Annotated in this window: 57 protein-coding genes (2 of these 57 cut by a window edge); 51 read left to right on the top strand and 6 right to left on the bottom strand. The window is 49.9% G+C overall.

All coding sequences use genetic code 11. The features are described 5' to 3' along the window. Nucleotides 1-117, bottom strand: the start of a protein-coding gene (locus tag JW881_12705) for a hypothetical protein (GenBank protein ID MBN1698367.1). 132 nt of this gene lie to the left of the window's left edge; 117 of the gene's 249 nt are visible here — the first part of the coding sequence; it begins with the start codon at nucleotides 115-117; its stop codon lies off the left edge, out of view. 372 nt (nucleotides 118-489) lie between these two features. Here JW881_12705 and mraZ point away from each other — a divergent pair, with 372 nt between their 5' ends. From mraZ to JW881_12460, 49 genes are all read left to right on the top strand, one after another. Beyond that, on the top strand, nucleotides 490-921 hold the full coding sequence (gene mraZ / locus JW881_12700; protein ID MBN1698366.1) for a division/cell wall cluster transcriptional repressor MraZ: 432 nt from the start codon (nucleotides 490-492) through the stop codon (nucleotides 919-921). A gap of 10 nt (nucleotides 922-931) precedes the next feature. Beyond that, on the top strand, nucleotides 932-1,933 hold the full coding sequence (gene rsmH / locus JW881_12695) for a 16S rRNA (cytosine(1402)-N(4))-methyltransferase RsmH (GenBank protein ID MBN1698365.1): 1,002 nt from the start codon (nucleotides 932-934) through the stop codon (nucleotides 1,931-1,933). Further along, complete coding sequence (locus tag JW881_12690; GenBank protein ID MBN1698364.1) at nucleotides 1,930-2,211, top strand: cell division protein FtsL; 282 nt, start codon at nucleotides 1,930-1,932, stop codon at nucleotides 2,209-2,211. Before rsmH ends, JW881_12690 begins: the two co-directional genes overlap by 4 nt. Next, nucleotides 2,204-3,625, top strand: a complete 1,422-nt coding sequence (gene murF / locus JW881_12685) for a UDP-N-acetylmuramoyl-tripeptide--D-alanyl-D-alanine ligase (protein MBN1698363.1) — start codon at nucleotides 2,204-2,206, stop codon at nucleotides 3,623-3,625. The genes JW881_12690 and murF overlap by 8 nt, the downstream gene beginning before the upstream one ends. A gap of 15 nt (nucleotides 3,626-3,640) precedes the next feature. Beyond that, the gene (locus JW881_12680; protein ID MBN1698362.1) at nucleotides 3,641-4,720 is read left to right on the top strand and encodes a phospho-N-acetylmuramoyl-pentapeptide-transferase; all 1,080 of its coding nucleotides are present in this window, start codon (nucleotides 3,641-3,643) and stop codon (nucleotides 4,718-4,720) included. Between the two features lie 65 nt (nucleotides 4,721-4,785). Next, nucleotides 4,786-5,871: a putative lipid II flippase FtsW gene (ftsW, locus tag JW881_12675; GenBank protein MBN1698361.1), complete on the top strand. Its 1,086-nt coding sequence runs from the start codon at nucleotides 4,786-4,788 to the stop codon at nucleotides 5,869-5,871. A 1-nt stretch (nucleotide 5,872) separates the two neighbouring features. Beyond that, nucleotides 5,873-6,706 (top strand): FtsQ-type POTRA domain-containing protein, encoded by an 834-nt coding sequence (locus tag JW881_12670; protein MBN1698360.1) that lies wholly within the window; start codon nucleotides 5,873-5,875, stop codon nucleotides 6,704-6,706. Further along, complete coding sequence (gene ftsA / locus JW881_12665) at nucleotides 6,703-7,941, top strand: cell division protein FtsA (protein ID MBN1698359.1); 1,239 nt, start codon at nucleotides 6,703-6,705, stop codon at nucleotides 7,939-7,941. The genes JW881_12670 and ftsA overlap by 4 nt, the downstream gene beginning before the upstream one ends. 193 nt (nucleotides 7,942-8,134) lie before the next feature. Beyond that, nucleotides 8,135-9,301, top strand: coding sequence for a cell division protein FtsZ (gene ftsZ, locus JW881_12660; protein ID MBN1698358.1), 1,167 nt, complete (start codon nucleotides 8,135-8,137; stop codon nucleotides 9,299-9,301). A gap of 135 nt (nucleotides 9,302-9,436) precedes the next feature. Further along, nucleotides 9,437-10,324 (top strand): tyrosine recombinase, encoded by an 888-nt coding sequence (locus JW881_12655; GenBank protein MBN1698357.1) that lies wholly within the window; start codon nucleotides 9,437-9,439, stop codon nucleotides 10,322-10,324. Between the two features lie 195 nt (nucleotides 10,325-10,519). Beyond that, complete coding sequence (locus JW881_12650; GenBank protein MBN1698356.1) at nucleotides 10,520-11,380, top strand: tetratricopeptide repeat protein; 861 nt, start codon at nucleotides 10,520-10,522, stop codon at nucleotides 11,378-11,380. After that, nucleotides 11,367-12,380: a DNA-processing protein DprA gene (dprA, locus tag JW881_12645; GenBank protein ID MBN1698355.1), complete on the top strand. Its 1,014-nt coding sequence runs from the start codon at nucleotides 11,367-11,369 to the stop codon at nucleotides 12,378-12,380. The genes JW881_12650 and dprA overlap by 14 nt, the downstream gene beginning before the upstream one ends. 3 nt (nucleotides 12,381-12,383) lie before the next feature. Continuing rightward, nucleotides 12,384-14,489, top strand: coding sequence for a type I DNA topoisomerase (gene topA, locus JW881_12640; GenBank protein MBN1698354.1), 2,106 nt, complete (start codon nucleotides 12,384-12,386; stop codon nucleotides 14,487-14,489). Further along, nucleotides 14,482-15,390, top strand: coding sequence for a tyrosine recombinase XerC (locus JW881_12635; GenBank protein MBN1698353.1), 909 nt, complete (start codon nucleotides 14,482-14,484; stop codon nucleotides 15,388-15,390). Before topA ends, JW881_12635 begins: the two co-directional genes overlap by 8 nt. After that, a complete protein-coding gene (gene hslV, locus JW881_12630) occupies nucleotides 15,377-15,913 on the top strand; it encodes an ATP-dependent protease subunit HslV (GenBank protein MBN1698352.1) in 537 nt (178 codons plus the stop codon). Before JW881_12635 ends, hslV begins: the two co-directional genes overlap by 14 nt. A gap of 5 nt (nucleotides 15,914-15,918) precedes the next feature. Next, nucleotides 15,919-17,286, top strand: a complete 1,368-nt coding sequence (gene hslU, locus JW881_12625) for an ATP-dependent protease ATPase subunit HslU (GenBank protein MBN1698351.1) — start codon at nucleotides 15,919-15,921, stop codon at nucleotides 17,284-17,286. A gap of 245 nt (nucleotides 17,287-17,531) precedes the next feature. Beyond that, nucleotides 17,532-17,948: a flagellar basal body rod protein FlgB gene (flgB, locus tag JW881_12620; protein MBN1698350.1), complete on the top strand. Its 417-nt coding sequence runs from the start codon at nucleotides 17,532-17,534 to the stop codon at nucleotides 17,946-17,948. 15 nt (nucleotides 17,949-17,963) lie between these two features. Then, nucleotides 17,964-18,422, top strand: coding sequence for a flagellar basal body rod protein FlgC (flgC, locus tag JW881_12615; GenBank protein ID MBN1698349.1), 459 nt, complete (start codon nucleotides 17,964-17,966; stop codon nucleotides 18,420-18,422). Between the two features lie 8 nt (nucleotides 18,423-18,430). After that, nucleotides 18,431-18,760, top strand: coding sequence for a flagellar hook-basal body complex protein FliE (fliE, locus tag JW881_12610; GenBank protein MBN1698348.1), 330 nt, complete (start codon nucleotides 18,431-18,433; stop codon nucleotides 18,758-18,760). Nucleotides 18,761-18,902: 142 nt separating this feature from the next. Further along, complete coding sequence (gene fliF, locus JW881_12605) at nucleotides 18,903-20,621, top strand: flagellar M-ring protein FliF (protein ID MBN1698347.1); 1,719 nt, start codon at nucleotides 18,903-18,905, stop codon at nucleotides 20,619-20,621. 4 nt (nucleotides 20,622-20,625) lie between these two features. Beyond that, nucleotides 20,626-21,684 (top strand): flagellar motor switch protein FliG, encoded by a 1,059-nt coding sequence (fliG, locus tag JW881_12600; GenBank protein ID MBN1698346.1) that lies wholly within the window; start codon nucleotides 20,626-20,628, stop codon nucleotides 21,682-21,684. Nucleotides 21,685-21,754: 70 nt separating this feature from the next. Beyond that, nucleotides 21,755-22,666, top strand: coding sequence for a flagellar assembly protein FliH (locus JW881_12595; protein MBN1698345.1), 912 nt, complete (start codon nucleotides 21,755-21,757; stop codon nucleotides 22,664-22,666). A gap of 7 nt (nucleotides 22,667-22,673) precedes the next feature. Further along, nucleotides 22,674-24,026, top strand: coding sequence for a FliI/YscN family ATPase (locus tag JW881_12590; GenBank protein ID MBN1698344.1), 1,353 nt, complete (start codon nucleotides 22,674-22,676; stop codon nucleotides 24,024-24,026). Then, nucleotides 24,001-24,459: a flagellar export protein FliJ gene (fliJ, locus tag JW881_12585; protein MBN1698343.1), complete on the top strand. Its 459-nt coding sequence runs from the start codon at nucleotides 24,001-24,003 to the stop codon at nucleotides 24,457-24,459. Before JW881_12590 ends, fliJ begins: the two co-directional genes overlap by 26 nt. Nucleotides 24,460-24,508: 49 nt before the next feature. Beyond that, nucleotides 24,509-25,078: a flagellar protein FlbB gene (locus tag JW881_12580; GenBank protein ID MBN1698342.1), complete on the top strand. Its 570-nt coding sequence runs from the start codon at nucleotides 24,509-24,511 to the stop codon at nucleotides 25,076-25,078. Nucleotides 25,079-25,092: 14 nt separating this feature from the next. Beyond that, nucleotides 25,093-26,349, top strand: coding sequence for a flagellar hook-length control protein FliK (locus tag JW881_12575; GenBank protein ID MBN1698341.1), 1,257 nt, complete (start codon nucleotides 25,093-25,095; stop codon nucleotides 26,347-26,349). Nucleotides 26,350-26,372: 23 nt separating this feature from the next. Next, on the top strand, nucleotides 26,373-26,810 hold the full coding sequence (locus tag JW881_12570) for a flagellar hook assembly protein FlgD (GenBank protein MBN1698340.1): 438 nt from the start codon (nucleotides 26,373-26,375) through the stop codon (nucleotides 26,808-26,810). A gap of 14 nt (nucleotides 26,811-26,824) precedes the next feature. Continuing rightward, the gene (gene flgE / locus JW881_12565) at nucleotides 26,825-28,222 is read left to right on the top strand and encodes a flagellar hook protein FlgE (GenBank protein MBN1698339.1); all 1,398 of its coding nucleotides are present in this window, start codon (nucleotides 26,825-26,827) and stop codon (nucleotides 28,220-28,222) included. A gap of 125 nt (nucleotides 28,223-28,347) precedes the next feature. Continuing rightward, on the top strand, nucleotides 28,348-28,545 hold the full coding sequence (locus tag JW881_12560; protein ID MBN1698338.1) for a flagellar FlbD family protein: 198 nt from the start codon (nucleotides 28,348-28,350) through the stop codon (nucleotides 28,543-28,545). A 12-nt stretch (nucleotides 28,546-28,557) separates the two neighbouring features. Further along, nucleotides 28,558-29,340: a motility protein A gene (locus JW881_12555; protein MBN1698337.1), complete on the top strand. Its 783-nt coding sequence runs from the start codon at nucleotides 28,558-28,560 to the stop codon at nucleotides 29,338-29,340. Nucleotides 29,341-29,357: 17 nt separating this feature from the next. Continuing rightward, entirely contained in the window at nucleotides 29,358-30,089 is a 732-nt protein-coding gene (motB, locus tag JW881_12550) for a flagellar motor protein MotB (protein ID MBN1698336.1), read from the top strand. 320 nt (nucleotides 30,090-30,409) lie between these two features. Then, on the top strand, nucleotides 30,410-30,952 hold the full coding sequence (locus JW881_12545) for a flagellar basal body-associated FliL family protein (protein MBN1698335.1): 543 nt from the start codon (nucleotides 30,410-30,412) through the stop codon (nucleotides 30,950-30,952). 76 nt (nucleotides 30,953-31,028) lie between these two features. Further along, nucleotides 31,029-32,054 carry a flagellar motor switch protein FliM gene (gene fliM / locus JW881_12540; protein MBN1698334.1) on the top strand — a complete coding sequence of 342 codons (1,026 nt, stop codon included), beginning with the start codon at nucleotides 31,029-31,031 and terminating at the stop codon, nucleotides 32,052-32,054. A 2-nt stretch (nucleotides 32,055-32,056) separates the two neighbouring features. After that, complete coding sequence (gene fliY, locus JW881_12535) at nucleotides 32,057-33,175, top strand: flagellar motor switch phosphatase FliY (GenBank protein MBN1698333.1); 1,119 nt, start codon at nucleotides 32,057-32,059, stop codon at nucleotides 33,173-33,175. Nucleotides 33,176-33,290: 115 nt separating this feature from the next. After that, on the top strand, nucleotides 33,291-33,866 hold the full coding sequence (locus JW881_12530; GenBank protein ID MBN1698332.1) for a flagellar biosynthetic protein FliO: 576 nt from the start codon (nucleotides 33,291-33,293) through the stop codon (nucleotides 33,864-33,866). Nucleotides 33,867-34,017: 151 nt separating this feature from the next. After that, nucleotides 34,018-34,797 carry a flagellar type III secretion system pore protein FliP gene (fliP, locus tag JW881_12525; GenBank protein MBN1698331.1) on the top strand — a complete coding sequence of 260 codons (780 nt, stop codon included), beginning with the start codon at nucleotides 34,018-34,020 and terminating at the stop codon, nucleotides 34,795-34,797. A 17-nt stretch (nucleotides 34,798-34,814) separates the two neighbouring features. Continuing rightward, entirely contained in the window at nucleotides 34,815-35,084 is a 270-nt protein-coding gene (gene fliQ / locus JW881_12520) for a flagellar biosynthesis protein FliQ (GenBank protein MBN1698330.1), read from the top strand. A gap of 72 nt (nucleotides 35,085-35,156) precedes the next feature. Next, nucleotides 35,157-35,885 (top strand): flagellar biosynthetic protein FliR, encoded by a 729-nt coding sequence (gene fliR, locus JW881_12515; GenBank protein ID MBN1698329.1) that lies wholly within the window; start codon nucleotides 35,157-35,159, stop codon nucleotides 35,883-35,885. Further along, nucleotides 35,882-37,069, top strand: a complete 1,188-nt coding sequence (gene flhB / locus JW881_12510) for a flagellar biosynthesis protein FlhB (protein ID MBN1698328.1) — start codon at nucleotides 35,882-35,884, stop codon at nucleotides 37,067-37,069. The genes fliR and flhB overlap by 4 nt, the downstream gene beginning before the upstream one ends. Before the next feature lie 22 nt (nucleotides 37,070-37,091). Beyond that, nucleotides 37,092-39,188: a flagellar biosynthesis protein FlhA gene (flhA, locus tag JW881_12505; GenBank protein ID MBN1698327.1), complete on the top strand. Its 2,097-nt coding sequence runs from the start codon at nucleotides 37,092-37,094 to the stop codon at nucleotides 39,186-39,188. 67 nt (nucleotides 39,189-39,255) lie between these two features. Further along, nucleotides 39,256-40,440, top strand: coding sequence for a flagellar biosynthesis protein FlhF (locus JW881_12500; GenBank protein MBN1698326.1), 1,185 nt, complete (start codon nucleotides 39,256-39,258; stop codon nucleotides 40,438-40,440). A 4-nt stretch (nucleotides 40,441-40,444) separates the two neighbouring features. Then, entirely contained in the window at nucleotides 40,445-41,305 is an 861-nt protein-coding gene (locus JW881_12495) for a MinD/ParA family protein (GenBank protein ID MBN1698325.1), read from the top strand. Nucleotides 41,306-41,557: 252 nt separating this feature from the next. After that, entirely contained in the window at nucleotides 41,558-42,352 is a 795-nt protein-coding gene (locus JW881_12490) for a hypothetical protein (GenBank protein MBN1698324.1), read from the top strand. A 26-nt stretch (nucleotides 42,353-42,378) separates the two neighbouring features. Next, complete coding sequence (gene whiG, locus JW881_12485; GenBank protein MBN1698323.1) at nucleotides 42,379-43,164, top strand: RNA polymerase sigma factor WhiG; 786 nt, start codon at nucleotides 42,379-42,381, stop codon at nucleotides 43,162-43,164. A gap of 13 nt (nucleotides 43,165-43,177) precedes the next feature. Next, complete coding sequence (locus JW881_12480; protein MBN1698322.1) at nucleotides 43,178-45,118, top strand: FapA family protein; 1,941 nt, start codon at nucleotides 43,178-43,180, stop codon at nucleotides 45,116-45,118. Between the two features lie 3 nt (nucleotides 45,119-45,121). Further along, nucleotides 45,122-45,448, top strand: a complete 327-nt coding sequence (locus tag JW881_12475; protein MBN1698321.1) for a hypothetical protein — start codon at nucleotides 45,122-45,124, stop codon at nucleotides 45,446-45,448. Between the two features lie 16 nt (nucleotides 45,449-45,464). Then, nucleotides 45,465-45,935 carry a hypothetical protein gene (locus JW881_12470; protein ID MBN1698320.1) on the top strand — a complete coding sequence of 157 codons (471 nt, stop codon included), beginning with the start codon at nucleotides 45,465-45,467 and terminating at the stop codon, nucleotides 45,933-45,935. A gap of 4 nt (nucleotides 45,936-45,939) precedes the next feature. Then, entirely contained in the window at nucleotides 45,940-46,557 is a 618-nt protein-coding gene (locus tag JW881_12465; protein MBN1698319.1) for an Hsp70 family protein, read from the top strand. Beyond that, nucleotides 46,558-47,187: a DnaJ domain-containing protein gene (locus JW881_12460; protein MBN1698318.1), complete on the top strand. Its 630-nt coding sequence runs from the start codon at nucleotides 46,558-46,560 to the stop codon at nucleotides 47,185-47,187. It begins immediately after the preceding gene. 177 nt (nucleotides 47,188-47,364) lie between these two features. On the opposite strand, the gene JW881_12455 is transcribed toward JW881_12460, so the two are convergent. From JW881_12455 to lepB, 3 genes are read right to left on the bottom strand one after another with little or no spacing between them, the layout of a single operon-like run. After that, nucleotides 47,365-49,200, bottom strand: a complete 1,836-nt coding sequence (locus JW881_12455; GenBank protein MBN1698317.1) for a motility associated factor glycosyltransferase family protein — start codon at nucleotides 49,198-49,200, stop codon at nucleotides 47,365-47,367. Then, the gene (locus tag JW881_12450; protein ID MBN1698316.1) at nucleotides 49,197-51,059 is read right to left on the bottom strand and encodes a PASTA domain-containing protein; all 1,863 of its coding nucleotides are present in this window, start codon (nucleotides 51,057-51,059) and stop codon (nucleotides 49,197-49,199) included. Before JW881_12450 ends, JW881_12455 begins: the two co-directional genes overlap by 4 nt. Nucleotides 51,060-51,096: 37 nt before the next feature. Then, nucleotides 51,097-51,600 carry a signal peptidase I gene (gene lepB / locus JW881_12445; protein MBN1698315.1) on the bottom strand — a complete coding sequence of 168 codons (504 nt, stop codon included), beginning with the start codon at nucleotides 51,598-51,600 and terminating at the stop codon, nucleotides 51,097-51,099. Nucleotides 51,601-51,669: 69 nt separating this feature from the next. On the opposite strand from lepB, the gene JW881_12440 reads away from it, so the two are divergent. Further along, nucleotides 51,670-52,758 (top strand): M23 family metallopeptidase, encoded by a 1,089-nt coding sequence (locus JW881_12440; protein MBN1698314.1) that lies wholly within the window; start codon nucleotides 51,670-51,672, stop codon nucleotides 52,756-52,758. Between the two features lie 247 nt (nucleotides 52,759-53,005). Further along, the gene (locus JW881_12435; GenBank protein ID MBN1698313.1) at nucleotides 53,006-54,073 is read left to right on the top strand and encodes a hypothetical protein; all 1,068 of its coding nucleotides are present in this window, start codon (nucleotides 53,006-53,008) and stop codon (nucleotides 54,071-54,073) included. Between the two features lie 25 nt (nucleotides 54,074-54,098). On the opposite strand, the gene JW881_12430 is transcribed toward JW881_12435, so the two are convergent. Next, entirely contained in the window at nucleotides 54,099-55,064 is a 966-nt protein-coding gene (locus JW881_12430) for a hypothetical protein (protein ID MBN1698312.1), read from the bottom strand. A gap of 195 nt (nucleotides 55,065-55,259) precedes the next feature. Next, nucleotides 55,260-57,671 carry the 3' portion of a preprotein translocase subunit SecA gene (gene secA, locus JW881_12425; GenBank protein ID MBN1698311.1) on the bottom strand. 327 nt of this gene lie beyond the right edge of the window, so the window shows 2,412 of its 2,739 coding nt (coding positions 328-2,739); its start codon lies beyond the right edge, outside the window; it ends in the stop codon at nucleotides 55,260-55,262.

Below are 57,671 nucleotides of genomic sequence, written 5' to 3'. Positions count from 1 at the left end.
AAGCGGTATTTTCAATGGTATTCCATTAAGATCGACAAGCTGGTTTACCTTTAATCGATGATTAATCTCCTGAAAATCCCCTTCCGGATACAAAAGCCGTCGGGAATATGTAATCATACACTTAAAAATATATTGTTTCCCTATCTTTTTCAATATATTTGTCCTGTTTTTTTTTTTTTAAGAACGAAAATAGCGGAAAATTGTTCATGGTATTTGTCATAAATCCGTTCCCGGAAATGAAGGGCGGTAAAAAACGGATATAATCTCATGTAAAAGAATGAGGCAGTTCATAATAAAAAAAGGTAAAAATAAGAGAAATCATTCATTTTCAGAAACCACGAAACAAACATATAGTATTTTCGTGAAAAAAAATGGTAAATACGGTCTTTTTGCTAAAAAAAATTGTTGACAATTCACATGGAAAGGTTAGTATTAGAATAATATATGGGAAAATGTGGATATTAATGGAAAAATGTGGAGAAACACGGGATGATTACAGGAGAATACAAGTATTCCCTGGATGATAAAGGAAGACTTATGATCCCCGCCAAAATGAGAACGGAGATCGAGGGTAATATGCTTATCCTCACCAGGGGCGCGGAAAAGTGTCTCTGGCTTTTCCCCCCGGAAGAATGGAAGGTATTTTCCGAAAGTCTTTTAGCTTCCACATCAATTTATGAAAAAAAAGGCAGACTTGTACGAAGAAGGATTATTGCTCCCGCACAGGATATCGAGATCGATAAAATGGGACGTATCATCATTCCCCCGACGATGAGAGAATATGCGGGATTAAAAAAGGAATGTACGATATTGGGCCAGGGCAAATCAATTGAAGTCTGGGATGATGAGTATTATAAGGAATATTGTCATGAAAGTGAACCTGATTTTCATGAAGCATTTGAAGAACTCGGACGGGTATAGCGGGGAGTGAATGAAAGACGCCTGTCTCATAGAGAAGGAAATGATTCATCATAGGCCGGTTTTGCAGAAAGAAGTGTTGCGGCTCCTCGAACCGGGAAACGGACCGACGGTCTTCGTCGATGCGACTCTCGGAGAAGGCGGTTATGCCGAGCTTTTTCTCGAAACCTTTCCCGGAGTTGTTGTGCTGGGTGTCGACAGGGATATAGCGATCATGGAGATATCGCGCAAGAGACTCCACCGGTTCGGTTCCCGCGTCCATTTTTTCAATATGTGGTTCGACCATTTTTTCGGGGAATACTCATATCTTTTTGCCGGTCGTCCTGACAGGATATTATTCGACCTCGGAATATCCCGTTATCATTTCGAGGAGGGGAACCGCGGCTTTTCCTTTGGGAGGGATGAATCACTCGATATGAGGCTGGGCCCCGATATCGAGGTAAATGCCGCGGATATTATTAATACATATTCGGCGGATGACCTTTCGAGGATTTTCGGTCAATACGGTGAAGAACGGTATTCGTACCGTATCGCCAGGGCGATTGTCCGGGAAAGGGAGAAGCAGCCGATAACAGGTTCGGGACGTCTCGCGGAAATTATCAGGGCCGCGGTCCCGGCACGGGTACGGTACGGAGGCAGGATTCATCCGGCGACACGGTGTTTTCAGGCGTTACGTATCGAAGTCAACAGCGAGCTCGTTCGCCTCGAATCCGCGATAGCGGATGCTTTTCATGTCGTAAAGGAGGGTGGGAGGATCGGCGTGATTTCCTATCACTCTTTAGAGGACAGGATTGTCAAGCATTTTTTCAGGAACAAAAATAAAGATTGTACCTGCCCTCCCGAATTGCCGATGTGTCAATGTGGGGGTAAACGGGAATGCGTTATTTTAACGCGCAAACCCGTTCGTCCGGATGAGGATGAAATACGGGAAAATCACGCGGCACGGAGTGCCAGGTTGCGGGTGGCGGAAAAGATTTTTCCGGAACGGACTTCGAAAGGAAAAGAAAAGCGATGAAGAAAGTATGGATTTTCGTCCTTGCACTTCTTTTACCGACAATTCTCTTTCTGGAGGTATGGGGCGTCTTCAGGTACAACAAGGTAAACCGTCGGATCGACATGCTTGAACAGGAACAAACGGAATGGCTTGAGAAAAATAAAAGACTCATCGCCGCTATTGCCGTTTATAGTTCTCCGGAAAGGATTGAAAAGATCGTTGAGGATGAACTGGATCTGGATAAAATAGATCCTCAAAAGACGATCACCATTGTTCTTTCGGGAAGAAAGGATGAATGAAGCGGTGGTAAGTACCCGGGGACAACAACTTTTGACATATGAAGAGATTTGTACTGCCAGCAGGGGAAACCCTGTTTTTCTGTCCGGGACACGCGGATACGTCTCTTCCGTCTCGATCGATTCGAGAAGCCTCGGGCGTGACTGCCTCTTTGTTCCGTTAAAAGGCGAACGGGCGGACGGGCATGATTTTATCGAAGATGCGGTTGCGGGTGGTGCGTCGGCCGTTCTCATTGAAAAACGGGTCTGGGAAAAGCAGGCATCCCGGCTTGTTTCGCTTGCCCGGGAAAAAGACACGGCCCTTTGTGTCGTCGATGATACCCTCGCCGCGCTTCAGGACATCGCCGCTTACTATATCGGTCTTTTTCCTGAATTGTACAAAATAGGGGTGACGGGAAGTAATGGAAAAACAACGACAAAAGAGATTATCGGATCGATTTTATCATGCGAAACGGACACGGTTATCAACGAGGGCAACTTGAATTCGGAAATCGGGCTGCCGCTTTCCGTCTTCTCGATACGATCCGGTCACCGGTATGCGGTGTTCGAAATGGGCATGAATCATACGGGAGAAATGGATGTGCTGGCCGGTATCGTCAAACCCGATGCCGCGCTTATCACAAACATCGGGATTGCCCATATCGGAATTCTCGGCACAAAAGATGCGATAGCACAGGAAAAGAAAAAAATTTTCAAATACTGCAACGGCAGTCAGAAGGGATTTTTATACGAAAAGGAACCTTATCGCGGCTTTCTTATGCAGAATGTGAAAGCCGAATTTTTTTTCTATGGGCCCGGTGCGACAAAAGGATTAAAAGGGTACGAGGATCTGGGGCTGGATGGAATCATCATCCACTGGGAGGAGTTCCGGATTCTCTACCCCTTTTTTGGTTTTCATAACCTTCTGAACGCGCTGGGGGCGATTTCCCTCGCCGTCGAACTGGGAATAAGGCCCGCCAATGTAAAAGAGGGGCTTGAAAGCGTGAAACCGCTTTTCGGCCGGTCGCAGATCATTCGGGGCGGGCTGACGATTATCGAGGATTGTTACAACGCCAATCCGGATTCCGTGACAGAGGTTCTTCGCTTTCTTCGGGATGTCCGGTGGAAGGGGAGAAAGATAGTGATTCTGGGAAGTATGCGTGAACTCGGGGCGGAAAAAGAGGACGCCCACCGCCGTATTGCCGCCGAATCGGCCGGGATGGGATTCGATATGGTATGTTTATTCGGAGACGAGTTCGAGGAGGCATCTCTCCTGCTCGAGAAAGCGAGATGCGGCCCCCCGTTGTTCTGGACATCCGATTTTGATCGGCTCCGGGAACATGTATTGTCTTCTGTGAGGCAGGGCGATGTGATTCTGTTAAAAGGGTCGAGGGGAGTCGAACTAGAGCGGCTGGTCCCCGATCTGATGAAATTGTAAGAAGAGGGGGAAGGTGTGTTTTACAAATTCCTGTATCCGCTTGTCGATGTATTCAAAGGCTTCAATATTTTCAAATACATCACCTTCAGGGCGGCATACGCGGCGATTACGGCCCTGCTTATTTCCTTTTTACTTGGTCCGTGGCTTATCAGGCAATTGAAAAAACTCAAAGTCGGCCAGGAAGTGAGGGAAGACGGCCCGCAGACCCACCTTTCCAAATCCGGTGTCCCCACGATGGGGGGGATCCTCATTATCCTTTCGATCGTGATTTCAGTTCTTCTCTGGCAGGATCTCGATTCGATTTATACATGGCTTTTGGTTCTCGCGGTGGTCGGATTCGGAATGATCGGGTTTGTCGACGATTATATAAAAATAGTGAAAAGGGATTCGAAGGGACTCAAGGCGCGGTTCAAGCTTATCGGCCAGTTTGTTTTGTCGTTTCTGATCGTCATGATCCTCTATATCGGGAGAAACGATCATACGACGTTTCTATATGTGCCTTTTTATAAAAATCCGATACTGGATCTTTCGGTTTTCTATATCCCCCTTTCGGTAATTCTTCTCATGATGTATTCGAACGCGGTCAATTTCACGGACGGACTCGACGGACTCGCTTCGGGGCTGGTTTTTTTTGTCGGCCTTACCTTTGCCATTCTCTCCTATCTCACGGGAAGGGTGGATATGGCGGAATACCTGAACATTCCCTATATCGCCGAAAGCGGTGAACTCACGATCGTTTGCAGCGCCGTGGTCGGGGCTTCGATCGGATTCCTCTGGTTCAACACACATCCGGCGGAGATCATGATGGGCGATACGGGAAGCCTTTCCCTCGGGGGAGTAATCGGTGTGATCGCCCTTATCATCAAAAAGGAGATCCTGCTTATCATCACCGGGGGTGTATTTGTCATGGAAATATTCAGCGTTATCATACAGGTGACCTATTACAAACTGACAAAGAAACGTATTTTTAAAATGGCGCCATTGCATCATCATTTTGAACTCAAAGGCTGGAAAGAGAGCAAAGTGGTAATAAGGCTGTGGATACTGGGCGGTCTCTTCGCGATGCTCAGTCTCTCGACATTGAAAATACAATAGAAGGAAATGTTTTACCGGAAAGGGGAAACGTGGAAAAACTGAAAAGCCGGAACGCCGATTTCTTGATGATACTCATTCTCGCGCTGCTTGTCGGCATCGGTGTATCCGTGCTTTTTTCCGCCTCCTACCATCATGCGGAGAAACTCGGAAAGGATTCGGGATATTTTCTCTTCAAGCAGCTCTCGTGGATTTTTATCGGGTGCATCGGCGCGTTTTTGATTTCCCATACACCCCTCGAGTTTTTTAAAAAGACCGTCCCCGTTGTCCTTTTTGTCGCCCTGGTTCTTTCGTTTCTCACCTTTATTCCGGGTATCGGCCAGCCGATAAGCGGCGCCAGACGATGGATATTCCTCTTCGGCCAATCCTTTCAACCTTCGGAGTTCGTCAAGGTCGCACTCGTCATCTATCTGTCCTATATTCTAAGCAGGAAAAAGGACCGGATCAACGATCCGGTCAACTCGATACTTCCACCGCTTATCGTTGTTCTCGTATTCGTTACCATCATTTATTTTCAGAACGATTTTTCGACATCGTTCTTTATTTTTTTCATCGCCCTCTCGATCTTTTTTGTGGCAAATATAAGGGCCGTCTATTTCATCCTGTTCGGAATCATCGCCGTTCCGGTCGGCGGCATTCTTCTTTTTACCAAGGTGTATTGGGTAAAGAAACTGATGGTGTTTCTCAATCCGCAGGTCGATCCTTCGGGGACCGGCTGGCAGATCATTCAGGCGCATACCGCCCTTGCCCGTGGAGGTTTGTTCGGCCGCGGCCTGGGAAAAGGTGTCAAAAAACTCGGCGCCCTTCCCGAGGCCCATTCGGATTTTATCTTTGCCGTGATCGGCGAAGAGATGGGTTTTATCGGGGTCCTGTTCGTGATCGCCCTTTTTGTCCTGTTCGCCTACCGGGGATACCATATGGCGAAAAAATGCAGGGATCCTTTCAGGTATTACCTCGCCTTCGGGGTCACCAGTGTGATATTTTTTCAGGCAATCCTCAATATGGCGGTTGTCGTCGGTCTCATTCCGGCAACCGGTATTCCGCTGCCGTTTTTTTCACTCGGCGGATCGTCGATTTTCATGGCGCTGCTCATGTGCGGATTTCTCGTCAATATATCGAGGGATTTGCCGAGGGAAGGTCCGGAGGTACTCTGATATGAGGGCGGTCTATGAGTTCAATAAAACAGAGAGCGCAGACGAGCGGAGGGAACGTTTGATCAACAGGATATTATGGAGCCTCATTATCGTCCTTTTTACCGTAGCTGTTCTCGAGATTGTCTTTCAGTTTTTTATCGCACCGCGGATGGTCCTGCAGCATATTCTGGTTCGGAGTGATCTGGATCTACCGGAGGAAAGGATCAAGGATATTGCAGGAATAGGAAAAAAGGAGTATTATTTTTCCCTGGATATCGATGAGGTCAGAAGCAGACTCCTGGAAATACCCCAGGTACGGGAAGCGGTTGTTGAAAAGGTGTTCCCGGATACCGTTACAATTGTCGTAAAAAAGCGGGATCCGCTTGCGGTAACACTCGTCGAGGGAGAAGATAAAACATTACCCGTTTTCATCGACGATGAGGGAATCGTCTACACGGCGGGAGAGACCCTGCCGCAGTGGAATTTGCCGGTGTTATCGGGCCTTGAGTTTTCAGGATCTTCCTCCCCGATGAACCTTCCGGGAAAGCTTCCCGAAACATTCGCGCCTATCCTTGCGCAGCTTGCGGAACTGAAGGAAACATCTCCCGATATTTTTAATATCGTTTCGGAGATCAAGGTCGAACGAAATGCAGGTGGTGATTATGAGCTGGTTTGTTACATGATTCCGTATACGACAAGAGTCAGGTTCGGGAGTAACATCGACGAATATCTTCTTTCCTATGCCTTGATGGTGCTGGACGTTTTTAAAACCAGGGGAATAGGCCGCGATGTACGGGAAATCGATTTCAGAACAAAGGAAATTGTATACCAGGGACAAGGAGGGATAGTGAATTGAATCAGGACGAATGTATTGTCGGTCTGGATATCGGTACGACGAAAATATGCGCGGTGATCGGCGAATATAACGAAAACGGTATGCTCGAGATAACCGGCGTGGGTACCGCACCGTCCCGCGGATTGAGGCGCGGGGTTGTCATTAACATAGATACGACTGTCAAATCCATCATCAGCGCCGTCGAGGCGGCGGAGATGATGTCCGGCCGGGAAGTCGAGAGTGTGTTTACCGGACTTGCCGGAGGGAATATCGAGGGGATCAATTCGAAGGGAGTGGTTGCCGTCACCGGAAAGGGGAGGGAAATAACCAAAGAGGATATCGACAGGGTCGTCGATGCGGCAAAGGCGATTCCCATCCCCATGGACAGGGAAGTCATTCATATGATACCGCAGGAGTTTATCGTTGACGAGCAGGGGGGGATAAAGAATCCGCTCGGGATGATCGGGGTGAGGCTCGAGGCGGAGGTACATATTATCACCGCCGCGGTCACATCGGCCCAGAACATAGTCAAATCCGTCAACCGGGCGGGGTTCAGGGCGCGGGATATCATTCTCGAACCCTTGGCATCGGCAAAGGCCGTCCTTTCGAACGATGAAAAGGAACTCGGGACGGTGTTGGTCGATCTCGGCGGCGGAACGACGGATATCCTTCTCTATATCGAGGGCTCGCCGTATTATACCGATGTCATCCCGCTCGGCGGCGAACAGGTAACAAACGATCTTTCGATCATGCTGAAGACGCCGTTCGATTCCGCCGAGTCGGTGAAGATAAAATCCGGATGCTGTTACATGGACTATATCCAGGGAGACGAAGAGGTTTTCGTTCCCGGTGTCGGCGGCAGGCCTCCCAGGAGGATGCTTAAAAAGGAACTGGTGGAAATCATTCAGCCCAGGATGAGTGAGATTCTTTCGATGGTGAAGGAACGCATAGAGCAGAAGGGATATCTGAAATTACTGGGAGGGGGGGTCGTATTGACCGGCGGAGGTTCGCTTCTTCCCGGTACGGTGGAACTGGCCATGGAGATTTTCGGTCTTCCGGCCAGGATCGGTTATCCGGTCAAACTCGGCGGTCTTGTCGAGGAATATGGTAATCCGAAGTTCTCAACCGGCGTGGGACTGGTCCTCTACGGCGCCGCTCAGAATGAAACGGGCGCAAGCCGGAGAAACAGGGAAAAATCGAATGTGATAAAGGATGCGATCGACAGGATGAAAGACTGGTTCAAGGAGTTTATTTAGCTATGGATCGGACAAAACGGAAAGCGTACACCGTCGTTCGTTTTCGGGCCCGGGAGGACGGCCCGGGTCCCTATTGTCCGCGGCAGGTGAAAAGGTAAACCTGAGAGGGTGCAGGATAACGAGGCGATGCTTCGCCTTTCGGCGGATCATCGCTTCCTGATATACATAAAATACTCATAACTGGGAGGGGAGTATGAACATTGAGTTTATTGAAGACACGGATACGAATCTGACACTCATCAAGGTGATTGGTGTCGGGGGCGGCGGTAATAATGCGGTCAATCGAATGATTTCAGCCGGCCTCAAAAGTGTGAGGTTTATTGCGATCAATACCGATCTTCAGGCGCTTCATATCTCGAAAGCGGAGGTAAAACTGCCTATCGGAACAAAGGTAACGGGCGGACTGGGCGCGGGCGGCGTTCCGGATGTCGGAGAAAAGGCCGCCATGGAGGATTACGATGAACTCCAGGCGATCATTCGCGGCTCCGACATGATTTTCATCACCGCGGGGATGGGGGGCGGAACCGGTACCGGGGCAGTGCCGGTGATCGCGCGGATTGCGAGTGAACTGGATGTGCTTACCGTTGCCGTGGTGACAAAACCCTTTGCCTTCGAAGGGAAAAAGAAAATGATGCTTGCGGAAGAAGGGATCGAAAAACTCAGGGAACATGTCGATACCCTTATCGTGATTCCGAACCAGTACCTCCTGAAAATCGTCGATCGAAAAACACCCATCAAGGAAGCGTTCCGTATAGCGGACGATGTGCTCAGGCAGGGCGTCCAGGGTATTTCCGATTTGATTACGAGTCCCGGCGAGATAAATATCGATTTTGCCGATGTATGTACGATTATGAAAGGCAAGGGGGACGCCTTCATGGGAATCGGCAACGGCAGCGGAGATAATCGGGCCGTGGATGCCGCGACAAACGCGATCAACAATCCCCTCCTGGAAGACGCCAAAATCGAAGGGGCAAAATCCATCCTGGTGAATGTCACCGGCGGTCCCGACCTCGCCCTTGCCGAATACGAAGAAATAATGAGAATCATCACGGCAAACGCCGATGATGACGCACTCATCATTGCGGGAACGGCCTTTGAAGAATCGCTTGAGACCGATGTAAAGGTGACGGTAATCGCGGCCGGTTTTTCACAGGCGGTAACCAGGAAGCCGAACGACACCCATGAGACACCCGCGCAGTCCGCGGACATCATTTCCTATGACGAGTGGGTGAAGATCGGAAAGGGTGTACACAAAAAGGGTCAGGGAGAATATCTTCTGGAACGTAACGCAAAAGAGCCGGACCTTTTTATCCCGACCATTCTCAGGGATAAAAAAATTATGGGCGGCCAGGGGGAATAAGACCAAAGGTGACCGCTTTACATGACGAAAGAAAGGCCGGATTGATTTTTTTTCACGTATCTGCAGCGTATCTCGTGCACGTATCGTGCCGCGAAACAGGCAATTGCCGCCATACGGGCGGAAGGGGAGTGCATTATGGATGATAATGCATTGCTCCGTTCATATGAAGCATACCTGCGGGTAGAACTCCGGCTGCAACGGGCGACGATTGCGACATACCTTCCCGAATGCCGGCTGCTGCTTTACTGGCTTTCTGAGGAGAAAAAGGAGATATCCGAGGTCGACGGCAATATGTTGATCGGTTTTCTGGTAAAGCGGCAGATCGACGGGGTATGCGGGCGAACGCTGGCAAAGACAATCAGCAGCCTCCGTTCGTTTTTCGTTTTTCTGATACTCGAAGGAATACTTTCAAACAATCCGCTCGATACGGTGGATATGCCGAAACCGAATTTCAGGATACCGAAGGTTTTTTCCAGGCAGGATATCGAGGTTTTTTTCGGAGGAATCGATACATCCACTCCTTCGGGGATCAGGGACAGGGCGCTTTTTGAACTCATTTACTCGTGTGGTCTCCGGGTTACCGAGGCAATCGAATTGAAACTGGTCAATATATATCCCCGTCAGGCGCTTTTACGCGTGTGCGGAAAAGGCAACAGGGAGCGGCTCGTTCCTGTGGGAGAACATGCTGAGGTATGGCTTGATAAATATATCGGGGAAGCGAGAACGGCGTTTATCAAAAAAGGCAGATCGACCGATTACCTTTTTCTCAATTATCGCGGCAATCGCATTTCACGAAAAGGAGTCTGGAAACGCTTCAAGGAAATATTGAAGAAAGTCAGCCTTGAAGGGAAGGTCCATACGTTAAGGCATTCTTTTGCCACCCACCTGCTCGGTGGGGGCGCCGATCTTCGGTCGGTACAGGAGCTTCTGGGTCATGCCGATATCAGTACGACTCAAATTTATACGCACGTGGAGGAGGAGGAATTGAAGGAATACCACGCGAAGTATCACCCGCGGGGATAACGTGCCGGGTGAGGTGATGTCTCACATTTTTGTGAAATTGATCACACTTTCGTGTGATTTATGAAAAAAACCAATGCGGGGAGTATTTTTGCTGCGTTATATAGAGTGGGGGAAAAAAGGACGGGGAAACCGCAGGTGGATGGGTATGCCTTGTCTTTTTTTTCAGAAATGGTAATACTAATATGGTAGAGAATTATGAAGGGTAAAAAATTTTTGTTATGTATAGGTGCTTTCTCCTTCTGTATTGCGGCCGCAGGGTGTGACCGCAAGAACGAAGAGGAGTTTATCGAGGCACTGATAAGCATGGAACAAACGGTCTATAAACATGATGAGGTGTCCCCTGAGACCGTGGATGAGGTGAGGAATATTGTCAAACGATATCGGGACGAATTGGGAGAGGAAGTAACCCGGACGGAGGAGTTCGGAAGGCTTCTCAAACGAATCGCAGAGAAGTATATGGAGATAGGGGATATAAACAGGGAAATCGAACGCCTATCGACAGGCCGGTCGACACGGTTCGATTCGCCAAGGGAAGAAGACATCTATCGGAAAATGGAGGTTATCCGTTACATAGACGGTACAATGTACGGAAAGGCGTTTGAAAAGATCAACGAGGCGCTTGAATTATTTCCGGATAACCGGGTACTCTATTATAATGGAGGCGTATGCGCAGGGTGGATCGCGAAATCGAAAATCGAGCCGCGTTTTTCGGATGAACGTGCACGGTGGTTTGAAACCGCTCAGGCTTATTACCGGAGGGCGATCGAACTCGATTCCGGCTATGTCGATGCCCTCTATGGTCTTGCCGTTCTCCTTGTCTTTGAACTGGATGCGCCGTCGGAGGCAATCGGTTTTCTCGAACGGATTGTCGAGAAGGAATCAAGGAATATGGATGCCCTGTTTGTTCTCGCGCGGGCTTACTATCAGATCGGCAGGTATGATGAGGCGATGGACACGTACGAGATCATTATTGAAGAAAACCCGTCGGAGGAGATGACGCAGCGTGCCCGCGCATTAAAAGAGAGAATCAAGGATGAGGTGTATGGTCTTGAATAGTGACATCTATTTATTCGCCTTACAAAACGCCGCCTCTCTTAAAACGCGGGAAAAGCTGTTGCTTTTAGAGTTGTTTCCGTGTATAAAAGACATCTTTTCTCTTTCCGCCTCCGAACTGTCGGGGCTTTTGGGACGGCGGATCAACGCGGCAAAGTGGAATCCCGACGGGGTGTTGTCCGGTGCGGAACGGGGATGGAAGGCTATCGAATCTTCCCGGACGGCATTCGTCGGCTATTTTCAGCCCGGTTATCCGCCCCAACTCAGGGAAATATACGATCCGCCCCTCATTCTTTTTTACCGGGGCAGGATTCCCGAGTGGCATACCCCGTTTCTGGCAATCGTGGGAACGAGGCAGCCCAGCGGAGAAAGCAGGAACGCGGCGTACAGGCTCGGAATGGAGGCTTCACTCGCCGGAATCGGTGTCGTTTCGGGACTCGCGCGCGGCATCGACAGGGAGGCGCATGAAGGAAGTTGTGAAGGGAGCGGTCAATCGATCGCGGTTTTGGGAAACGGAATCGACACGGTCTACCCCTGTACAAGCAGAAAGACCGCTTCGAGAATTCTCGGGAATGGCGGGGTGATTTTCTCCGAATACCCGCCCGGCGTTCCCCCGCTGCCTTATAATTTTCCGGCGCGCAACCGCATTATCAGCGGGCTGTCGCGGGCTGTTGTCATCATACAGGCGCCGCGGCGTTCGGGAGCGCTCATTACCGCCGATTATGCCCTCGAGCAGGGGAGAGAACTGTATGTTCACCCCTCAGGGCTTGCCGGTGCACAGTCCGAGGGAACGAAAAGCCTTTATGACGAAGGCGCCCCGCTTTGCGCATCCGCGCGGATACTGCTTCGTGAATGGGGCATGGAGGAAAAATACCGTATGCCGGAAAGCGACCCCCGGTTTCCCCTCGACGATGAAAAACCGGGCAGACGGTTGGCGGGAATGCTGGAAAGGGAAATCAAGGGGGAACTCAAAATTTATAATGGACAATACATCAGGAGATAGCGAATGGGAAAAGCAGTAAAACAGAGTCTGTTGATTGTGGAGTCGCCGGCAAAGGCAAAAACCATCGAGAAATATCTGGGCACCGGATTTATCGTTACCGCCTCTATCGGCCACCTTTTCGATCTACCCAAATCCAGACTCGCGATCGATATTGAAAACGGCTTTACACCCGAATATATTACGATACGGGGAAAGGCGAAGATACTCAAGTATATACTCAAGGAAGCGAAAAAGGCGAATTCGATCCTTCTCGCATCGGATAACGACCGTGAAGGGGAAGCGATCGCTTTCCATATACGCAACGCCATCATGGAGAAGTTTCCGGAAAAACCGGTCAAACGAATCGTCTTTAACGAGATCACACCGCACGTGATCCGTGAAGCGGTGGATCATCCCCTCGATTTCGACATCAACAAGGTCAATGCCCAGAAGGCGAGGAGAATTCTGGACAGGCTCGTCGGGTACAGCCTCTCGCCGATTCTCTGGAAAAAAGTGAAAAACGGCCTTTCTGCTGGAAGAGTGCAATCGGTCGCGCTCAGACTCGTCTGTGAACGGGACGATGAAGTGGAATCCTTTGTTCCCGAAGAATACTGGACCATCGATGCCGAACTCAAAAAAGGCGCCAGGAAATTTTCCGCACAGCTCATACAGGTAAACGGTAAAAAATCCAGCATTTCAAATAATCGGGAAGCGGAAGCACTTATCGCCGGTTTCAGGAACAGGCCGTTTACGGTCGCAGACATTAAGCAAAAGGAAAAACAGTCGAAGCCTTCTCCGCCGTTTACGACATCGAAATTACAGCAGGTTGCCGCTACCCGATTGGGATTTACCTCGAGGAAGACCATGGCGGTTGCTCAAACTCTCTATGAAGGTATTACCATGGGTAATGATCGCGTCGGACTCATTACCTACATCAGGACCGATTCGACCCGTATCGCCAATGTCGCCCTGGAAGAAGTCAGGTCGTTTATAAAGGAAAACTATCCGGAAACACTTCCCGATAATCCCGTCATCTATACGGCCGGTACAAAGGCGCAGGACGCCCATGAAGCGATCAGGCCGACCTATACCTCGAAAACGCCGGAATCGGTCAAACAATATCTCAGTCCAGAACAGTTCAAGCTTTATTCCATCATCTGGGAGCGGTTCGTCGCTTCACAGATGAAACCGGCGCGAAGCACATCGACGACTGTTGATCTACGCTCAGGGGAAGGGCTTTTCAGGGCAAACGCGACGACGGTAATCGAGAGAGGGTTCTACGCCGTTCTTTCATTGCTTTTACCGAAAGAGAAGACCCAGCATCTGCCTCACCTTTCGGTCGGAGACGAGGTGACCTGTATCGGACTGATTCCGGACCAGCATTTTACCCAGGGACCGGCTCATTATACCGACGCGACCATCATCAAGGCACTCGAGGAAAAGGGCATCGGCAGGCCTTCGACGTACGCCCCGATTATATCCGTTCTCATCGACAGGTATTATGTCGTACGGAAGAACAAAAAACTCAAGGCCACGGTCTTGGGGAAAATCATCAATAACCTTCTCAAGGATACATTCCCTGATATCATCGATGTCAATTTTACCGCACAGATAGAAAAGAAACTCGATGAAGTCGAAGAACAGGGAGCGTACTGGGTGACCATGATCGAGGATTTTTTTTCACCCTTTCATTCACAGGTGAGATATGTCATGGAACATCTCGAATCGATCAAGGGAGTACTGGATGAGGAGACATCCTTTACCTGTGAGAAATGCGGAAAGCCCATGGTCAAGAAACTGGGCAGGTACGGATTTTTTCTCGCGTGCAGCGGATTCCCCGAATGCAGAAATTCGAAGGCCATCCCGCTCGCGGATTGTCCGAGGGAAGGGTGTGACGGGAAGATCATCGCCAAGCGGAAACAGAAGGGCCGGGGAAAGGTGTTTTACGGATGCACCAGGTTTCCGGATTGTGATTTTGTCACCTATTTCCCCCCGACGGAACATAAATGCCCGCGGTGCGGATATTTTCTGGTCGAACGTTCTGATAAAAAACGGGGAGAATACCGGGCCTGTGCGAATCCCGAATGCTCTTATATTTACGGACAGGAGGAAACCGGAAAAAGTGCATGAACAATACCTCCAGTATCTGAAACATGTCCGTCACCTCTCCGATCATTCGGTCGCCTCTTACCGGAAGGACATCCTGCGGTTCATGGCTTTTTGCCGGGAAGAGGGAATCGACGAACGGGAAGCGGGCCCGTCTCATATCAGACGTTTTATCAATTCGGTTTCAACTCGCGGATTGTCGGCCCGGAGCATCAACAGGCTGATTTCAGGCCTCAGGGGGTATTACAGGTTTCTCAGAAAGCGTGGAATCGTCAGCGTCAATCCTTTTGGCGGGGTGCGCTCGATGAAAGAGACCGCTTCACTTCCTTCTTTCCTTTTCGAGGATGAAGTGGAGCGGATATTATCACAACCGGCCTCGGAGTTTCTCGAACTCAGGAACAAGGCGGTTTTCGAGTTCCTCTATACGACCGGGTGCAGGGTTGCCGAAGCCGTGGGTATCGACGTCACCGATATCGATCTGAAAAAGGGGATCGCCCGCGTTGTGGGAAAAGGGGACAAGGAACGGATCGTCTTCATCGGAAAAAAGACCGGAGAAATCCTCAAGGATTATCTTTCAAAGCGGCGTTTTCATGTGAAAGCGGGTACGCAAGACGCCGGCCTCAGTTTTTTTATCAACAGCAGGGGTTGCCGGATAACGGCGCGCGGGGTGAGATATATCCTGGAAAAGAGTCTCCGTCTTCTTTCACTTCAGAAAAAGGTGACCCCCCATACCTTCAGGCATTCGTTTGCGACCCACCTGCTCGACAGGGGAGCGGATATCAGGGTCGTGCAGGAACTGCTCGGCCATGCGAGTCCGACAACGACACAGATTTACACCCACATAAGTCTTGACCGGTTGAAAAAGGTGTACCGGCAATCCCATCCGCATGCGAAAATAAAGGAGAACGATAATGAGAAAGTTTAAAAGCACGACCGTCATCGCCGTCCGTCGAAACGGAAAAGTGGCCATGGGGGGCGACGGCCAGGTAACCCTCGGAAATACCATTATGAAGGCGAATGCCCTCAAGGTGAGAAAAATATATGAAAACAAGATCATCGTCGGGTTCGCGGGGGCGACGGCGGACGCGTTTACCCTTTTCGAACGGTTCGAGGCAAAGGTAAAAGAGTATGGGGGTGATCTTACACGCGCCGCCGTCGAACTTGCGAAAGACTGGCGGACCGACAGGGCGCTGAGAAGGCTCGAGGCACTGCTTCTGGTCGCGGACATAAAAAAAACCCTTCTCATTTCCGGAACGGGTGATGTCGTGGAACCGGAAAAGGGCGCCATCGCGATCGGTTCCGGCGGGGCTTACGCTTATTCCGCCGCGATGGCGTTGCTATCATCGACACAACTGTCCGCGCACGAAATAGTCGAAAAATCATTGGCGATAGCGGCATCTGTCTGTATTTATTCAAATATTCAAATACATATAGAGGAGTTGGAATGATGAAAATAAATCTGGATACATTAACGCCGCGGGAAATCGTCGCGGAACTCGATAAATATATTATCGGACAGGAGAAGGCCAAAAAGGCGGTCGCCATCGCTCTCCGAAACAGGATGAGGAGAAAAAAACTGCCGGATGAACTCAAGGATGAAGTCGCGCCGAAGAATATCATCATGATCGGCCCGACGGGAGTCGGGAAAACGGAAATCGCAAGACGACTTTCGCGATTGAGCGGCGCACCCTTTATCAAGGTGGAGGCGACAAAGTATACCGAAGTCGGTTATGTGGGAAGGGACGTTGAATCGATGGTCCGTGACCTTGTTTCCGTCGCGATATCTATGGTCAAATCGGAGATGCAGGAAGAGGTGAGGGCAAAGGCCGCGGCGCGGTCGGAAGAACTCGTGCTCGATCTCCTGCTTCCCGCGAAAAAGTTCATACGGCGTCCCGGACCGGAAACGGCCGCCCAGCAGCAGGAAGAATCCGGGGAGGTCGCGACGCATACGCGGGAGAAATTACGGGAAAGACTTCATAAAGGAGAACTGGATGAAAAGGAAGTGGAAATAGATATCGCCAACAAGTCCATTCCGTCCATGCAGATTTTTTCCGGGACCAATATGGAAGAAATAGGGTTCAATATCGAGAATATTACCCAGAATATTCTGGGCGGAAAGAAAAAAAAGAAGAGGGTATCCGTGAAACACGCGAGGGAAATCCTCGAAGACCAGGAAATGGATAAACTCGTCGATATGGAAAAAGTCGCCGAAATCGCCAAACAGCGCGTCGAAGAAATGGGGATTATCTTTCTTGACGAACTCGACAAGATCGCTTCGACGGGGAACAGGCACGGGCCTGATGTTTCCCGGGAGGGTGTCCAGCGTGATATTCTGCCGATAGTCGAGGGCTCGAAGGTTCATACGCGGTACGGAATCATCGACACTTCCCATATCCTCTTCATTGCCGCCGGCGCATTTCATATGTCCAAACCCTCGGACCTTATTCCGGAGCTTCAGGGACGGTTCCCCCTTCGGGTCGAGCTCAATTCCCTGGATACGGAGGATTTCGTGAAAATTCTCACGCAGCCCGAGAATGCCCTTATCAAGCAATACACGGCGTTACTCAAGACAGAGGATGTCGAAATCGATTTTACCGATGAGGCGATCGTGCGGATATCGGAAATTGCCACGGATGTCAATTCGAAGACGGAAAATATAGGAGCCAGACGGCTTCATACGATCATGGAACATCTGCTCGAAGACATTTCTTTCAATGCAACGGAAATAAAGGGGCAGAAGGTTTCCATAACCAAGGATTATGTTGATGAACGGCTCAAGGATATCATCGAGGACAGGGATCTGACCCGGTTTATCCTCTAGGCGTGAAGCGTTTGGGGAACGGTAGAAGCGCGGCGGTGTTCACGGTCGGATTTGCCTATTTCTTTCTTCTTATGGGGAGAAAGAAAACCGCCGACAATATAACAGGGGAACCGGCATGGAATTCCGGTTTCCCGGAGAATAGGGAGGGGTTTGAAACCGAAAATCCCCGCATTCCAGGGTGTTGTATCGGGTTGAAAAAGAAACCCGTGCACAGCCCGCATTAATACGGAAAGGAGTGTCGTCGTATGTTTTTTACAGGCAGCTTTTCACGGAATATAGACATGCTGAACAAAACCATGGATGTCGGCCTGTTGCGGCGGAATGTGATGTCGAACAATATTGCGAACGCCGATACGCCGAATTTCAAGCGCACCGTGGTCAATTTCGAGTCGAGTCTGAAACGGGCCCTCGATTCCGAAAAAATGCGGCCTTTCCCGACCCTGCTCAACAACGAACGGCATATCGATTTCAACCGGCCGCAGAACTGGCGGGACGTGAAACCGCGGCGGGTCCTCGATTATCTGACCACGGCAAAAAACAACGGCAATAATGTCGATATCGAGGTGGAAATGATGGGAATGCTTCAGAACCAGCTTTCCTACCAATTGATGTCACAGATGGTTCAAAGCGAGTTTTCCAGGGTGAATATGGTACTCAGGTAAGGGAGGTAATGTACTATGGGATTGTATTCAAGTATCAATACGGCGGCATCGGGGCTCACCGCCCAGCGGACGCGGCTCGATGTGATCGCGGATAATATCGCGAATGTGAACTCGACACGGACCAACGAAGGCGGGCCTTTCAGGAGAAGCAGGGTGGTCTTCAGGCCGAGGGTGCGGCAACCGTACTGGCGAAGCCCCTTTCTGCCGAAGTTTCTCGACAATGGTATCGGGAAAGGCGTCCGTATCAAGAAGATAGAGAAGGATTATGATGCGAAGCCCAGGCTTGTTTATGATCCGACTCATCCGGACGCGATAAAGACGGGACCCAGAAAGGGGTACGTGGAATACCCGAACGTCAATGTGGTAAACGAGATGGTGGACATGATTTCCGCTTCACGCTCGTATGAGGCGAATGTGTCGATCATCAACGGTTCGAAGAGCATGTTTTTAAAAGCCCTTGAAATAGGAAGGTAGGATAAGGTATGTTTTTACGGTCAGATCAGGTATCGGGTCATATAATCGACCTTAAACAGACCCACCCGTTGCACCTCGGGAGTGCGTTGAAACCGGTAAAGGAAGAGGGGGGGCCGGAAAAATCCTTCGGTGATGTCCTCCTTGCCGCCTTTAACGACGTGAACGACCTCCAGGTCGAAACAACGAAACTTTCGGAACAGATGATGACGGACCCGGATTCGGTCGACGTTCATGATGTAATGATCTCGGTTGCCGAAGCGAATCTCGCCCTATCGATGACAAAGACGATCGTCGACAGGGCACTCAGGGCATACAGGGAGATCGTGGCCGTGCGGTAATCAATAAGGGCCGGTCTTTGATCCGGCATTCGATACGGCGGATGCCGTATCCTGAGGAGAATACAGCGAAGCGTTCCAGGCAATAATGCGTATGGGGGCTTCTTTTCATAGATAAGCGTTCATTCAAAAAGGGGAGGGGAAAATGAACGAATGGTTAAAAAAATTTATCGAGCAGCTTAAACAGATATGGGGAAAATGGACACCGGTACAAAAGGGCATTTTTTTCGGAAGTATCGGGGTGGTGATTCTCGCAGTGGTACTGCTCGTCGCTTTCAGTGCACAGCCGTCGATGGTGCCGCTTATCGGTTCACCGGTTTCAGACGATGAACTGCGAGGCAGGATCACCGCACGGCTCGATCAGGAAATACCCGGAAAATACAAGGTTGCCCCGGATAACAGAATATTGGTCACCGACCAGCCGACCGCCAGGAGGATGCGGACGATCCTCGTCAGGGAGGATCTCATTCCCAAGGAGGCGGACCCCTGGGAGATATTCGATGTCGAGCGGTGGACGATCACGGACTTCGAGCGGAAGATCAATGTCCGGCGGGCCGTCGAGAAATCGCTGGAGCAGCACCTTATGGCGCTCGAAGACATCGACGCGGTCAAAGTGGAAATCGATCTTCCCGAGGAATCCCTTTTCGTCGAAGATGAAAAGCCGTACACGGCATCCGTCATCATCACCCCGAAACCGGGCTCGGATTTGATCCAGAACAGGGCAAAGATCGAGGGGATCGAAAAACTCATCATGCTCGCGGTCTCCGGTCTCGATCACGAAACGATCGTTATTACCGACAATTACGGGACGAGACTCAATGACTACGAGGGACTCGCCGATCTCGACAAACTCAACCTGACAAAACGGCAGCTCAGACTCAAACGTGAAAAAGAACTCGAGTACAAACACGAAATTCTCAAAGCCCTGCAAATCATTTACAGGCCGGACAGGGTGACGATTCCGAAAATGGAAATCGACCTCGACTTCAGCGAGGAAAAAAGCACTTCGCATGAAATCACCCCCGTGGTCATGGTGGAAGATAATCCGAATACGCCTTTCTCTGAACGGGAGGTACAGGAGTCCGTTCTCATTTCCGAGGAACATATCGAAGAAGAATTCAAGGGGACCGGCTACAATCCCGAAGGACCGCCGGGAAGTGAAGGCCAGACGCCGCCCCAGTATCAGGACCTTTCGAATCTCGTAGGCGAATATAATCATACGACCCAGCGAAGCAATTACGATGTGAACAGGACAGACAAGGAACGTGTCGAACGTCCGTGGGATTTCGGTAAAATTACCGTCGGGATTGCCATCGACGGATACTGGGAAAAGGTGTATGATAAAAACGGGAATCCGGTCTTTGAAGAGGATAACAACACGAAACTCAAACGGATATATCATTCCGTGACCCCCGATGAACTGAAAACGGTTGAGTCCCTGATCCAGGGAGCCATCGGTTATGACAGGGCGAGGGGTGACGATGTGACGGTGGAACATTTCCAGTTCGACAGAAGGGCCCAGTTCGAAAAGGAAGACCAGAAGGCCCTTCAGGGAAGGTATATCGCCCAGACGATCTTCTGGATTTGTGTCGGGCTTGGCGCTATAATTTTATCAGGGGTCTTTTTCCGGATGCTTTCCAAATATTTCGAGAGAAAGCGGAGGGAAAAGGAGGAAGAACTCGCACGGCAGCACCAGGCGATGCGTGAGGCGGCACTCAAGAGCGCGGAAGAGCAGGGAATGGATGTGGAACTTACCGTGGAGGAGCGTGCCCGTATGGAAATGCAGGAGAATGCAATTAATATGGCCAGGGAACATCCGGAAGACGTGGCCCAACTTATTCGTACCTGGCTGATGGAGGAGTAAGGGTATGGCTAAAAAAACGCACGCGGTTCCGGCATCGACGACGACAAAGAAATCGGGTCATAAAAAACCGCTGAACGGGCGGCAAAAGGCAGCGATCTTTCTGGTGACGCTGGGCTCGGAGATTTCTGCGGAAATCTTCAAACACCTGCGGGAGGACGAAATCGAACAACTGACCTTCGAGATCGCCCGCCTCGAAAATATCGAGGCCGCGGACCGGGATCAGGTGCTCATCGAGTTCCAGGAACTCATGATGGCACAGGATTTTATTTCCACGGGCGGCATCGATTACGCCCGGGAGCTGCTCGAAAAGTCACTGGGGCCGCAAAAGGCCGTCGATATTATCAACAGATTGACTTCCTCGTTACAGGTACGGCCGTTCGACTTCATCCGGAGAACGGATCCGGCGCACCTTCTCAACTTCATTCAACAGGAACATCCGCAAACGATCGCCCTCATTTTAGCCTACCTGGAGCCGCAGAAAGCCTCCGTGATTCTGGGTAGTCTTCCCCATGAGATACAGTCGGATGTGGCGAAACGGATTGCGATCATGGACAGGACCTCACCGGAGGTCCTCCGCGAGGTAGAGCGTGTGCTCGAGAAAAAACTCTCCACCCTTTCCTCCGAAGACTATACGGCCGCCGGCGGTGTCGAGAGCATCGTCGATATTCTCAACCTCGTCGACAGATCGACTGAAAAAACGATTATCGAATCTCTCGAGGAGGATGACCCCGAGCTGGCCGAAGAAATCAAGAAGCGAATGTTCGTTTTCGAGGATATCGTTCTTCTCGACGACAGGGCGATCCAGAAGGTTCTTCGCGAAGTCGATACACAGGAGCTGGCAAAGGCCCTCAAGGCGGTGGATTCCGAAGTCCAGGACAAGATCTTCAGGAATATGTCCAAAAGGGCGGCGACGCTTCTGAAAGAAGATATGGATTATATGGGACCGATCAGACTCAAGGATGTCGAGGAAAGCCAGCAGAAAATCGTGTCGATTATCCGCAAGCTGGAAGAACAGGGTGAAATCGTCGTCGCGCGTGCCGGCGAGGACGAACTGGTCGTGTAATGATGCGCCGGAGAGACGGAGCGTCAGACAAATATGAAAGACCGTGATGAGAGGAGATTGAGAGAAACCGATGGCTAAACATGTTTTCCGTCCGACCGAGATTGTCAATCTCAACAAAAGGATCATCATTCAACCTCCGGCCCAGAAGGTTGTGGAGGTCGAGGAAGATCTGAGTATCGTCGACGATACAAAGGACAGGCTCGACGAATTACGGCGTGAAGCGGAGGAGTTCAAGGCGAACTGGGAGAGTGAAAAGTCGAGGATGATCGATGAGGCCAGGGCTGAGGCGAAGAGGATTATCGATGACGCGGAAAATGTCGCCTTTGACAAGATACAGGAAAAAACGGGTGAAGTCCAGAAAATAAGGCAGGAGACCGAGGTCGAGTCAAAGCGGGTACTCGATGATGCGAAAAAACAGGCAGAAGAAATCGAGAAAGAGATCAACGACAAAGTGGCCGCAACCGAGAAGGAAGCCTATGAGCGCGGTTATAAGGAAGGCCATGAAAAGGGATATACCGAAGGCAGGGAAGAAGTCGAGCGGCTTATCCAGCGGCTTCACATGATCATAACAAAGACCATCGAACGGCGTAACCAGATTATCGAGGAATCGGAAACACAGGTAATCAACCTCGTTCTCCTCGTCGCGAAAAAGGTCATCAAGGTGATTTCGGAAAATCAGAAAAACGTGGTGATCAACAATGTGATTCAGGCCCTCCGCAAGATGAAAGGGCGCGGCGATGTGGTGATCCGCGTAAATCTGGCTGATTTGGAGTTGACCTCTTCTCATATAAAAGAGTTCCAGGAGATGGTGGAGAATGTAAAGAATATCACTGTTTTGGAAGACACATCGGTCGATAAGGGCGGGTGTATTATCGAGACGGATTTCGGACAGATCGACGCACGTATTTCCTCACAGCTTCATGAAATAGAGGAGAAAATACTCGAAATGATGCCGATACGGGCCAGGGGAGAAGGCAAGTAAGGTGAATATTTTCGAAAAATATATGGAAGTGATAAAAAACTGCGACCCGATAAAGTTTACCGGCGTGGTAAAGCGGGTCCAGGGGTTATTGGTCGAAAGTTTCGGGCCTCACGCGGTTGTCGGCGAACTCTGTCAGATCATCGTGACAAAAACGGATAAAATCGTCTGGGCTGAAGTCGTGGGTTTGAAGGAAGATGTCATTCAACTCATGACCTATGACGATATGGACGGCATCGAGGTGGGGAATATCGTGATCGCCATAGGCGAGTTCAGCGCCGTTCCCGTGTCCGACAAACTCCTCGGAAGGGTACTCAATTCCAGAGGCAAACCGATCGACGGAAAGGGCGATATCGGATCGGCCGAATGGCGGTCGATTTTCGGGGGGCCGCCGGATGTACTCCGGAGAAGACGGATCACCGAAAGGATATCGACCGGCATCAGGGCGATCGACGGACTCCTTACCGTGGGCAAAGGCCAGCGCCTCGGTATTTTTTCCGGAAGCGGGTACGGAAAATCGACGCTTTTAGGCATGATCGCACGCAATACGTCGGCCGATATCAATGTCATCGCCCTTATCGGCGAGCGGGGGAGAGAGGTGAGGGAGTTTATCGAGAATGATCTGGGAGAAGAGGGCCTCAAGCGATCGGTCATTATCGCCGCCACATCGAACGAACTTCCCCTCTCGAGAATCAGGGGCGCTTACCTCGCCACCACGATCGCCGAATATTTCCGTGATCTTTCCAACGATGTGGTACTCATGTTCGATTCGGTGACGCGCTTTGCGAGGGCACAGCGGGAGATCGGGCTCGCCATCGGCGAACCGCCGGCAACAAGGGGATTCACCCCGTCGGTCTTTTCACTGCTTCCGAAACTTCTCGAACGGAGCGGTACTTCGGACAAGGGGACGATCACCGGATTCTATACGATCCTGGTCGAAGGCGATGACATGGACGAACCGATATCGGACGCGGTTCGGGGCATTCTGGACGGTCATATCCTGCTGTCAAAGCGCCTCGCTTCACGAAACCATTATCCCGCAATCGATGTGCTCGGTTCGATATCGAGGCTCGCCCCGCAGGTGACGGGGCCCTTCACCAAAAAGGCGTGCGGGTATATCAGGCGTATGCTCGCCGTTTATACGGAGGCCGAAGACCTCATCAATGTCGGCGCCTACGCAAAGGGAAGCAATCCCGAGATCGATGAGGCCATCGAAAAGATGGGGGAAATCAACGCTTATTTGATACAGGCGATTACGGAAAAGGCCGATCTGAGGGATGCACTCGAGGGTGCGGGGGAAATTGCGGGCATTCCGATCCCGGATAAGGAGATAGAAAATGAAACGGTTCCGGTTCAGGCTTGAGCAGCTTCTCACCCTGAGACGATACCGTGAACGTGAATGGGAAATCAAGCTGGCCGGAATAACGGGTATTGTGGTGACCATCGAAAACCGGATCGGGCTTCTCGTTCAAGAAGCACAACGCGCGTTAAAAGCGCAATTCAGTTGTGAAGGAAAGCCCGACTACAATTTTCTCGCGGCGAGTGAAGAGTATATCAACAGGCTGCGGCTTGAAAAAAAGGAATGCTTAGCCGAGCTCGAAAAGCGAAAAAGGGAACTTGCGGAAGTACAAAATGAATACCTCGAACACGCTAAAAGGCGCAAAGTACTCGAACATTTGAAAGAACGACAGGAAGCGGTTTATTACAGAAAACAGAGAAACGAGGAGGCAAAGGTTTCAGACGATATGAGTACCCGGGCGTTTATCAGAAAAAAACAAAAGAATAGGAGATGTTGAGGTGGCACGTTATACTAGCTTTGGTGTCGGGACGCGGGTTATCGTCCTGATGCTCCTGATCATCCTTCTGGCAGTGGGGGGATTTATCTGGTTCGATTACCTCGGCCTTATCGACGGCAAGGACGTTCTTGCTCCCGTACTCACCCTTTTTGGATTGCATGGAAGAACGCAGATTCTGGATATCGAAGATCCGTATCTTCTTGAACGGGAACGGCTCAAAAAACAACTCGAGGGGCTTGAACTCCTTGAAGAGGAGTTCGACAAGAGGGCCGGAGAAATTAAAGAAAAGGAAGCGGAAATCTCCCAGATGATCGTCGACCTTGAAGAACAGGAAAAAGCGCTCGTGGAACGGGAAAATTCATTTAATGAAAGGATAGAAGCATACGATAAAAGAAGAAGAAACCTTGAGCTGAGTTCGGATTACCTTGTCGGGATGCAACCTGACAAGGCAGTGAAAATTCTGCTTGAAATGGATGATATGGATATCATCGATATCTTCAGAATTACCGAAGAAAGAGCGGAGGAGGCCGGTGAAGTATCACTTGTCGCTTACTGGCTCTCGCTCATGCCCAGGGAACGGGCCGCCGAATTGAACAGGAAGATGGCCCGGAAAAGTTAAAACCGGAGGTTTTTGTGGCACAAGCAGTTCCTGTCATGATTCAGTCTGCCGCCATGCAGGAGACGGGGACCGTTAAAGACGGTATCGGTCTCAGGAAGGACAATCCGGGAAAGTCTTCGAAGATACAGAAAGGCGATACCGCCTCGACTTCCGAAGCAAAAGGATCGGAAGGGGAACGTTCCTTTACCGACGTGTTGATGAAGGTAAGGGAAAAACTCACCGGCGGAAAAGAACCGGATGAAAAAGACCACGCGCGTCTTGCAGCCGGCCTCAAGGAAGCCGCACAGGGCCTGCTCGAACATATCAGTCTGAAGCAACTCATTTCTCTACTCAAGCATATATTTGAAAAAACGGATCGGAACGATAAGGGGGCGGACCTGCTTTCAGAACTCTTCAAGAAAATAAAGGAGAGTGCGGGAAAAGAAGCGGGGGAAGAAAAGGACACAGTTTTAAAAAAGCTGGGTCTTCTGCTCAACAGGATATTCGATGACGGGAACCGGGGCGCGCTGAAGCTTTTCGAGCAAATGCTCGGACGCAATGAAAAACAAAGGGCCTTAAAAGATACGGGTGACGCCGCGCGAATCGAAAAAGAGGGTACCGGACCCCTGCCGAAGATTGTGGTTCTGGATCTGAGAAAAAAACCGGAGGAAGGTTCCGGTGCGGGCACTGTAAAAGTGAAGGCCGGCCACGATGAGGGGGGCAAGGTCGAGTTTACGGCGCAGGGGTCATCCACAGAACGATCAGCCGCGGACACGGTGCTGGTTTTTTCACACAGGACAATGGGAGGCGATACGGAAGGAAACGGGAGTGGGGCGAAGGTAAGCGGGGGACAGGGATCGTTCGACCGGCAACTTGTAAAAAATCTGAGGGAAAACTTAAGCAGCGAGATGGTAAAGCATACCCGGATCATCGTCAAGGAAGACGGGGGCGGGGAACTCCGCATCGTGTTGAAGCCGGAATCGCTCGGCAGCATACGAATGCGGATCAATATGCAGAATAATCATATAGACGGGCGAATATTTGTCGACAATAATAATGTACGGGGTATCGTCGAATCCGCGCTGGATAATCTCCAGCACGCACTCAAAAATGAAGGATTCGACTCCATTTCCCTCAAGGTTTCCGTGGGCCAGGACTACGGAAAACAGGACAATGAGGCGAACGAAGAAGCCCCTTACGCAAAGGCCGGCGTTATCGAGGAGTTCGAAAAAAACATTCCGGTCCTGTCGATCCTCGATGAAGAATACGCCCGGGTCAACCTGATTGTTTAGTGAGGGGAGAAGGAGGAAGTATAGTGGATATTAGCACATTACAGTCACAGGAAGAATTTTTACGCACGGAACAGCTTGTGAATCGGCTCAACAAGGAAATCAACAATGGGAGGGTAATGACGCAGGACCTCGATAAAAACGCCTTTCTGAAACTGCTGATCACCCAGCTCGCGCATCAGGACCCGACGCAGCCGATGGAGGACAAGGAGTTCATTGCGCAGATGGCGCAGTTTTCCTCCCTCGAACAGATAAACAATATGAGCGCGAACATCGAAAAAGTCGCGGGGCTGATCATAAAAAATAATGCCCTTTCTCTTTTAGGAAAGGTTGTGGAATTGTTTGACGGAAACGAACTGATTACAGGCAAGGTTGAGAAGGTTTCGGGAGGGGATTCTCAACAGGTATTTGTCGGCGGCCGGTACTATGATTACCAGGCAGTTGAAAGTATTATCGCAGAATAAGGGGGCTACAAGATATGTTGAGATCGCTTTATTCCGGGGTATCCGGTCTTCAGAATCACCAGGTAAGAATGGATGTTCTGGGTAACAACATCTCCAACGTCAATACGAACGGGTTCAAAAAGGGAAGGGTCACTTTTCAAGACATGCTTTCCCAGACGATGTCGGGGGCCGCGAAACCGACTGATGAAGTGGGGGGGGTGAATCCGAAACAGGTCGGTCTCGGTATGATGATTTCATCGATCGATACGATTCATACCCAGGGTTCCCTCCAGACCACCGGTGTGATGACCGATGTCGCGCTTCAGGGGAACGGCTTTTTTATCCTTAATGACGGGGATAAAAGCTACTATACGCGGAACGGCGCCTTTGGTCTCGATCAAAACGGTTACCTCGTCAATCCGGCCAACGGACAAAAGGTCCAGGGCTGGATTGCCCTGGAACTGGGCGGAGAGACGGTCATCAATACGGCAACGGATCTCGAGGACGTAGTGATCCCGGTAGGAAGCAAGGATCCCGCAAACGCCACAACCATGGTGTATTTTGCGAGCAATCTCGACAAGCGGGTCGATCCTCTCGACGTGAACGATCCCACGGTCAGCGAACTCGAAAGAATCAAGCGAAGTTGGGCGACGAGTTTCGATATCTTCGATGCGTTCGGCAGGGCGCACAAGCTCCAGGTCACCTTTTCGAGGGAGCCGGAAATTCCGAACAGGTGGAGAGCAGAGGTTCAGGTGATCAATACCGTCGGCGAGGAGCAGACACCCCTGCCAACGGTACTCAATGTCGCCGGTTCGGCAAACGCCGACAATGTCTTTTATCTCGATTTCGACAATCTCGGGGCGCTTCAATCGGTGATTGACGGGACAGGGGCCGCGATCGGTGAAGGAAACGCAATGGTGAATGTCACCTTCGACGTTCCCGAAACAGAGGCCGGTGAGGCGGCGACGCAAACCTTTACACTCAACCTCGGGGAAATCGGGCAGTACCAGGATGTTGTTACCCAATTCGGAGACAAGTTCACGACAAAGATAAGGGAACAGGACGGCTACACAATGGGATATCTCGAAACCTTCAAGATCGACCAGCAGGGGGTGATTATCGGGGTGTATTCGAACGGAACGAACAGGATGCTCGGACAGATCGCCCTTGCCGGTTTCACCAATCCGGGCGGACTCGAGAAAGCCGGTGAAAATACCTATGTCGTTTCGAACAATTCGGGCGACGCCATGATCGGGACGAGCGGTGTCGAAGGAAGGGGAAAGATCATTGCCGGTACACTCGAAATGAGTAATGTGGATCTGGCCGAACAGTTTACCGACATGATCGTTACCCAGCGGGGATTTCAGGCAAACTCGAGGACCATTACCACATCGGACCAGATGCTTCAGGAGTTATTGACTTTGAAACGGTAAAATCGGATGATTAGCGTATATTGGTACGTTGATCATTTATAATAGATACCATGGCATTCCACCCCGGATGATGAGGATTTCATGCGGGGTGGAATACGCATGTAAGGAGTAGATGAGAAGGTACGGTGATAAAGGTAACAAAGCTTGACAATACGGAATATTACGTTAACCCGCATCAGATCGAATATATCGAATGCAATCCGGATACCACCCTCATTATGCTTTCGGGGAAACGGCTTGTCGTACGTGAAGATTACGCGACTATTTTTAAAAGGATCGTTACCTATAGAAGACTCATTGGCGCATTCAAGAACGAGGAGTAGAAGCTTATGGGAATAGATATTGCGAGTGTTCTCGGTTTAATCATAGGATTTGTCGCGGTTGTGTTCGGAATCGCTACCGGCGCGACCACACCGCTTATTTATCTCCATGTACCGTCATTCCTTATTACGGTCGTGGGTTCATTCGGGGCGCTCATGCTGGCGAATCCGATGTCGAGGATATTCGATACCATCAAATACTTCGGACTTATTTTCAGAAAACAGGAACACGGGGAACTCAAACTGATTCGGGATCTCGTCTCCTTTTCGGAGAAGGCGCGGCGTGACGGCATTCTTGCCCTCGAAGACGACCTCGAAAGCGTTGAGGATGATTTCCTCCGCAAGGGTATCCAGCTCGTTGTCGACGGGACGGATCCGGATATCATCAAGAATGTCCTCAACACGGAATTGAACAAGATTCAGGAACGTCATGACGACGGAATCAAACTCTTCGATACATGGGGAAAACTCGCGCCCGCGTTCGGGATGATAGGGACCCTGATCGGGCTTATCGCAATGCTTACAAAAATCGAGGACAGGTCCGCGATCGGCGCCGGTATGTCGACCGCCCTTATCACCACCCTTTACGGTGCTTTTCTTGCAAACCTGGTACTCATCCCGATCAAACATAAACTCGAAGACAAAGACAAGGAAGAAGCCCTCATAAAGGAGATCATGATCGAAGGGATTCTTTCGATACAGTCCGGAGACAATCCGAGGATTTTAGAGGAAAAACTCCTCTCGTATCTGCCGACCGAAAAGCGGGAGGCGATCCAGCAGGAATCCATGGGCGATTAATATAAGGACGGGAAACGATGGCTGTCGCACGGAAGAAAAGAGAAAGAAAAGAAGAAGGCTCGCCCGACTGGCTTCTGACCTACGGGGATATGACTACCCTTCTTCTCACTTTTTTCATATTCATGTTCACCCTTGCAGAGATAGAAGGTTCGGAACTGCGGATGATCCTCGCCGCTTTTCAGGGGCTGGGCTCGCTTCGCGGCGGGAATACCCTGCAGGAAGGAAAACTGGCTGAACTGGGAAACGCAATCATGACCCTCCCGTCGATGGAACGGGGGAGGGCGCTCGACAAGGCGAGAAAAAGGGCCAAATCCCTTTTCCAGGTCGATGTGAAGACGGAGAAGGTCCGCATCAAGGAGGATGAACGGGGACTCATCATCTCGCTCGCGGCGGATACCTACTTTCGTGAGGGGAGTGCGGAAATCGATATCGAGGAAACCCGTGAAGTACTCAAGAATGTGGCGAAGCTCCTGAAGGCTCCGGAACTCAAGGGAACAAAATTCCGGATCGAGGGGCATACCGATTCGGTGCCGACAGATCCCCGCGGTGAATATCCGACGAACTGGGAGCTTTCGACGGCGCGTTCGATCAACGTACTCAAATACCTGGTCCAATACCAGGTCGACGAGAAACAGTTCCAGGTCGCGGGGTTCTCCGACACGGTTCCCCTTTATTCGAATGATACCCCCGAAGGGAGGGCGGCCAACCGGAGGGTCGATATTGTCGTCCTGACGGAAGGGCACCTGTAACGGGGGGAGGCAAACCCTCAAGGAGGGGTATTTCCCCTCTTGGACATGGCGGGGGCTTTATGGTACTATGGTCGTGTGTATGATCCGTTCCCGTGCAGCGCATCGATATGATGATATCGGCGCCGGAAGCGATGGATACGAAGATCGCGTAGGCCGCGTTTTTTGCGGCGAAGAGGTGTGGTCGGGAAGTGACAGGGTCGGGCACAGGCACAAGGGCCGTGCGGAAAGTTGTTGCGGAAAGCATTTGATTATTTAAACGAAGTTTGATACACTTTAAATAGGGTATATATCCTATTAAGAGGGAGGGGTTAAGGAAAACAATGGCAGACGAAGAACAATATCTCGATGAGGAGAGGGATGTTCAGGATGAACTTGATGCGGGTAAAAAGCGCGGGTTCGTCCCCGAGTTTCTCCTTCAGGTTCTCAAATGGCTGTTGATTGGCCTTGCCGTGGTCATCGGTATGGTGACCATCGCCTTTGTGACATTTAACATTCTTATGCCGGGAAGGGTTCCCGTCAGCCCGCAGGAGCAATCGGCCGACTACAGGGATGTTCATACTTTGTATAATTTTTTTAACAATATCAGTCCGATTCGCGGATTGACTGCGGACGATCCCCCGAAAACCTTTATCGCCGAGCTTACCATCGGTTACAGGAAAGGGCGGACGGCCGTTCAGACGGAACTTATCGATCGCACTGATCAGATAGAAAATATCATTCTCCTTTTTCTCGGACAGAAAAAGGCGAATGAACTCCGTACGCAGGATGCGGAAGAGTTACAGGAGCAGATCAAGAACAAGATCAACCATATCATGGTTGAAAAGGTTGATTTGGTACTCTTTAAGGAATTGCAGGCTTTTTAGAAGCCGCGAAACGTATTGCGGGCCGTTCATCCTCATTTCCGGAGCGTGAAGGCCGGCGGTATGAGGAAGGGATACGATGACAGAAGTCTTGTCACAGGACGAAATAGATCAGCTGTTGACCGCGATATCCTCCGGCGAAGTCGAAACGGCGGAGGTACAGCAGGCGACCGATCAGAAAAAAATAAAGATCTATGATTTCAAACGTCCGGACAAATTTTCAAAAGACCAGATACGCACGGTATCCATCATGCATGAAACCTTCGCGCGGCTTACCACGACATCCCTCTCCGCCCAGCTGCGAAGTCTGGTGCATGTTCATGTCGCATCGGTCGATCAGCTGACGTACGAGGAGTTCATCCGTTCGATTCCCAATCCGACGACACTTGCCGTCATCAATATGGACCCCCTGAAAGGTTCCGCGATCCTGGAGATCGATCCGGCCGTGACGTTTTCAATCATCGACCGGCTTTTCGGCGGACAGGGTGAAGGGACAAAGTTTTCGCGCGACCTCACCGATATCGAGCAGTCGGTCATGGAGGGTATTATCGTCCGTATTCTGGGCAATATGAGGGAGGCATGGAGTACGGTGATCGATTTGCGGCCGAGACTCGGCCAGATCGAGACGAACCCCCAGTTCGCCCAGATCGTGCCGCCGACGGAAATGGTCGTCCTGGTTACCCTTGAAACAAAAGTCGGGGAGGTGGAAGGAATGATGAATTTCTGCATTCCGTACCTCACCATCGAACCGATTATTTCAAAACTCTCCGCACAATACTGGTATTCATCGGTGCGCAGGGGGACAACCACGGAAAACCTGAATATTCTTCGCGAAAGGCTTTCAAAAATCGACGTCACGATTACCGCAGAGATCGGGAATATCGATCTCAAGGTGAGAGATGTACTCGCACTCCGGATCGGGGACGTTATCCGTCTGTACAGTGTACGGGTGGGGGATCCCATGGTGTTGAAAATCGGGAACAGGCGAAAATTCCTCTGCCGTCCCGGATTGGTGGGAAACAAGCTGGCGGTTCAGGTCACGCAAAAACTCGAAGATGCGGAGAAACAGGATTTTGAAGAACTTTCAACAGAAGTGGAGGAATAGCAATGAGTGATGGTTCTCTTTCCCAGGATGAAATAGATGCCTTGTTGCAGGGATCGGATACGATAGAGCTTGGTTCGGATTTTGATACCGACGCGGGAGGGGGTGAGGAAACCCTTTCCGACAAGGAGATAAGCGCGTTACGGACGGTACTTGCCGGGGCTGTGGATTCGCAGAGTTCCAACATTTCGATGCTGGCAGGCCAGAAGATAACTATAAAAAAACCGAAGGTTTCAATAAAAACAAAGGACAAGCTTGTCGGTGATCTGCCGAACGATGTCGTGGAAATCCGGGCGGATTTCCGTGAAGGGGTGAGCGGAGAACATTCTACTCTTCTCGATGTCAAGGCAGCGATAAAAATGGCGAGTCTGATGCTGGGCCAGGACGGCGTCGAATTGAACGAAATGGCGTTTTCGACGATCGGTGAGGCGATATCGAACATCATAAGCCCGGCGATAACGGCTATCGGCAACAAGATTAACGCAACGATCGTTACCACGCCGCCTTCGGTTCAGAAACTCCCCAAAACGGGGATATCCCTTCCGCAGGGGGATAATTTCGTTGTTGTGGAGTATCAGATGACGGTTGCAGGTCAATCGTCGAGGATGGTCGATATTTATTCGACCAGTCTTGCAAATGAAATTGCCAGACGCTTAAGCGGGGCGGACGAAGGTCCGGACATGAAATCGGAAGTGACTTCGGATTCCGGACAGATGTTTCAGCCCGACGCTTTTGGGACAGGAGCGGATAACGACATGGGACAACCTTTTGACAACATAATGGGAAGCGGTAAGGGATCGAATCAACCGAATGTGCAATCGGTGCAGTTTCCTAATCTGCAGCAGGGGGCAAATCCCCAGGAACAGGGGAATATCGGTCTTCTCATGGACGTCTATATGGAGATGACCGTCGAACTCGGCCGGACAAAAAAACTGATAAAGGATATTCTGGGTATCGGTGAAGGGACGATCATCGAACTCGATAAGCTCGCCGGTGAGCCGGTCGATATACTGGTGAATCACAAGCTTATTGCCAAGGGAGAGGTCGTGGTCATCGATGAAAACTTCGGCGTCCGTGTGACGGAAATCGTATCTCCTATGGAAAGGATGGGGGATCTGACATAGGAATTTCGCAAAAAGTACTTGATTTATTGTAGATATCGGTATATAAACATAGTATCGTTAACTGGGAGGAACGAAACTGAAAACTAAAAGCTTGTCTCTGCTTTTTTATATCGTGATGATAATATTGTTACCCTTATTTTCTCTCTTCGGACAACAAGCAGGTGGTGAAACGGACCTTCCTGAAAGCGAAGATCCTGTATTTATTATCGAAGAAGGGGACGCTGTGGAGGACGGGACGGTTTCGGAAGCGGAACAGCCCGGAAATCTCGTGGATATCTGGGAGTTTGTCCGGATGCTTCTGGTCCTTGCCGGCGTTGTGGGGGTTATTTACCTTTTCTTCTTCTTTCTCAAAAAGGGAATGAAAAAACGGTTACCGGAAACTGAACTCATCCAGATCCTTGCGGCAAAGGGGCTTCAGGGAAGCGACATGCTCTATCTGGTCCGGCTCGGAAATCTCGTTTATCTGGTCGGTTCGGGTGCGGGAGGTATCTCGCTTATATCTGAAATTTCGGACAAGGAAACCCTTGATACGGTACGGCTTCAGGCGGCGGAATCGACACCTGTGGTTAAGCAGAGTTTTTCCGATATACTGTCCCGTCTGTTCAATCCCGGAAAAAAACAGGATACATCGATGATAGACCCGATAGATTTTATGAAGAGGCAACAGGAACGATTGAATAAACTCAAATAAAGGAGATAAACGGAAAAAAAGCGTATCGATAATCAAAATGCTGTCATTGGTTTTGAACAAATATCCGGCATGAGGCGGTCGGGAGGTTATTCATGATCGAATGCGTTCGTGATATGCGGGATAAAACCGATAAATGAACCTGGGAGGGGAGATGAAAAACAAAAGACTCATTTTCTGGATACTTATCGTGTTCCTGTTAATGCCCGGTGGATCGGTGTTTGCCCAGGAAGAAACGGCACCTGCCGTCCCCGGATTTCCATATATAGATCTAAATGTTCGCGAAGCTGAAAACAACAGGGAAGTCGCCCTTTCTGTTCAGCTGCTTCTGCTTCTTTCGGTCCTTACCCTGGCACCATCGATCATGATTCTCATGACTTGTTTTTTGCGTATCGCGATTGTTTTTGATTTCATAAAGCGTTCGCTTTCACTGCAGCAGGTCCCACCGAACCAGGTGCTTATGGGACTCGCCCTATTTATTACACTGTTCGTTATGTGGCCGACATTCAACGAGATCTATGAGACGTCCTTGAAGCCCTTTTCGGACGAGGAGATCGGGATCGAGGAGATGTACAAAAACGCCGAGGCACCGATCCGGTTGTTTATGTTCAGGCAGCTCGAAGGCAATTACGACAACATCAAACTTTTCATGAATATGCAGAAACTGCCGAAGCCGAAAACCGACAAGGATGTGCCGACATTCATCCTTATCCCGGCGTTTGTTCTCAATGAACTCACGATCGCCTTTAAAATAGGGATACTGCTTTTCATTCCATTTATCATCATCGATATGGTCGTCGCGTCTACCCTGATGTCGATGGGTATGATCATGCTTCCGCCGGTCATGATCTCTATGCCCTTCAAGCTTATTCTTTTTGTTTTGGTCAATGGGTGGGATCTGATTATCAGGCAGTTGATCGAAAGCTTTTTGTGAGGTGAAAGGAGGAAACGATGGATTTCGGAATTCTGGTTAATCTGATTCAAAGCGGTATTTTACAGATTTTGTTGATCGCTTCACCCATGCTGCTTGTCGGACTCGCGGTGGGTCTCATCATTTCCGTGTTCCAGGCGACAACCTCGATCCAGGAACAAACACTCACCTTTGTCCCGAAGATTGCCGCGATTCTCGGTTCGATTATCGTCTTCGGACCGTGGATATTTTCCTCCATGGCCCAGTTTACGATAAAAATAATCCAGGCGATACCGACCCTGGCAAAGTAGAGGAGGCGGACGATAGAGCTGTTCGTTACAAATTTTCAGATTTTTTTACTCGTCTTCTTCCGGATATTCGCCATGATGGAAGTGGCGCCGCTTCTTTCATCCAGCGCGATTCCCCAGATTGCGAAGGTCGGTATTTCGCTTTTTGTGGGTATTGTTATTTTCCCCGGTGTCGTGGCGGACGGGTATCCCCTGCCGGATGATTTCATCCACTACGCATTGCTCGTTATAGGAGAGGCGCTCATCGGCATCATCATCGGGTTTTTTCTGTATGTCGTGTATTCGAGTTTTCAGGTGGCCGGTCAGTTTTTCTCCCTTCAGATGGGATTCGGTGCTTCCGAAGTCTTCGATCCCCTTGCACAGATCGAAATACCGCTTCTGGGCCAGTTTTTCAATCTCGTTGCCATGTTGATTTTCGTGGCGACGGGGGGATTTCAGAAGTTTATCGTGGTCGGTATGAGCGGATCTTTCAAAGCGATCAAGGCGATCAATATCGTGATCGGCAGGGAAAGGATCCTGTCTGTTTTTATGGGGAGTCTGGGCAGGCTCTTTGAGTCCGCCCTCATGATTTCTTTTCCAATTTTGGGTACGCTCTTTATCATATCGATCTCCGTCGGCCTGCTCGCGAAAGCCGCCCCGCAGATGAACCTCCTTATGATGGGGTTTCCCATCGCCATCGGCGTCGCGTTTCTCATCATCTTCGCGACCATCCCTTTTCTCATGGAGACGTTCAGGCATATGCTCGATGCCGGATTCGAGGGTGTGTCCCGGCTGATTCTGGGTATGAAAGGCGGCGGCGGATGAAGGAGATACGGGAAGAGATCAATAGACGGTACCCTATTTGTGTCTCGAGAACGGGGTTCCGTACGGCGGCTGAACCTTCGTTTTGCGGCATCCATATTCAATGGTTCGCCAAGGCAGAGGACGAAGGAAGAACCGAGGAACCCACCGAACACAAGATCCGTAAAGCGCGCGAAGAGGGAAAAGTAGCCAAATCCGGTGAACTCACATCGGCTCTTATCCTCCTTGTCGCCATTGTCACGATCGGCCTGCTTTCCTCATATCTGCTGCAAAATTCGATCGAAATGCTTAAATATTTTATCGAGCGCTCATGCGAGATCGATATAACACGCGATTTCCATGTCCTTCCGGTTTTTTTAACATTTTTTATGAAGCTGGCCCTTCCGGTCCTGCTTATCTGTTTTATTGCGGCCTTTCTGGGAAACGTACTTCAGGTGGGATTTCTCTTTACCGTCAAGCCGATTATTCCCGATTTCAACAAGATCATTCCGAGGTTCGGCAAATTCATACAGCGTGCATTTCTCTCGACGGAAGCCCTCTTTAATCTGGGTAAATCGGTATTCAAGATTATCATCATCGGACTTATCGCTTTTTTGAACCTTGCTATGGAAATAAAGAAGATCGCCATGCTTATGAATCAGCATTTTATGATAAGCTTCGGGCTTTTCGCGTTTCTCGCGTTCAGGATCGTAATCGAATCGGCGATCGCGCTTTTGGTCCTTTCTATTTTCGACTACTTTTTTCAAAGAAGGAAACATCTCGAATCTCTTAAAATGACCAAGCAGGAAGTCAAGGAAGAGCGCAAGATGTACGAAGGGGACCCCCTTGTCAAAAGCAGGCTTCGTCAAAAAATGCAGGAATTGCTTAAAAGAAACATGCTGAAAGAAGTGCCAAAAGCGGATGTGGTGATCACCAACCCGACGCATTACGCGATCGCGCTTCAATGGAAAAAGGAAACGATGGTGAGTCCGACGGTGGTCGCCAAGGGGGCCGACCACATGGCGTATAAAATAAGGGAGACGGCCGAGGAGCACGGGATTCCTGTTGTCGAGAACAAGCCGCTCGCGCGGGCGCTTTTTTTGGAAGTGGATATCGGCGACTCGATCCCCGAGAAATTTTATGAAGTCGTCGCCCTGATTCTCGCACAGGTGATGAAATTAGGCGGGAAACGATACGCCGCCGTATAATGTCACGTGAAAGGAGGAACGTATGGCAGACATCCGTCAGATAACCCGTGATATTTTCAGACAGCCGAGCGATCTCTTTGTCGCAGTCGGCGTCGTGCTTTTCGTCATGATGATCGTGATTCCGCTTCCCGCGTTCGTACTCGATGCCTTTATGGCACTCAACCTTGTCCTGAGTCTCCTGGTGATTTTGATCGTCCTCTATACCAAACATTCCCTGGAGTTTACGGTGTTTCCGACCCTGCTTCTGATTCTTACCGTTTTCGGCCTTGCCATTAATATATCGTCGACGCGGCTTATCCTCGTCGAGGGAAGCCATTTTGACGGAAGGATTGTCAGGGCGTTCGGCACATTCGTCGTCGGGACTACCGGGACCGAGGGGTATGTCATCGGACTGATCATTTTTATCATTATCATCATCGTTCAATTTATCGTCATTACAAAGGGTTCGACGAGGGTCGCGGAAGTCGCGGCACGATTCACCCTTGATGCGCTGCCCGGAAAGCAGATGGCGATTGAATCCGAATACAACCTGGGCCTTATTACTGAGGAAGAGGCCACAAAAAAGAAGAATGAACTCCAGAAAGAGGTTGATTTTTACGGGGCGATGGACGGTGCTTCCAAATTTGTTTCGGGGAACGTGAAGGTCGGAATTCTTATTACCCTTGTCAACATCGTCGGCGGTATGATTGTCGGTGTACTGCTTCACGCGGAGACCATGGATATTGCGGTCAACACATATATCCCGCTCGCGATCGGTGACGGGCTGGTAACGCAGCTTCCGGCGCTTCTCATTTCAACCTCCACCGGTATCATCGTTACCCGTTCGGTTTCCGAATCATCCTTCGGGAAGGACGTGACGGGCCAGTTCGGCAGGCAGGCGAGACCGTACTGGATCGCATCAGCGATTCTCTTTTTACTGAGTCTGCTTCCGGGATTTCCCTGGTATGTCCTCATGCCGCTTTCCGGTCTCATGATTTTTCTCGCGGTTACTCTTTCCCGCAAAATCCTTTCCGATGAAGAGAAGGAAAAGCTGAAAAAGGTGAAGGAAAAGGAGATGGAGGTTCCAAAGGAGATGTCTCCGGTGGTTCCGCTCGACCCGCTTTCCCTTGAAATCGGTTACGGACTCATTCCGCTTGTGGACAAGGACCAGGGGGCGGAACTCCTCAACAGAATAACCCGGATACGGCGGGAATCGGCGTTCGAACTCGGCATTGTTGTGCCCAGGATCCGCATCATCGACAATATGAGGCTGGAACCGCCCGAATATTGTTTCAAGATAAACGGGGTCGAAGTGGGAAAGGGCAAGATCAGGATGGGACATTATCTGGCGATCAATCCGGGCGGAGTAAAAGAAAAAATACCGGGCGAATCGACAAAGGACCCCGCGTTCGGACTCCCCGCGATCTGGATTCTCGAAGAACACCGCGAGCGGGCGGAGCAACTCGGGTATACGGTTGTCGATCCGCCATCCATTATCGCGACGCATTTTACCGAGATTATAAAGCATCATGCCGCAGAAATTCTCGGACGGCAGGGAGTAAAGACGATTTTGGATACGTTGAAAGACGATTATCCGGCGGTGATCGAAGAAGTACATAAAATATTTTCGATAAGCGAGGTTCACAAAGTACTGCAGGGGCTGCTTCGGGAACAGGTTTCGATCAGGAATATCGTTTCCATTCTCGAAACCCTTGCAGATTACGGTGATGTGACGAAAAGTGTCGCGTTTCTTATCGAAAAGGTACGCCAGGCCCTGCGGCGTCAGATATGTCATACCTATGCGGACGATCTGAAGGTGATACGGGTGCTTACCCTTCATCCTGAACTCGAACAGAAGATGATCGATGCGAGGGTGGAAACGAATATCGGGGTGACGGCGGCACTCGAGCCGGGTCTGCAGCGGAAGTGGATAACGGGGTTGCTCGATGCGGTAAAACAGGTACAGGATCAGGGTCTGAATCCCGTTATTCTCTGTTCGGAAGCCGCGCGTGCCGCGGTGAAGTGGAGTGCAAAGAGGGAGATACCGCATCTCGTGGTACTTTCCGTACCGGAGATAACGACGGATATAACGATCGAAAGCCTGGGGGAGATATCACTGGATATCTCATCCGGCGGCTGATGCGCATTCATATTCTTTGAGGGAGTATGTCTGTATTGCGATATCAGAATGAGAGAAGGGGCAGATCATGCAGTATTTTACATTACAGGCTCACACACTGAAGGACGCGATTGATGCCATGAAACGGCAATACGGCGACAAGGCACGTCTCCTCACCCATCGTGTCGTGCGAACCGGTGGATTTATGGGGCTTTTTATAAAAGAGGGAATCGAGATAACCGGTTATTTATCGGATGCGCCTGCGCCACGCCGATACGCAGATGAGGACGAGAAGAAAAAAATTCTCGATGCCGTAAACAAGGAACAGACAATGGCAAAAATACTCAGGGAAATCAAGCAGATCAAGGTACAACTTTCGGGCGGTAGGGATAATACGGCCGTTTCCAATCCCGCGCTGGATCAGGTAAGAGAAATACTTGAATTGAACGATTTCACCCCTTCTTTTATCCGAAAAATTATCGGATCACTGGAGAAGGAGTTTTCGATCGAAGCCCTGAACGATACGGCCGCCTTGAGGCAGAGCGTCCTCCGGCGGATAGGAGAACAAATATTGATTTATCCGCCCTTTCGGTTCAGCAAAAAAAAGCCGATTATATATATAGTTGTCGGTCCGACGGGAGTGGGGAAAACGACGACGATCGCCAAACTTGCCGCGATCTACGGATTGGGCAATAAAAAGCAGCCGGTATCCCAGGTGAGGATGATTACGATCGATAATTACCGGATTGCGGCAAAAAAGCAGATAGAAACCTATGCAGAGATCATGCAGATTCCCGTCAGCTTTGCCGAAACTTATAATGAGTTGCAAAAGGCGATTGCCCTTTATCAGGATGTCGATCTGATTTTAATCGACACGATCGGCAAGAGCCCCGCGGATTACGAAAAACTGGGGGAGATGAAGAGAATTCTCGACGCATGCGGCACCTACAGCGAAACTCATCTGGCGGTAAGCGCGACGACGAAGGCCTCGGATGTGGAAGATATCTTGAGGCAATTCGAGCCGTTTATGTATAAGTCGGTAATTCTGACAAAGCTGGATGAGACAAACAGGATCGGTAATATAATGAGTGTGCTCGCGGAAAAGAGCAAACCGGTTTCCTATATCACCGACGGACAGGTTGTCCCCCAGGATATCGAGGAGGCAACGGTGATGCGGTTTCTCATGAAACTCGAGGGATTGAGAATAGACCGAGATTTTATAGAAAAGGTATTTGGTAAACAGGATGAATGCTATATTAACAATTGGAGATAACAAGATGGGAGATCAGGCACAAAAATTAAGGGAAATAATGCGGAATAACAATCCGGATTCATTGAGGCGGAATACCCGCATTATATCAATTTCAAGCGGGAAAGGGGGGGTCGGAAAGACCAATATTGCCATTAATATCGCCCTCGCGTACGCACAACTCGGCAAAAAAGTCGTCGTCATGGATGCCGATCTGGGGCTAGCAAACGTCAATGTCGTGCTTGGCATTATCCCCCGGTACAATCTGTATCACCTTATCAGAAAACAGAAAAAAATGAAGGAGATTATTCAGGATACGGGATACGGAATCAAGATTGTCGCCGGTGCATCCGGTTTTTCCAAAATCGCGAATCTTTCGGATGATGAACGAAAGAACATTATCGTCGAACTGAGTGAACTTTCGAATGCAGACGTTCTCATTATCGATACCGGGGCGGGTGTTTCGAATAATGTCCTTTCCTTTATTGCCGCATCCGACGATGCGATTATCGTGACGACTCCGGAACCAACCGCGATCACCGATGCGTACGGAATTATCAAAATAATCGCGACAGAAATCGATAACATCAATATCGGTCTCAAACTCGTGGTCAACAAGGTGAAGACGGTAACGGAAGGGAGAAGAGTGGCAGAACGGGTCATCAACATTGCAGGCCAGTTCCTCAATCTGAAAATCGATTATCTCGGTTTTGTCTATGATGATGTTCTTGTCCACAACTGTGTCGTCAAACAAAAACCTTTTCTCCTTGCGGACGCAAAAAGCAAGGCCTCGATATGTATCAAACACATGGTCGGCAGACTCGAGAATATCGAGTACAAGGAGGGAAGCGGGATAGGGGGATTTTTGAAAAAGCTTTTTGTCAAGTGATATCGGCCGCGGGCCGTACGGATAACAAAAGGTTCGTCTTATGAAAGAACAGGGAGGGGGACAGACGAAAAAATTCTTTTTTTATATTAATTACACCAAATTCCGGTTAATTCCTCTGAATATTCACCGTCTCACACAAGAAAATACGGAAAAAATATTCGTAAAGCTGTTATCGACATATTTTAAGGAAATGCTTTTAAACTATCTTGACGGGTTTATATTTTTAATTTATCCTGTAAATAGAGGGACTAAATGATAAACTGGAAAATTGTCGCAGTTTTTGCAGTGTTTGCAGCAGTTTTAGCGATTCTATCCGGAGGTGTCGGGGGTGTTCCGTTCTTCGAGATCATGTTACGCGCTATCATATGGTCGATTGTTTTTGCCGGGTTGGGGGTCGTCCTCAATCTCGTTTTGAATAAATATCTGCCCGAACTTCTGGAAATGACAGGCGGTGAACAATACGGTAAATCCGAAGAAAGCGAGTTTGAAGCGATAATTCCCGAGGAAAACCCTCATGCGAAAGGAGAGCGGAAAAGGAATAATTCTTTGGATGATGATACCGCGGATGTTGATTCGGATGCGGAAGGAATCGAAACCGTTTTGGAACTGGAAGAAGAAGGCGATACGACGTATGCCCAAAACGGTTCGGCTGATACCAAAAGCGGCGAGGTTGATGAGGAAAGCGTCTTTGAATCCGCACCGGATGAAGGGGATATAGCGGAAAAACCGAAAAAGACGGCAGAGGGTATACGGTCTCTTGATTCAACGGACGAGACCATGGATATTGAAGATATCGATGATGAAGACGTACGGTCGATAACGGAAGAACCAATGGAAAAAGACGATCTCGATGAATTGCCGGAGATCGATTCATTTTCAAGCAGTTTTTCCCATGTGGGAGACGAATCGGATGCAGGGACGGAATCATTTGAAGTGAGGAATCCTTTCGGCCGGACCAGGATCGATCCGAAAGTTTCCGAACTTGTTCAGGATCCGTCAAAAACCGCAAAAGCCATTCATACCTGGATTGAGAGGGACAGGGATTGAAAGAAAAAAGGAAGGATGTAAATATTATGGCAGATCCTTTGGAAGGTAAATCTGAAGAAGAACTCTGGCGGCTTTATAAAAATAAAAAAGACCCGCAGATACGGGATATTTTTATAAAGCAATATGCCCCTCTCGTGAAATATGTTGCAGGAAAAATAGCGATCGGAATGCCGACAAACGTCGAATTCGACGATCTGGTCGGATTCGGAGTCTTTGGATTGTTTGACGCAATCGACAAGTTCGATCCCGATAAACATGTCAAATTCAAGACCTATGCCGTCACGCGTATTCGGGGCGCTATTTTCGACGAGTTACGGGCAATCGACTGGGTTCCGCGATCGATACGCCAGAAAAGCAGGGAAGTGGAAGAAACGGTGCGCATGCTCGAGTCACAGCTGGGACGCGTTGCCACGGACGAAGAGATCGCACGGGCGATGAATATGGATGCCGGTGATTTTCAGCAGTTGATTTTGAAAATCAGCGGTACATCGATCCTCTCTCTGAATGATGTGTGGAATACGGGGGACGATAACGACAAAATATCGATTGTGGACAGTATCGAATCGCCTTCAAATCTCAATCCCGACACTATTGTCGAAAAGGAAGAAATCAAGCGGGTTATTATCGAAGCGATTAATGAGTTGCCCGAAAAAGAAAAAAAGGTCCTTGTACTCTATTATTATGAAGACCTTACCCTGAAAGAAATCGGCGAGGTGCTGGGTGTGACGGAGTCACGAATTTCTCAACTTCACACCAAAGCGATCATGAGATTGCGAACCAAACTCACGAGTATAAAGAAGGGTATCGTATAGGAGCACGACTCATATGATCAATTTTTCCCAGCTTCGGGAATACATGAATCAGCAGTTGGAGAAAGACCGGGAGGTAAAATCCATCGAAGTACGCGGGAACTCCCTCGAGGAGGCCCTCAGATCAGCTTCAGTCGAACTGGGAGTACCGATAAATAAACTTAATTATGAAATATTGAACCGGGGAACCAAAGGCGTGTGGGGCGTCGGGAAAAAGCAGTGGGAACTTATCGTCTACGAATCCGCTGAAAAAGTCATGATGCCCGATTTCATAGAAACAGGTAAAAAGGAAATCGGCGCGGATATTCCGGTGATGGAAGACAGGGACGGTGATGTTTTCGTTCGACTTACCCATGACGGTGTATTTTTGAAAGTGACAAAGCCCAGGGGAAAAGGCAAGGTGGCGACGGAAAAACACGCACTCGAGCGAATACATCAACGCGGTGTGACGCGATACGATGTCGGTATTATTTCGCGTGTCGTCAAGAGGGCCGAGGAGAAATACATCCGTATCGGCGAGTTCGATTATAATCCCGTCCATGACGCCTCAATGTCCGTCGATATTATAGAGATGGAAATGAAAGCGGTCATGGAAGTCACGGCCCCCCGTCTGGGCGGCGCCGATCTGACGTATGACAGTATCGTGGCCATTCTCAAAAACAATGGTGTCGTCTACGGCATTCTACATGACGAAATTCGGAAATTCGAAGATTATCCGCAATATAATATGAGGCTCGTCGCGGCAGAAGGTACGAAACCGGTCAACGGAAAGGACGCGCAGATCGCCTATCATTTTAATGTCGAACGGGGCCACATCACCCTCAAGGAAGAAGCGGGAAGGATCGATTTCAAGGAACTCAATCTGATTGAAAATGTGGTAGCGGGCCAGGTACTCGCAAAAAAAATACCGCCTGAAAAAGGAGTAGAGGGACGAACCGTTACCGGCAAGACGATTCCCGCGAAATCGGGGAACGACGTCGATATACAGATCGGGAAGAACGTGAAATTATCGGAAGACGGGATGACCGCGATATCGGAGATCAACGGCCAGGTGATGCTGATCGGTGGAAAAATAAACGTCGAGCCGATTTATATGGTAAGCGGCGATGTCAATCTCCAGACAGGCAACATTCTGTTTCTGGGGACCGTTATCGTCAAAGGAAGCGTCCTCGACGGTTTTTCGATAAAAGCGGCGGGGAATATCGAAATCAAGGGGAACGTCGGCAAATGCAACCTCGATGCGGAAGGCGATATTATCGTTCACCAGGGTATCCTGGGGAAGAACGGCGGGCGTGTGAGAAGCGGTAAAAGTGTCTTCTCAAAGTTCATCGAGCACGCCCACGTGGAGGCTGTGGAGTTTGTCGTCGTGAATGAGGGAATTCTCCACAGCTCGGTCGACGCGAACAGAAAAATAATCTGTTCCGGAAGACGGGCGTCGATCGTCGGCGGAAAACTCAGGGCATCGGAAGAAATCAATGCCAAAAATCTCGGCTCGATCGCCGGTACGGAAACGATTCTGGAAGTCGGCTATGATCCGTCGAGCAAGGAGAAACTGGCCGTTCTCGATAAAAAGAAAACGGATCTGGATAAGGAACTCGAAGAGCTTGAATTGAACATAAAAACCCTCATGAATCTCAAAAAAGTCCAGCGAAAACTTTCTGAGGAGAAGGAGGCGTATCTTTCCGAATTAAGTGAAAAAAGAAACAATATTACCTCCGAACTCGAACGGGTCAACGGTGATATCGATGAAATCAAGTCACATCTGGTCGCACTCAGAAAAGAGGGGAAGGTATCGGCTTCCGAGAGGGTGTTTCCCGGTGTTAAATTATATATACGGGATGCCTATCTGGAGGTGAAAAACGAGTTTAAATTTGTTACATTTATATTGGAGCACAATAATATACGCGTCACCCGCTATGAAGCGGTAGAAGAGGAGTTTAAAAGGAGAATCATCTAGACGATGCCGTTACTTCCGATTGATTTACAGACCATGTTTTCCCATCTGAATCAGGTCGGCAAGGAGCAGGCGATTCAAAAGGATGTTTCACCGCTCCATCAATCACTCCAGGGATCCGAAATAGCAAAAGAAACGATCGATAAAGATGCGACCGTCAATGAAACCCATGATATCGGAGACGGTGTTGAAAAAGTGAATGAAGAAGAGAACAGGAAAGAAAACAGGAATCGGAACAGGAAAAGAGAGAAAGAAAAGGAAGCGTTGAAAAAGGAGCAGAGGAAAATGTTTAGAGAATCTCATCTGGGTCATCATATCGATATTATTGGATAGAAAGCTACGAGTCATTATGGAATACATTCTCATAACAGGCCTTTTCGCGGCGGGATTTTTTATCGTGTATCTGTTTTTGAAACGAACAATAAAAAAACTCGTCAATCCGCAAAAGCTGATCGATAACATCCATTCCGAAGTCAACAAAATAATGGCCGAACTCAACAATATAACAGAGCGGAATATCACCCTCATTGAACAACGCGTACGGGAGCTTTCTGCGCTTCTGGAAAAAGCCGATAAAAAGATCCTCATGCTGCAGCGTGAAAGTGAGAAATACAGCATGAGTAAAAATTACAGCGATATCATTAAAAAGACGCAACAGCAGGGTGAAGCGCAAAACAGGAAAGAGAGCGACGTGAGTATCCGTGAGCGGGTGTTGAAACTCTATTACCAGGGGTTTTCTCCCGCACTGATCGCCGGCCGGATTAATCTGCCGGTCGGTGAGATCGAGCTTATTATTTCTTTGGAAGAGAGAAAAGGATAGGATTGTGAAACTGGAAGAGATCCTTCCTTTTTCAATCGACTGTGAAATCGAAAACGGCGTGTTTGTTCCGCTGCTTAAAAAGGGTACGGCGCTTCCGGCGCGAAAAAGCACGATAGTAACCACGATTTCCGACTTTCAGCAATCCGCAGAAATTCATCTGGTCCGCCGGTCTGACGATGAAACGCACGAAACACTCTGCCGGCTTCTCCTTTCCGGCTTGAAGCAGCTGCCCAAATATAAAAGCAGAATTCGCATCACAGTCACGGCGGGAACGGACGGCCTTCTTCGCGTCACCCTTACCGATTGCGCAGGAAAGACCTCTCTTTCCCAGGTTGTCTGTATGTTCGACGAACAATCTTTTCACTGTACAAACGGGATCATTTATGGTAAAATAACATTGAGAAAGCGGTTGACACAACTCATTACGGAGTTGACGCGGCTGAAAGGAACGATGACCGGCACATCCGATCCGCTTCTGTATGAGGAAATCGAAAGTGCATTAAAAAAAGCGTTTTACGCAAGGACAAACGGATCTTATCATGAACTGGCCGCCATGCATACCATACTGGGAACCTTGATCGGAGAAGTCAGTTCGCGCCTCGAGGGGGAAAGGAATGAGTGAGTGAACGATTACCATCTTTTTAAGGTCCTCGATCTATATCCCGACGCGACACTCGGAGAAGTGAAATCGGCATACAGACGCATGGTGAAACGATTTCATCCGGACAGCGCGCAAAGCACGGGGTCGCCGCTCATGTTCACGACGGTTGTCGATGCATATAAAACGATCCTGTCGCGCATCGGTACGTCGAAAACAAGGTCTCCGTTTACGGGGAACTCCTTTGGCGGCGGCGTTACTCACAAGCCCGGGGCATTCGATCGGCTTTTCGGCTTCGGGAGGCTTTTGGTTTCGAACACGCATCCGGATGTCAAAATCAATGCTGCAAGGAGGATCGGGGAATCGGGGAAAAAAAGCGCCTGGGTTTTTTTGAGAAAGGCACTCCGTGATCAAGACGAGCGGGTGGTCACGGAAGTGGTGGCTGCCGTACGGAAGCTGCGTATACATCAGTCCGTCCATGAATTGTCCGCACTTTTTCTCAGAACAGGCGCGGAAGTAAAGCAGGAAATCCTCACAACGATCAACGCGCTTGGTTATAAAAAAATACTTTTCCGCCTGATTATCATGGCCATGGAAGACACTTCTCAAACGTTGCGCCGGGAAGCGGTCAAACTCTATTTCAAAAATAAATGATCGGCGTGAATAACCTGAATTAACGTTGTCTCAGCGATGCGACCAAAAAAAAACGGTATGCCTGGATGTCGTTTGCACACCGTTTTTATCATGATACATCATAACATTAGTCGTTCTATTCATTGCATCGGCATAATGGCGATAAACTTGAGTCAATGAATGGCGGAGGGCGGACGGTTACTTCGTAAGCGAATCCAGGGCGCGTGAGAGAATCATATGGTGATATCGGGCCGAATCCGATAGCTGCCGGTAGAGGTCTTCCGAGACGGCAAGGACCTCTCGCGCGTCCGAGCGGCCGGTGTTTTCCGAAGCGTGGAGAATTCCCTGAATCACCGGTTGAAGAAGAAAACCGGCAATGATTCGTGATGATTCCGAGCAAATCAACCTGTCGATCCTGTTCAGGGCTTCAATCGATTCCCGTGGGAGCATGTTGGCCCTGATTCCCGCGGAAGCTTTCCGGGTGATGGAGATGCCCTCGGCGGCGACGGATCGGAGTCTGCCGAGGTCTTCACACAAAGATTCGATCGATTGTTTTAATTCGATCCGTCCGGTTTCCTGTTCCAGGGGGGAGCGGGTTGTGATGGCGCGGATTTCCTCAAGGCGTTTATCCAGGTTTTCGCGGATAACGGGCAAATCGAGAAGCTTCCCGACTGTCGATGTGTTCATCCCTTCAATCCGAATTCCTTTCGGTGAAAGATTAAGTGTTTCGGTCTCCGGGTAGATCGCCATCTGTGATTCGAACCACCGTTTGTAAATGAACATTCTCCTGTCCGTAAGGGTGTATTGTCCGTCATTCGCGGTTTCCGGAAAGGGAGACGCTTCCCGCAGATACCGGAACGACATTGTTTCCCCGTTTAGAAACCTGAAAGCGAGCATATGAAAACGCTGTTCGAAAAAAGCTCCTCGAAAGTGCGTCTGTTTCCGGGGATAACCGAGGTCAAGTCCGGCCATAGCAATGGGACAGGCGCCGAACCCCCTCGCGAGGTCCCAGGCGGCGGTCGCGACCGAACCGCCCGCACCGATTACCCCCTTGTGGCCGACTATCGATTCAAAAAATCTTCCGAGCGGGAAAAAGGAACTTGCCAGAAAGCCTTTGCATCGAAGAAGCGTGAAAATTCTGGGATGCGTCGATGACTCCGAGACGAGGATGGTTTTTTGCGGGTCGAGCCAGTCAATATGACGGGTATTCCAGTATTGCGGGTCGACGATGACGAGAAAATCGGGTTCGATACCGCATTCGATGCATGCGCGCAGGGATGTATCGACCGCGATAACGAGCATACGCCTGCTCAATTCGTAAAGGTGGGGCATCACATTGTCCAGGGATGGGCCGGAAGCAAGGACCAAAGCGGGAATACCGGTCATGCGTCCTTTCAGAAGGGAGATACCCGGCATCCCGATAAGGTAATGGATGTTTTTTACAAGGTTTTTTACCCACAACTTGCCGAAACGTTTCAATGTATTCAGATTGATTTCTTTTGCCGAAACCACAGAGCCGATCAGGCCGTCAATCCGGAGAAAATACTCCCGTTCTTGTGTGTAGCGCGATCTGAGTTTTATCATCTGGATTTCGGAAAGGGGTAGTCTTTCAAGGTAAGGGAGAATATCGCCTGGTATCGGGCCGAGGCAGATGCTCACCCGGCGGGAGGCAAGGACGGGGCGGAGGTTTCTTGTTTCCAGGGCCTTGAGGAAGACGGATATATCGGGTTCGACAATCAACACAGGCGTTTCAGGACGCTTTTCAAGAAAAGCCTCGATGTGGTAAGCCAGGCCGAAACCGTAAATGATACAGCAGGAGATGCCGGGAGAAGCGGTTGCACGTTCGGCGAGTTGTGAAGCTTCCTTCACCGGGTTATGGGAACTATGGATATACAGGCCTTTATACCGCATAGTGGGATTTCCCGATGGTGTTGAGAGGATCTCGATCCCCGATGCGGAAACACCCTTAGCGACATGTTTGAGTGACGGATGGAAGCCGTCGATGTATCCGAGATTTGTTTCAAGCAGACTCATTCGAGCTCCAGAATAATCGTCGTGTCAGGACCGACGGGCGTGCCGGGGGGCGGGTTCTGTTTTACGACATAGCCTTCACCCCGGATATGCAGGGTAATACGGGAGTTACTGTATAGTGAAAGAAGAAGCCGCTTCGGCGTTCCCGTCAGATCGGGCATCAGGGAGCCGATCTCAATGATGGGCGGCACGCTGAGTTCAACATTACCCGAATGCCTTACAATCGTATTGTCGTCCGTGGGGAGGTTGAGGACAGGGATAATCTGTTCGATAATCTTTTTCAGTACGGGCGCGGCAATCCTGCTTCCGAAATAATGTTCCCCTTTGGGATGGTCGATAACGATGTATACGATACACTGCGGATCGTCCGCAGGAAAAATACCGAGTATCGAGGGGATAAAATGCGTTGTTGAGATCGAATGTGAGACGGGATCGTATGCTTCTGCGGTTCCTGTTTTTGCCGCGATACGCACACCTTCAACGCGGGCGCCGCGCGCGGTACCGTTCCCCGCGGTCGCTTCTTCCATCATGGCGAGCATGGTTCGTGCGGTCGCAGGGGAGACCGCTGTCCGGACGGGTTCGCGATTGTATTCTTTTATCAGCTTTCCTTCAGGGGATACTATTTTTTTAACGATCAGGGGTTTGAGTATGGTGCCGTCATTGGTCAGTGCGGTCGCCGCCGCGGCCATTTGAATCGCCGAAACGGAAATTTCCTGTCCGAATGCGATGGCCGGTTTTGACCGCCCCGACCAATCTTCGACATCATGAAAAATTCCCGTTGTCTCGCCCGGCAGGGATATCCCCGTTTTATCGCCGAATCCGAAGCGTTTGAGTTGATCGTGAAAGCGGCGTTCGCCGATATGTTCGGATGCAAAAGCGGCGCCGACATTACAGGAGTATTTGATGATACCCGCCGCGGTGATACGGCCGTGAATACCGAGACAGTTGATCGGTTCTCCCGCCCCCTCATAAACCCCGTTACAGGTAAACTCTTCGACGGTCGTGATCGCACCCGCCTCAAGAAGCGATGATATGGTGAAAATCTTGAAAACGGAACCGGGTTCATAGGAAGCGAAGAGGGGCCTGTTTGTCCTTTCCGCATCGGAATATCGTGTGAAATCGTTCGGATTAAAATCCGGAATCGATACCGAACTGAGAATTTCACCCGTTTTTGCGTTCATGACAAGGATCATGACGGCATCCGCATCGTTTTCGGCGTACACTTCGCGCGCAATTTGCGTGACCAGAAACTGTATATTGATATCGACGGTAAGAAAAAGCTGGTTTCCATACACGATATCGATTCCGCTATCGGACATTTTTGGGGAAAGTTCTTCGTCAAATGCGAGTTCGACACCGTCGAGTCCGTTATTGTCGATATCGACGTATCCGATAATGTGGCATGCGAGTCTGGATTGCGGATAACTGCGTGCGAACTCTTCATCAAGGTTGATACCACGCAGTTTTCCTTGTGATTTGATTTCAGCTATCTTTTCCGATTCGGTGGGGGTGACCTTTCGTTTGATGAAAACATATTTCCTCGTCGTGCCGGTGAGGAGGTTGAGAATGTGCTTTTCACTCATTCCGAGTACATCCGCGAGAATGCGGGCGGTTTCTTCAGTGTTATCGAGATAGGGTATCCAGGCGGATACCGATTTCAGTTTTGTCTGTATCGCCAGAATTTTACCATTCCTGTCGAGAATCGGTCCCCGTTCGATTGCAGGTTGTGTTGCCGGATCCGTATGCAACCTTTCCGAAGGGAAAAGCATGATGGACCCAAGACGTATCAGAAGGGGAATAATGAGAAGCGAGAGAAAGATAATGTAGATGAAAAGCCTTTTTTTGCCTTCCGTTGTATCCATTATAAGGATTTTTTCCCTTTCCTCGTCGTATGTATCATCACAGCCCGATGACTCTCCCTATTATATCGGATACCGGAACAAATCCGAACATTCTCGAATCGACCGATTGCATCGGATTGTCTCCCAATACCATGATGCTGTCCCCGGGAACGACGGATTCGGTAAACGTTTTCGTAATACCATCCGGGTGGGCGTAAAGGTACCGGTTGCCGTCCACTTCGAGATATCCATTCCTAATATCGAAAAAATCTCCTTCAATGGCAACACATCTTTTAACGATTACCGTCGTGTTTTCGGGACTCAGCAGTAAAACGATGTCCCCACGCCGCGGCCGTCCCCACCTGAAGAGATAGCGGTTTTTCAGGGGAATAACAATACCGTAGGCGCATTTATCGATTACGATAAGATCGCCGGGATTCAGCGTCGGTTTCATTGATTGACCCCGGACGATCATGATATCCAGAATAAAAAGCTTGATCACTATGAATACAAGCAGGGCGGTGAGGATGACGATTCCGGGTGATATACCTCGATTTTTCATCAGATTGTCCTGTGGAAGTAATATTCTAATATGTAACAAAATTATTGTCGATATGATTAAGAGAGAATAATGATCGGGACATTACTCAATCAACAGGTTTTCAGGCGCAGACAGCCTTTCCTCACCATCGCGCATATGCGCGCGCCGTTACCGCAGGTGAAGGAAAAAAATCAGGACCGGCGCAAATCCGATAATCCTGGCAGGCACCTGCGGTCAAAAAAGGATATTCGAAAGAGGATTATCATCGCTTCAGGTCTTTTTTTCCTGCTTTTCGGGCTATTAATGATTGGCGGGAAAATAGTAGAAGGTTATCCGGTTTCAGCCGGCATCACCCTCCCCGCAGAGAGTGATCTCGGTCAGGCGTATTACGAGGCGATAATATCGGATCAGATACGGGAAACGTATGAATATTCGGCGGGTCAGGATCGGATTGCCACCCTTTCCATGAAGCAATATACGGTGAAGAAAAACGATACCCTGTCGGGTATTGCGGCCGGGTTCGGTGTTACCATCGACACAATCATCAGTTACAACAAGATCAAAAGCGTTTTCAGGGTTTTGGAAGGCATGACGCTTTTGATTCCGAATAAAAGCGGCATTCCCCATACCGTTCGAAGCGGGGAAAACCTCAGTCGCATTGCCGAAAAATACAATGTGGCTCTGGAAGATATCCTCGACTGGAATAATATCGCCTCTTCGATTATCAAGCCGGGGGAGGTGCTTTTTATTCCCGGCGCGGGTATGAATACCTACGAACTGCGGAAAGTCCTTGGTACGCTCTTTGTTTTTCCCGCCAGGGGCAGAATATCCTCCCGCTACGGCAACCGTATCCATCCAATTTCGGGAAAACGCCATTTTCATAACGGGATCGATATTGCGAACAGCGGCGGTACCCCCGTGCGGGCAGCATTGGACGGAAGGGTCCAGAAAACCGGCTACAGTAACGTTTACGGTAAATATGTCATCATAAAACACGCGATGGGACTTCAGACATTCTACGGCCATCTTCGCAAGATAACGGTCGTAAAAGGGGACATGGTAAATCAGGGAGGCATTCTCGGAGAAATGGGGAATACCGGTTACAGCACGGGAAACCACCTCCATTTTTCCATTTATAAAAACGGCGATACGGTCGATCCGTTATTCTATTTGAAATAGGATTTTTCACCCTATCCTGTCACCGGGAGTATTGTAACGGACGGTCTTTTTTTATATTCTTTAAGAGGTTGTCGCGGGACGCGGAGTCTATAGAAAAGAAAGACAGCGGGTCGATTAAGGTCATATCGGATTAATGGGATAACAGGATACGCATTTATGCCGATAATTGAAAGTGAACGCCTGTTTTGGTTTATATCAGGGGGTTTCAAGACACCTTGAACACAAGAGGGAAAGTAAGGAACAGAATATGAAAAAAATCGTATTAATAATTATTGGACTTCTGGCACTTTTTTCCATGTTACGGGTTCATTCGGCCGAAAACGAACTCCGGTTTACCGTTCACCCGAGTGTCATCGAGTTTGCGGATAAAGACCACGAACTGAGTATCGGATTCGGACTCGTCGATTCCGCCGGAGACAAAACAAAAACCTGGGAAGTGTTCCCGATAAAAATAGCGCTGCAAAGCGGGAGAAACAGACTGTACCTGAGTCTGAACGGTCTTACCCTTCTCACCCAGAGCGGTGTGTTTTTCGGCGATAAATCGATAAACGGAACCTACCGGGGCGATGTGGTGAGTTTCGGCGGACGCGTGACCGTAAACGGCAGGGTCGAGGGGAATGTCTGGGTTTTCAGCGCGGATGCCGTTCTCAATGCCGGTTCCGTTGTCGTGGGAGACGTGGTGACGGTCGGCGGAAATATCAGACAGGCGGGCGGTTCGTATATACGGGGGAACAAAAACGCGCTGCCGGAGTTCTCGATTCCCTTTATCGGGCTTCTTGCCACGGCGCAGTCGGCTGCGACCATTCATTTTCTCATCGAACTGTTCGGCATTATCCTTGTCCTCCTGATCCTTTTTCTCGTTCTCTTTTTCAGAAAGGACGCGATCGGCAATCAGGTGGAAAGCCTTTTTACCCAATGGAAGGCGACGCTGCTTTATCTCGTCTTCTCGCTCATCGTTATTCCCGTCCTCATTTTTTTTCTTGTCGCTTCGGTGATCGGCGTCATGGTCGTCCCGATTATTTTTCTCTTTATCATCGCGGCGGCGTATTACGGATTTCTGGTCGTCCTCGTGCGGGTCGGAAAGTTCTTTTTCAAAAACTCATCAGACTCGATACCCCATCTCTTTTTGTGCGGGCTCATCGGGCTGTTCGTCCTCAAGGCCCCCTCGCTCTTCGGGATCCTCGCCTCCCTGCTCGTCAATGACGTCGCGATCGGCATCGGGGCGTTTCTCAAGATCATCGGGGCCGTTCTGATCTTCGCCGCCTACGTCTACGGCTTCGGGAGAAGCCTTTTGAGCGTGAAACAGCGGATGTAAACCGGACGATCGGGAGATCCCGGGGTTATTCTTCGATATGCCCCCGGATGAGTCCCCCGGTGTGGCATATGAGGATACGCGGCGAATCGACAAACACCGCGTTCATGTTGTAGCCGAATAAGGGACTTCCGGGAATATCGTAACCGGTCCAGTCCGCACCGAGATTATCTGTTATAAAAAGCGGGCCGCCGTATTTGGCGATATAGACCTTCGTCCCGTCGATGACCGTTCCGGTGACCGCCCCGCCGCCCGTCGAATAGTCGATCGCCCAGTCCGTTCCGTTGTTGGCCGATATGTTGACGGCATAATTGACGCCGCAGATGATCACCTCGCCGGAGGCGACAACCGTATCGACGCCGTCTTCCAGAAGCCCGTCATCGATGTCATATGTCATCCATGAGGTGAAATTCGTATTGGTGATACTCAAACCGCCTTCGGTCCCCAGATAGAGGGTCGTACCGGTAAGAAAGATCGAATTGACGTTGTTGTCCGCCAGGCCGACGTCTGTCGTGTATAAGTCCGGATTCGAAAGGTCACCGGTATCGGCGACAACGAGTCCGCTTCCGGTCGCCGCATAGAGGACGCCGCCGTCTATCATGATATCCTTGACTGAGAAGCCGGCGATATACGTGGTCCATGTTTCACCCTTGTTCGCGCCCACGGCAAGGCCGGCGAACGTTCCCGCGTAGACGGTCCCGCCGTCCAAAAGGATGCAGTAGACCTGGTCGTGCGGTATGTCGGGCGTTGTCGTCGTGTTCCAGGTTTCCCCGTTGTCCGTACTTATCGAAATGCCGCCGTTGGTGGCCGCGTAATATTCTCCCCCCGCATAATAGGCATCGTGGACATTGTCGTCCGCAAGGCCGTCAGAAGCGGTATAGGCCGCGTCTGTTACAAAACCTTTTTCCCCGTCCCCGGTTTCTTCAGGCGCTGTGCAGGAGAATACGAGTCCGAGGATCATTGTCGCTATGAAAACTCCCACCGTGTTATTCATGCCATGCTCCTTTCCCGCTTGACCTGATGCCGGGGATTCCCGGACGCGTATCGTCACCAACAGTATACGTTTCCGTCTTATCCCGTGTGCGGCGTTTTCTCTTTATCCGGTTGTTTTTGATACACACACTATTAATGTACTGCTAATCGGGTGAACGGGCAAGCGGAAAGGCGTGCGGCCGGTGACGGGGAGGGGTTATGTCCCGCCGCAGCAATGTTTGTATTTTTTTCCGCTACCGCACGGACACGGTTCGTTCCGGCCTACTTTTTGATGTTGACGGACGACCTGAACCCGCTGCGGACGGGCCTCTTTCCGTTCTCCGCCTCGGTTAGCCGATACCAGCGAACTGCCGAACTGCCCGAGAATCCTGTGCGTGGCGCTTCCGGGAGATGTCCGCTCGAGCACGTAACTGGTTCCGGATTCGGGATGGATATGGACCTTGAAGAGCTTCCTCGCGATCGCGTAACGGATGTTCATGAGCATCTCGTCGAAAATATTGAAGCCCTCGAGTTTGTATTCGAGGAGGGGGTTTTTCTGGCTGTAATGTCTGAGGTACACCGCTTCTTTCAATGCATCGAGCATCTCGAGGTGGTCCTGCCATTTGTTGTCGATGTGACGAAGATATTCATAACGGATAAAGAGATTGAGGTTGGCTTTCCCCAGATCGTTTTCCTTCCGGTAAAGCACCTCTTTCAATTCGTTCGAAAGAAACGATGTCAATGCTTCCGGACTCATCGCCTTCAATGCTTCAAATCCGGCGGTCGGCTCATAAAAGAAATTGTTTTTCAGTCCCTCGAGAAGGCTTGTCAGCGCCGCGTTCTTGTCCGCGTCGCTTTTATTATATTCGTCGATGAGGTCTTCCAGGAGGTCCTCTGTGGAATTGATGACCCGCTTGATCAACTCATCGTCTTCCAAAATCTCGTCCCTCCTGCCGTAGATGTATTTACGCTGTTCATTCAGCACATCGTCGTATTCGAGAAGATGTTTTCTGATATCGAAATTCCGGTCTTCGACCCTTGTTTGCGCTTTTTCGATCGATTTATTTATCCACGGGTGCTGTATCGGTTCACCCTCTTTCATGCCGATTGACGACATCAGGGATTTCAGATTTTCTCCGCCGAAAAGCCGCATCAGGGTATCGTCGAGCGATATATAAAACCTGGACGCGCCGGGATCACCCTGCCGGCCGGAACGTCCGCGAAGCTGGTTGTCGATACGCCTCGATTCGTGCCGTTCGGTACCCAGCACGTAGAGTCCGCCGAGATCCTTGACTTCTTCGTAATACCGTTTCCATTTTTCGTATTCGTCTTCGTAGGCCAGTTTGAAATCATCTTCCGATGCGTCGGTACCGATGCGTTTGCGCGTCCTGAATTCCGGATTTCCGCCCAGTTTAATGTCCGTACCGCGGCCGGCCATGTTGGTGGCGATGGTCACCGATCCTTTTGCGCCCGCTTCCGATATGATCACCGCTTCACGTGCGTGGTTCTTCGCGTTCAGGACCTCGTGCCGGATGCCCCGGCGGGTGAGGAGGGCGGAGAGTTTTTCCGATTTTTCGATCGAGACGGTTCCCACGAGAATAGGCTGGCCGGCTTTGTTCCGCTCTTCGATATCACCGCATATGGAGTCGAATTTATCGTCTTCGGTGAGGAAGATGATATCGTCGTCGTCATCGCGCACCAGAGGCCTGTTTGTCGGAACGACCACGACATCGAGGTTGTAAATCTTCGAAAACTCTTTTGCCTCCGTATCGGCGGTACCAGTCATACCAGAAATCTTGTTGTACATACGAAAGTAATTCTGGAAGGTAATCGTGGCAAGGGTCCTGTTCCGCTGTTCGATTTTGATATGTTCTTTTGCCTCGATCGCCTGATGAAGACCGTCTGAATATCGTCTTCCATGAAGCACACGGCCGGTAAACTCGTCGACGATCTGGACTTTGTTGTCCTTGACGATATAATCGACGTCCTTCCTGAACAGCTTGTGGGCCTTCATGGACTGGGTAAAATAATGGATATATTCGAAATTATCGCTCGAAAACAACGACCCCTTGATGAGTCCCCTTCCGAGAAGAAGTTTTTCTATTGTATTCATCCCTTCAGAGGTAAAGGTGACGTGCTTGTTTTTTTCATTCAACTTGTAATCACCCACCGGATTCTCCGGATAATCGCCGGTCTCCGTGTCCTTTTCGCATTCGGTAAGAGATGCGATCAGCTTGTTGACTTCGAAATAATGCCGGGTATCGTCTTCCGCGGGCCCTGAGATAATAAGCGGCGTCCGGGCTTCGTCGATGAGAATCGAATCGATTTCATCGACAATACAATAATTGTGTCCCCTCTGGGTTTTTCCCCGCGAGTCCCATTTCAGATTGTCGCGAAGGTAATCAAAGCCAAGCTCGTTGTTCGTTCCGTAAGTGATATCCCTTGAGTATTCCTCCTTACGGACCTCGATATCCATTTGTGAAAGAATAACCCCGACCGAAACGCCGAGATATTTGTAGACGGGACCCATCCATTCGGAATCCCTTTTTGCAAGATAATCATTCACGGTCACAATATGCACGCCGTTACCGGTAAGCGCATTGAGATAGGCGGCAGGAACTGAGGAAAG

The organism is Spirochaetales bacterium (assembly GCA_016930085.1).
Taxonomy (GTDB): domain Bacteria; phylum Spirochaetota; class Spirochaetia; order SZUA-6; family JAFGRV01; genus JAFGHO01.
The sequence above is the reverse complement of the archived record's forward strand: the minus strand, read 5'-3'. Positions and strand labels throughout refer to the sequence as shown.

Excerpts from the sequence above, each read along its gene's own strand:
- mraZ (MBN1698366.1), top strand. The coding sequence starts at position 490 with ATGATTACAGGAGAATACAAGTATTCCCTGGATGATAAAGGAAGACTT.
- rsmH (MBN1698365.1), top strand. The coding sequence starts at position 932 with ATGAAAGACGCCTGTCTCATAGAGAAGGAAATGATTCATCATAGGCCG.
- JW881_12690 (MBN1698364.1), top strand. The coding sequence starts at position 1,930 with ATGAAGAAAGTATGGATTTTCGTCCTTGCACTTCTTTTACCGACAATT.
- murF (MBN1698363.1), top strand. The coding sequence starts at position 2,204 with ATGAATGAAGCGGTGGTAAGTACCCGGGGACAACAACTTTTGACATAT.
- ftsW (MBN1698361.1), top strand. The coding sequence starts at position 4,786 with ATGATACTCATTCTCGCGCTGCTTGTCGGCATCGGTGTATCCGTGCTT.
- JW881_12670 (MBN1698360.1), top strand. The coding sequence starts at position 5,873 with ATGAGGGCGGTCTATGAGTTCAATAAAACAGAGAGCGCAGACGAGCGG.
- ftsZ (MBN1698358.1), top strand. The coding sequence starts at position 8,135 with ATGAACATTGAGTTTATTGAAGACACGGATACGAATCTGACACTCATC.
- JW881_12655 (MBN1698357.1), top strand. The coding sequence starts at position 9,437 with ATGGATGATAATGCATTGCTCCGTTCATATGAAGCATACCTGCGGGTA.
- JW881_12650 (MBN1698356.1), top strand. The coding sequence starts at position 10,520 with ATGAAGGGTAAAAAATTTTTGTTATGTATAGGTGCTTTCTCCTTCTGT.
- dprA (MBN1698355.1), top strand. The coding sequence starts at position 11,367 with ATGGTCTTGAATAGTGACATCTATTTATTCGCCTTACAAAACGCCGCC.
- topA (MBN1698354.1), top strand. The coding sequence starts at position 12,384 with ATGGGAAAAGCAGTAAAACAGAGTCTGTTGATTGTGGAGTCGCCGGCA.
- hslV (MBN1698352.1), top strand. The coding sequence starts at position 15,377 with ATGAGAAAGTTTAAAAGCACGACCGTCATCGCCGTCCGTCGAAACGGA.
- flgB (MBN1698350.1), top strand. The coding sequence starts at position 17,532 with ATGTTTTTTACAGGCAGCTTTTCACGGAATATAGACATGCTGAACAAA.
- flgC (MBN1698349.1), top strand. The coding sequence starts at position 17,964 with ATGGGATTGTATTCAAGTATCAATACGGCGGCATCGGGGCTCACCGCC.
- fliE (MBN1698348.1), top strand. The coding sequence starts at position 18,431 with ATGTTTTTACGGTCAGATCAGGTATCGGGTCATATAATCGACCTTAAA.
- fliF (MBN1698347.1), top strand. The coding sequence starts at position 18,903 with ATGAACGAATGGTTAAAAAAATTTATCGAGCAGCTTAAACAGATATGG.
- fliG (MBN1698346.1), top strand. The coding sequence starts at position 20,626 with ATGGCTAAAAAAACGCACGCGGTTCCGGCATCGACGACGACAAAGAAA.
- JW881_12595 (MBN1698345.1), top strand. The coding sequence starts at position 21,755 with ATGGCTAAACATGTTTTCCGTCCGACCGAGATTGTCAATCTCAACAAA.
- fliJ (MBN1698343.1), top strand. The coding sequence starts at position 24,001 with ATGAAACGGTTCCGGTTCAGGCTTGAGCAGCTTCTCACCCTGAGACGA.
- JW881_12580 (MBN1698342.1), top strand. The coding sequence starts at position 24,509 with ATGCTCCTGATCATCCTTCTGGCAGTGGGGGGATTTATCTGGTTCGAT.
- flgE (MBN1698339.1), top strand. The coding sequence starts at position 26,825 with ATGTTGAGATCGCTTTATTCCGGGGTATCCGGTCTTCAGAATCACCAG.
- motB (MBN1698336.1), top strand. The coding sequence starts at position 29,358 with ATGGCTGTCGCACGGAAGAAAAGAGAAAGAAAAGAAGAAGGCTCGCCC.
- JW881_12545 (MBN1698335.1), top strand. The coding sequence starts at position 30,410 with ATGGCAGACGAAGAACAATATCTCGATGAGGAGAGGGATGTTCAGGAT.
- fliM (MBN1698334.1), top strand. The coding sequence starts at position 31,029 with ATGACAGAAGTCTTGTCACAGGACGAAATAGATCAGCTGTTGACCGCG.
- fliY (MBN1698333.1), top strand. The coding sequence starts at position 32,057 with ATGAGTGATGGTTCTCTTTCCCAGGATGAAATAGATGCCTTGTTGCAG.
- JW881_12530 (MBN1698332.1), top strand. The coding sequence starts at position 33,291 with ATGATAATATTGTTACCCTTATTTTCTCTCTTCGGACAACAAGCAGGT.
- fliP (MBN1698331.1), top strand. The coding sequence starts at position 34,018 with ATGAAAAACAAAAGACTCATTTTCTGGATACTTATCGTGTTCCTGTTA.
- fliQ (MBN1698330.1), top strand. The coding sequence starts at position 34,815 with ATGGATTTCGGAATTCTGGTTAATCTGATTCAAAGCGGTATTTTACAG.
- fliR (MBN1698329.1), top strand. The coding sequence starts at position 35,157 with ATGATGGAAGTGGCGCCGCTTCTTTCATCCAGCGCGATTCCCCAGATT.
- flhB (MBN1698328.1), top strand. The coding sequence starts at position 35,882 with ATGAAGGAGATACGGGAAGAGATCAATAGACGGTACCCTATTTGTGTC.
- flhA (MBN1698327.1), top strand. The coding sequence starts at position 37,092 with ATGGCAGACATCCGTCAGATAACCCGTGATATTTTCAGACAGCCGAGC.
- JW881_12500 (MBN1698326.1), top strand. The coding sequence starts at position 39,256 with ATGCAGTATTTTACATTACAGGCTCACACACTGAAGGACGCGATTGAT.
- JW881_12495 (MBN1698325.1), top strand. The coding sequence starts at position 40,445 with ATGGGAGATCAGGCACAAAAATTAAGGGAAATAATGCGGAATAACAAT.
- JW881_12490 (MBN1698324.1), top strand. The coding sequence starts at position 41,558 with ATGATAAACTGGAAAATTGTCGCAGTTTTTGCAGTGTTTGCAGCAGTT.
- whiG (MBN1698323.1), top strand. The coding sequence starts at position 42,379 with ATGGCAGATCCTTTGGAAGGTAAATCTGAAGAAGAACTCTGGCGGCTT.
- JW881_12480 (MBN1698322.1), top strand. The coding sequence starts at position 43,178 with ATGATCAATTTTTCCCAGCTTCGGGAATACATGAATCAGCAGTTGGAG.
- JW881_12475 (MBN1698321.1), top strand. The coding sequence starts at position 45,122 with ATGCCGTTACTTCCGATTGATTTACAGACCATGTTTTCCCATCTGAAT.
- JW881_12470 (MBN1698320.1), top strand. The coding sequence starts at position 45,465 with ATGGAATACATTCTCATAACAGGCCTTTTCGCGGCGGGATTTTTTATC.
- JW881_12455 (MBN1698317.1), bottom strand. The coding sequence starts at position 49,200 with ATGAGTCTGCTTGAAACAAATCTCGGATACATCGACGGCTTCCATCCG.
- JW881_12450 (MBN1698316.1), bottom strand. The coding sequence starts at position 51,059 with ATGGATACAACGGAAGGCAAAAAAAGGCTTTTCATCTACATTATCTTT.
- lepB (MBN1698315.1), bottom strand. The coding sequence starts at position 51,600 with ATGAAAAATCGAGGTATATCACCCGGAATCGTCATCCTCACCGCCCTG.
- JW881_12440 (MBN1698314.1), top strand. The coding sequence starts at position 51,670 with ATGATCGGGACATTACTCAATCAACAGGTTTTCAGGCGCAGACAGCCT.
- JW881_12435 (MBN1698313.1), top strand. The coding sequence starts at position 53,006 with ATGAAAAAAATCGTATTAATAATTATTGGACTTCTGGCACTTTTTTCC.
- JW881_12430 (MBN1698312.1), bottom strand. The coding sequence starts at position 55,064 with ATGAATAACACGGTGGGAGTTTTCATAGCGACAATGATCCTCGGACTC.